Consider the following 56,145-nt stretch of genomic DNA (forward strand, 5'->3'; position numbering starts at 1 on the left):
TGCGTGCCGATAAGTCGCTGAGTCCTTTTGAAATTCGTTTGTATCGTCATTATCGCGTAGTGCACGGTATTCGCATTGCGCTGGCGTTTCTTCTTACTTTTCTGTTGGTTCGCCTGCTGGATATTCCTGAAGGTACGTGGCCTCTGATCACGCTGGTGGTGATTATGGGGCCTATTTCATTCTGGGGTAATGTCGTCCCAAGAGCGCTTGAACGCATCGGCGGGACGATTCTGGGCTCAGTACTTGGGCTGGTTGCTCTGCGTCTCGAACTCCTGTCACTTCCGCTTATGCTGATATGGTGCGCAGTAGCGATGTTTCTCTGCGGCTGGCTGGCCTTAGGTAAAAAACCCTATCAGGCGTTGCTGATTGGTATAACGCTTGCCGTCGTCGTCGGGGCTCCCGCGGGTGACATGAATACAGCGTTGTGGCGCGGTGGCGACGTGATTCTGGGATCGTTACTGGCGATGCTGTTTACCGGCATCTGGCCGCAGCGGGCATTTATTCACTGGCGTATTCAACTGGCGCATTGTGTCACGGGTTATAACCGGGTGTATCAGGCTGCGTTGTCACCTAACTTGCTCGAACAGCCCCGACTGGAGAAGCATTTACAACAACTACTGAGTGACGTTGTCAAAATGCGTGGACTCATCGTTCCTGCCAGTAAAGAGACCCACATCCAAAAATCAATCTTTGAAGCTATTCAGACGGTTAACCGCAACCTGGTGTGCATGCTTGAGCTGCAAATCAACGCGCTGTGGGCGACGCGTACCAGTCACTTTGTGATGCTGAACGCGCATACCTTGCGTGAAACTCAGCTCAGAACGCAACAAGCGCTACTGACGATCACTCATGCGCTATACGAAGGTAATCCGCAGCCGGTGCTTGCCAATACCGAAAAACTCAATGATACCGTGGCAGAGTTGCGCCAACTCATCGCTGAGCATAAAGGCGATAATGTTGCTGAAACACCTATTCATGGCTATGTCTGGTTGAATATGGAGATGGCACGGCAACTGGAATTGCTCTCACATTTAATTTGTCGCGCGCTGCGCAAATAAAGAGCAGATGAGGGGATTGGTTTTACTGCTGCTTCGATTCAGCAAAGATTAAGGGTATGATACTGAAAAAGGCTAAAACCATTGGTAACTACAATGGCTTTACCCTCGATAATTCAGGTTTCAGCCATGCATTATCAATGCAGATGCAACTTGAAGTATGGCGGGCATGAAAGTAATGTTGACCCACTTTAGCCGTTGTTTTAACGAATCCGAATCTCACATTATCAGGGGTGTAAAAATGGAAACTACCAAGCCTTCTTTCCAGGACGTGCTGGAATTTGTTCGTCTGTTCCGTCGTAAAAACAAACTGCAACGTGAAATCCAGGACGTTGAGAAAAAGATCCGTGACAACCAGAAACGCGTCCTGCTGCTGGACAACCTGAGCGACTACATCAAGCCGGGGATGAGCGTTGATGCTATCCAGGGTATCATCGCCAGCATGAAAAGCGACTATGAAGATCGTGTAGATGATTACATCATCAAGAATGCAGAGATCTCTAAAGAGCGTCGTGATATCTCTAAAAAGCTGAAAGCCATGGGTGAAGTGAAAAACGGCGAAGCGAAAGCAGAGTAACGTTTTATGGCAGTAGGGGGCGCTGCTAAGCGGCGGCCCCTACTGTAGTTTTACCCCGCCTGTTACCATCCGCAGTAAATGCTGCTCAGGCCAGTGAGTTGTCAGTTTTTTCTGTGCCAGCATCCATTTGATGTAATCAACATCATGACGTTTTCTGTCCAGCATCAGACCCACCACGCTGCCGCTGTGCGCAACGTTCACCCCGTATAAATCACATTCTTCTACCAGCGCCAATAGCGAATCGAAATCTGGTTTTGGCAACAACATTTGGCTGGCGATTGCGCTAAGCGTGGCAGCCTCTCCCATCCGATAGGGATTTTGGCTAATACAGGCTTCCTGTACTTTTTCCCATGCACGTTTCAGCGCGGGGGCACCGGCCTGTAACCCGGGCTGGCGCGGAATGCGGTGATAATCTGCGGTACGTAATGTTTCCGGACTTTCCAGAACCAACAGGTCAAGCTGGGGCTGCGCTTCACAAGGAATTTGCGTAGAAGCGTCGTTATGATCGAAAAGGGTTAACTGACGGAAAAGGGTGCTGTCGGTAGGTTCAAGAGATACGCAAAGCTGCGCCAGTGTAGGTTCATCAAGCTGATGACCCAGAAAATGAGCGGTGGCAAGCGCGGTGGCGGCAATATCTGCGGTGCTGCTGGCCATTCCTTTCGCAATGGGAATCGTTGACTGGATATCTATTCGAATATCCTGACTGATATGCGCCGGGTAGTGCCAGTGCTGCAATAACCGGTCAACCATCGCTCGCGAGAGTGGGCGTTCATCCACTTGTGGTGATCCTGAACTGACCTCGACGGTGCTATACCATTCAACCGGGCAGGAGACCAGCTTCTCACTGCCCAGAATCCAGCCCTGGATAAGTTCCCCGCACGATGCAGGACATTGCGCAACAGCCACGTCTTCACCTTTGTGATCAGCAATCCTCGGCGCATAGTGTCATGGCGATCGCGCTATTACCATGATTTGCCGCAATTTGCGGTGCAGCAGGATTAAGCAGGAATGTCCAATGTCACAGTTTCTGATATCGCTATACGCATAACATCCTGCGCGATCATCAACTCTTCATTGGTATTTATAACGGCCACTTTGACCAGCGCAGTTTCAGTTTGAATGAAGGTTGCGTTGCGCTGATTTTTTTCATCATCAACGGCCAGGCCTAAGAAATTCAGATTGTGGCAAATCGCAGCGCGTGCTCGGGCTGAGTTTTCACCAATTCCACCCGTAAATACCAAAGCATCCAGACCGCCCATCTGCATAATATAACTGCCTATTGTGGCACGAATTCGCTCTGCAAACAGCGTAAGTGCGAGTGCAGCCTGTGAGTCGCCTTCGTCTGCGGCGCGTTCAACGTCACGATAGTCTGATGAGATACCGGAAACCCCAAGTAATCCCGATTCATTGTTGAGGAGTTGGTTAAGTTGCTGCGGTGTTTTGCCTTCGCGCAGGGCAATCCACGGCAAAATTGACGGGTCAATATCTCCGCTGCGCGTACCCATCATCACGCCAGACTGAGGTGTAAAGCCCATCGAGGTATTCACCGATTTTCCGCCCTTGATGGCACAGATGCTGCTGCCATTACCAAGATGACAACATACGACGCGCAGTGCGCTGAGCGGGATGCCCAGCTTTTCAGCCAAAGCGGTACTGACGTATTTGTGGCTGGTACCATGAAAACCATAACGCCGAATTCCCAGCTCTGAGTAATAGCGCCAGGGCAGCGGATAAATAAAAGAAGGCTCAGCCAGCGTCTGATGAAAAGCAGTGTCAAAAACTGCGACGGCAGGAGCTTCGGGTAATAGCTGACGAAAAACAGCGATCCCCAGCGCATTAACCGGGTTATGCAGTGGTGCCAGTTCTGCAAGGCGCTCTATTTCGGCCAGTGTTTCATCGTTGACGAGGGCTGAGTCTTTAAAGGACTCACCACCATGTGCGACGCGATGACCGACGCCATCGATCTCTTCCAGATTTTTGATGATGTTCAGGCTAAGCAGTTTTTCCAGTAACAGAGTTACTGCTTCACGGTGATCGGCAACGGGTAACGTCTCCTGCCATTTCTGCACGGGTGTTTTAAGCGTGACCTGCGCGTCAGACATCCCGATACGTTCAATCAGCCCCTGGCAGATCATTTCACCCTGCGGCATCGCCAGCAACTGAAACTTAAGAGAAGAGCTACCTGCGTTTATGGCCATTATTTTGTGAGACATGACGGTTCCTTTGCATTCAGAAAAATGAACATCTCATCGACCCCGGTATTCTCCAGCGCGCTGGTGATAAACACGTTCTGCGCTCCTGCCTGCACCAACCAGCTTTCTACGAGTGAAATTCTCTGAGGGTTAGCTAAATCGGCTTTGGTGACGAGGCCGATAACAGGTCTGTTCATTGGGCCCGTAAAACCTGGAGAAAAAGGTGACCATGGGGCGTCAGCATTCAGTACCAGAGCGATAATGTCGGCTTCACAGGCGCTGGCCAGCAACGCACTGTACAGGCAGCGGTTCTCAAGATATTCACCTGGCGTGTCTATTGTCGTTGGCGACCAGACAATCGCCTGAGTTTTCTGGTAATGAAGTGCTTCTCCACGCAAACATTGTGTGAGTGATGTTTTACCGCACTGGCTGGGGCCAATTAGCATGATGCGTTTCATGTGGTTACGTCCGGGTAATAGGGCATGCAGTAAAACGCATCATTTCGCCAAGCGTTCTGGTTACCTGTTTCAGCGCGTACTCAACGGCTGAAACATCGCCCGTCAGTACGACTGCACCAGTAAAACGATCGAGAAAACCAATCTCTACCGCCCCGGATTTCGTGGCGATATCACAGGCGATAATCGAGGCTTCACTGGGCGTAATGGTTAAAATACCAATGGCCGAGATTGAATCCTGCAACCCCAGCTTTTTGAATAAATCCTTACCTGGATTAGCAATAAGGTGCGCCAGCGTGACCTGCTTGCCGGGTACGTATTCCTGGATCATGCGATCTGTCGGCGGTTGTCTGTCCATTATCCCTCCACTATTTGCCGCCACATGCTTTCATGCGGGCGTGGTATGACGGAGCGATAAACCAGCAGACCTTTTTCCCCGGCGCTTTCGCTGGCGACGGTCACGGCGTTATTGACATCGGAAACATCTCCCGCGACAACCATGTAGCATTTACCACCAATACCGAATGCCATATGCACCCGTACCAGCGTGACATTGGACGCTTTGACTGCACGATCGGCGGCACAGATACAAGCCGCTACGCTCCAGGTTTCAACAATCCCGACGGCCTGATGCTTATCCACACTGTTAAGACCGCTAATTGCCGGGAGAACGCTGGCATGAATGTTTGGGAGCACCAGACTGTCGACGAGCATATCGCCTGCAAGAGACGTCCCTGTTGCAATGGCCTGCTGTACTGCTCCTACGTCACCCCCGAGCATCAGTAAAAACTTTCCAGGGCAGATGGTTTTGCTGACCAGCAAATTCACATTCGCGTTTTTTAACATGGCATCACCAGCTTCCATTCCTTTGGCAATGCTGGTGAGTTCTAAAATCCCTATCGCCTGAGACATGATTAACCTCTTATTACCGTGATGGATTGTTCAGTAATTTCGCTGACAATACCGTCAATACTGGCGTGTACAGGTGCGCCTAATGCACCGGACGGCACATCGGCGACGCATTGACCGCGAACAACGCGTTCGCCTTGCTGTACACATGGAATGGCGCTGGCACCAATATGCTGGCGTAGCAACAGCGTCGTTTTATCTGTGGGATAATCAGTCTCAGCCAGTGGCGCGTCGTGGTACCAGTCGCTGAGGCCAAGTTTGGTGATGAGCCGTTTAACCGGAATCAAACGGTACCTGGCCATTTCATCCTCAGGATTTAGCGGCCCTTCATAACGATGGTTGAGCGCCCGTAGCTCGCGTTTAAGCATGCGGTTGATTCGCATCGGCGAAATGCCTACCGGACAAGCCACACTTTCACAGACATTGCATTCTGAACAGGTCAGGGCAGTGAGCAGCAGCTGCGGTGTGGCTGCCTGTTGGTAGTTCACTGCGCGAACCAGCAGATGTGGTGATAGTTCATGGCCGATTAAATGTCTTGGACATAAATCAGTGCACAGACGACATTGCTCGCAAACGGTTTTTGCAACCGAAAGCACGGTGCGTTCGTCCTGCATTCGTCGTTGAATCAGCGCATGGGATTTGGGCAATACCAGTAGCCCCCCGGTGGTCTTGCTCACAGGGGTATCCAGCGAAGTTATCAGGCCACCCATCATCGGACCGCCGTTGATAAAACCCGGATCGTCAACGGTGGCGCCACCCGCCAGTGCCAGGACTTCGCGTAAAGACATACCGATAGGAACACTCAGTGTTAACGGTCTGGCGACCGCACCGTTGACGGTCAGAGTGCGACGGGTAACGGAGTACTGCTGTTCAACCGCTCTGGCGATATTGAGCACGGTCTGGACGTTATTGACCACCACTCCTACGCTAACGGGCAGCGCGGCCGGAGGAACCCGCCGTCCCGTTGCCATCCAGATGGTCAGTACCTCGTCACCAGCCGGATACACATCGGGTAAAATATGTAACCTGATGTTGGCGGGTAAAAGCGGTGTTAACGCATTGATGGCCTTCTGATACTTTTCTTTGAGGGCAATAATGCCTGCATTGGCTCCTGTTGCTGTCATGGCATACTGAACGCCACGTACTAGCCTTGCCGCCTGCACCGCCATTAATTGTTGATCGACTTTCAGCATTGGCTCGCATTCTGCGGCGTTCACCAGAAACGTATCAACCTGCGCCTGGAGTTTAACGTGTGCAGGAAATCCCGCACCACCGGCCCCAACCACGCCTGCTGCACGCACGCGATCGCGTATCGTTTGTGCGTCATAAAGAACATGTTCTGCCGTCATGGCTGTATTCATAATAATTCCTCAAGCAGTTCCTGAATGGCACTGGCATCGGCTACGCGGGGATTGGTTTGCAACGTGACATCAGCCAGCGCGGCCTGAACCATCGACGGTATACGTTGCGACCAGGTATGCTTCTCGTCTTTCAGTGCATCAATGAATGTCGGTAATGCGCACTGTTTTTTTAGTTGTTCAATATGATGAATGAGCGCATTGAGTGCCGCCGTATCATTCGCGCTATCTGGGCATAAATGGCAGGCTTTCGCGAAACGGGCATAGCGCTTTGCTGCCCGCGGGTCGCGTGCATTAAACTGAATGACACGAGTGAGCAACAGTGCGTTAGCCAGTCCATGGGGTAAGTGAAACTGACCACCGAGCTGGTGGGCAATAGCGTGATTGATACCCAGCCCCGCCTGGCTAAATGCCATCCCTGCCAACGTGGAGGCATTGTGCATTTTCCCCCGAGTTGCCAGGCAATCGCCTTTGCTAACCGCAACAGGTAGGTACTGGAAGACAATTTGCGCGGCTTTTTCCGCCAGAGCATCCGTGAAGTCACTGGCTTTTGTCGATACATAGGCTTCCAGCGCATGCGTCAGGACATCCAGACCGGTATTTGCAGTAATGGCCGGAGGGACGCTGACAACCAGCATAGGATCAAGAATGGCCATGTCAGGGTAAAGGGCGTTATTAAATAGTGGATATTTAATACCTTTCTCCGGATCGCTGATCACGCAGGCGCTGGTCACCTCCGATCCCGTGCCGCTGGTGGTAGGGATTGCGACACAGGTTTCAATTTCAATACCAAACTGACGGCTGAACCAGACGATAGCTTTGGCGGCGTCAAGTGCGGAACCACCACCAAAGCCAATCACGACATCCGGTTGCAGGGACTGCATTTGTGCAATCCCCTGAACTACCGTACCAATGGTTGGGTCGGGTGTGATATCACTGAAAATGCTGATGCGATTATCCGCGGGCAGCGTATTTCGCAGCTTTTCAATCAACGGAGAACGTGCGATAAAACCATCGCAGATAATCCAGATATGCTTATTGGAGAAACGCTTAAGCACATCCAGACTTCCCTGGCCGCTGAACAATCGTGTTTGCAGTGAAAAGCTATTCATAACGGCCTCATTAGCGAATAGAAAAACCGTTGGTGAGCACGCAACGACGAGAGCGTGCGAAAGTTCGCGCTGACGTTGTGCCTTCACCGGTTGGAGTAGCAATAGTAAAGGTGGTAAAGCCTTCACCGCCGACACCAATACCGGCGTAAGAGGGGCCATTTTTCACAAAGATAGAGGTCTGAAGGGTGCGGGCAGCAAGATTCAGACGTGACACGTTTTGTGAATGCATGATGGCAGTGTGATGCAGTCCCTCTTCAACTTTCAGTGCCAACGCCAGTGCACTGTCAAAATCCTTTACGCTCACGATGGGCAGCATTGGCATCAACTGTTCGCTGGTGACCCATGGATCGTCATCATTGACGATGCCAATCAACAGGCGAGGTGTTTTTGCCGGAACCGGTATATCCGCAGCTTCAAGCAGGGCTGCTGGACTCTTTCCAACCAGTTTTTTATTGGCTATGCCTTCAGGCAGACAGGCGGCGCGCAGTTTGTTGATGTCTTCGTTGTGCAGAAGTAACGCGCCAAATGACTGCATTTGTTGAACCAGGCGTTCGGCAACGGCATCAACAACAATCAGGCTCTTCTCGGCAATGCAGGGGAGGTTGTAATCAAAGGATGCGCCGTTGATGATATCTTCCGCCGCTTTAACAAGGTCGGCTGTTTCATCAACAATGCAGGGCGGATTGCCTGCGCCTGCGCCAATGACTTTTTTCCCGCTTTTCATGCCCATAGCAACAATGCCTGGGCCACCGGTAATCGCCAGAACTGCGATTTTAGGGTGTGCCATCATCTGCTGGGTAGCCTCAAAAGTGGGTTCTGTGACCGTGACGACAAGATTGCGAATCCCACAGCAGCGAAAAGCAATATCTTCAATCATGGCAATTAGCTTCAGTGAGACCGCTTTAGCACCCGGATGAGGGCTAAAATAAACGCTGTTTCCCGCAGCAAGCATACTGATGCTGTTGTTAATAATGGTTTCCGTGGGGTTTGTACTTGGCGCAACGGAGCCAATCACCCCAAATGGAGAGTACTCAAACAACACCATGCCGCCGTCGCCGGTTAGTGCCGTGGTGGTGAGATCTTCGATTCCCGGGGTGTTGTCCAGCGCGGCTTTATTTTTGAGGAATTTATCCTCTTTGTTGCCCATTCCCGTTTCGGCAGCGCTCTCGGCGGCCAGTGAAGCGAGGTGAGGCGTCAGTTCTTCTCGCAGGGCATTGATGATGGCGCTGCGGGTTTTCAATGGACATTGCTGATAACGCAGAAAAGCCTGATGCGCGGCATCAATTGCTTCGTCAACGGAAGGAAAAATTCCATTACCCTTAACTTCTGCTTTTGCCGGGGCGAGTTGTTCACTCAAAATGTTACGAATAAGCGTTTCAAGTTCTGAAGTATTCATTGATGTGTTCTCACGTTAATCGCCGCAATGGCCGTTTCTGCAATATCCATATCCTGCTCAACGCTTCCCCCGCTGATGCCAAGACCCCCAAGGATTAAACCCTCTCGCCATAATGCGTACCCGCCACCGAAGGTGACGATTTTTCCCTGCATATGGCTTTCCAGACCGTAAAGCGCGGCCCCTGGTTGCACCGCTGATGTCAGCTCGTGCGTGGCGGTTTTCATCGCCACGGCGGTCCAGGCTTTTTTCGGTGCCAGTTCGCTACTGACCAGCAATGCATCAGGCATGCGCCAGGTCACCATTTGAGTTCCGTTCGCATCAACAATGCAAATGACGACCGGAACCTGAAGTTCTTCTGCTCTCGTCACTGCAGTGCGAGTCAGTTGGTGGAGCTCCTGAAAAGACAGTGACATAGTCGGCTCCTGGGGGGGGGATGTACGGATGGCTGCGAGATAGCGCTCCGTCACTTTCTGAATAATATCGCTTTGATGGGCGTCATGATCTTCTGCTCGAGCAAGCGCATATAAGCAGTCGGACAGGCGATTGATGTAACGCATCAATACATGTCTGACGGAGATCTCAGTGGAGAGTTCGACCAGTCGCCGCTCTGCGCGGCGAGCCAGTGTGCGGGCAAAGTGCAGACGGCTGGCGGCCTCACTGCGGCCAGGTAAAATAAAGCTGCGTAGGGGCGGTACTCTCCCCATCGCGGTATCGATGGCGGCTTCCAGCGCCGCAATTTCTTCTGAGCTGATATAGCGTTGTTCTGGCGTTGGCTGTTCGCTTTCGCTGGCCAGTTCGGCGCTGAACCAGAAAAGCTGCAGTTGAATATTTTCAAGCAACTGGCGGTGCTGCGGGTTTTTCGCTGCGCAAACGCACAGGCTGAGCGCGGCGTTAAGTTCGTCCAGCGTACCGTAAGCCTCGACGCGCGGATGCGTTTTGCTCACGCGTTGTCCGGTAAAGAGGGCCGTTGTACCGGCATCGCCAGTGCGGGTATAAATCGCCATAGTTCCTCCTAACGAGAAAGTGTGTCGACAATGCCGACGATAGCCAGGTCGATAGCCTCATTAGGGCCGGAAAAAACGTGTCTGGCGCTGGAGCCGCTGCTGAGTAACACCAGTTCCCCAGTTCCAGCGCCGACAGAATCAACGGCGACTTCATCTCCACTCACAGGGGACGCGGGAAGCTCTCCGTCAGCACTCACCCGACGTACCAGCAACAATTTTTTTCCCACCAGTGATGGGGATTTTTGCGTGGAAACCACAACGCCTGTAACTCGGGCCAAATGCATAGCTCACTCCTGCTTAATTAATTGGACATTTCGCGTAGCGACAGCTTCCTGAGCCAGAGCCGTCACGACACATCGACGGCGTAGCACCAGTACGCCACCCTTCAATTGGGCGACGTCGGCGTAGCTGAGAAGCGTTTCAGGATGCAGCACGATGATTCGCCCCAGTTCGTCACAGAACTCCAGCGGCAGACGTGCGAGTGTTTTCACGGGGATCGCGGGTAACAACCGGTGTTGCAACGAAATTTTCACGCGGACTCCGCATGCCAGCGCTTCGTGGATCGTTACCACCGACATGTTGGCTGGGCAGCCCTCGGCAATTTGCTCCAGGAAGGGCAGGTCGGCCAGCAGGAGATGGAGCGACGAGTATTGGCAGCATAATGTCCGTGGATCGATTTCCCGTAACTGCGCGACGCTAAGGGAGATCGTGCTTTCCGCGCGTTTTTTTAATCGGGAAACAACCTCCTCGATAATGCGTTGCAGCAGTTCGTTGTTCATCGTGAGGTCACCAGTGTGGCAAATGCCTGCGGATTATCAGCGCCTGCGGCATTGGCTTCGTCTGTATCGATATGCATCTCAAGGCGCATATCCGGCGAAACGCGTACGGCGACATTATCGAAAATCAGTCGGCGTTCATCGCCATTGATTGCCACGGAGACTTTATCTCCATGAGAGACACGCAGTATCAGCGCATCCAGCGGTGACATATGGATATGTCGTTGGGCAACAATAACCCCGGAGAGTAACTCCAGTTCAGCAAAGGGGCTGATAAGACGAATGCCAGGCGTTCCCTGAATATTGCCGGACATGCGCAGCGGCGCAGCGATGCCTAATGTGCGGGCGTCGGTACGAGAAATTTCGACCTGGCTTTTGCTGCGCAGCGGTCCGAGTATGCGCACATTATTTAACTGACCTTTTGGTCCGACTAACGTGACAGTCTGCTCTGCCGCATATTGGCCGGGCTGCAACAGGCTCTTTTTCTCGCTAATCGGCTGATTAGGGAACAGGCGAGTGTAGTCCTCGGCGCAAAGGTGGATGTGGCGATTCGAAATCCCGAGAGGAATAGGGCGTTCACGCATTTCATCAAGGACTTTAGTGACCGTTGTCTCCAGTTGCTGTTTATCCATTACGCTTCACCTCGTTTACCTGAATGCAGACAAAGAGTGCGCGGCTCGCCCTTTTGACGAGGGCAGGCAGGGTCAAGACATAGATTGCAGCTAATCAACTCTGTCTGTTGCGCGGCTTCAGGTAATGCAATTTCTGTAGCCATCTCTTCTTGCTCTTGCGATACATCAGGTATCGGTTCTGGCGCTGGCTCAGGCTGCACGGGCACACTGTGGGAAAGAATGCCTTCTCCGGGCCTGGATATGACCCTGTGCGCAACCAGTCCATTTCGCAATTCTGCTAAATTAGCACCGGTGGATATAGCCGCCTGAACGGAGGCCACATCCCCGATGATTTTGATCACCGTCCAGCCTGAGCCGTTGGTTTTTTCGAGGCCCACCAGCGTGATGGAAGCGGCTTTCGCCATAACGTCCGCGCAACTGATGGCTAATGCCAGACCACTAACTTCAAGTAATCCCAGTGATTGCTTCACGCTGTGCTCCTTGTTTGCGGCGGTTTATGCGGATTTAGGTAAAATGGCTTCAACGTCGCTGTGTGGACGTGGAATAACGTGACAGGATTTCACCTCTCCAACAGCGCTCGCTGCTGCGCTTCCTGCATCTACTGCTGCTTTTACGGCGCCGACATCCCCGCGGACCATCACGGTGATCAGGCCTGAGCCAATTTTTTCGTACCCAACCAACTGCACGTTTGCGGATTTCACCATGGCGTCAGCGGCTTCAATAGCGCCGACAAGCCCTTTTGTTTCAACCAGTCCCAGTGCGTTATTCATACTGCTTTTCTCCTGTGGATTATGAGTGGCAGTCCCGGAAAGGGATGCCTTTAACCAGCCGCGCAGCGTTATTACCAATGCTGCGGCGATCGTGGCTATTTTGGTGATACGTCAGCCTAAAAAGTGGCGCTGATGTCGGTAAGTTTTTGTAGTGCACGACCAGTTTTTCGCGACTGCAGCCAATGCCAACCAGCAATGGCGATTGGCAGGCAGCCAGCCATGCGTTGTGGATAACGTCAGTTGAATGGCTCTCCTGAATCAAAAAGGGGATCCCTTCTTCCTCAATACCCAGCAGCACGTCATTCCAGACGCCTGCGCAGTCATTAGTGGTGAAGATAACAATGGCTGGCGTGGTGAGATTACTTTCCATGAGCGAATGCCTTGTACCAGGAGAGAATCAACCCTGTCGCAACCGCGTTGCGCGGGCCTTCCGTACCCCGAATATTGCCGCGGCCCGCAACCAGGCGATAATGAGCCAGTGCATCAGTAACCAGCTGTGGAACTTCGAAGTCCAGCGAGGAACCTCCAACCAGCACGACAAAAGGAATATCGCGAATATTCCCGGTCGGGCTAACCTGTCGCAACGCTCTCAGCGCGTTGGTAACAAAAACACGCTCTTTAGCGCTGCGACGAATAGCACGAACTTTTTCCAGCGCCAGATCGCCGGGCAGTGGCACCAGTTCATCAGGTTTTACCACGCATACGCGAGCGAAGACGGTCGGCGGGAGAGGCGTTGGGAAGAACTGGACGCTGCCATCTTCGTGGCGCAGGTGGAACAAACTCTCCACTTTCGCCAGCGGGTACTTCTTGATCTCTTCCGCCAGATAACGGTCATCCAGACCCAGTTCGCGGGCAATAATCATCGTGACCATATCGCCTGCGCCCGCCAGGTGTGTGGCAATAATGTCGCCTTTAGGATTAATGATAGAGGCGTCAGTCGATCCGGCCCCAAGATCCAGAATAGCCAGTGGACGTGTAGTACCCGGCGTGGTTAAGGCGCCCAGAATAGCGGCTTCGGCTTCAGCACCACCAACCTGCACATCAACGTTGAGCTTTTGCGTGATTTCCTGGGCAATCATCGCCATTTGCAGACGATCTGATTTCACCATAGAAGCAATACCAACGGCCTGTTCCAACGAAAACTCGCCGGCAAGTCCCCCGGTCACGCTGACTGGGACTGAAGTATCAACTGCCAACAGATCCTGAATAAAGATTTCATGACTGGGTTTGTTGGTTAATTCAGCCATTGTCTGGCGTACGTTCTCCAGCATGCCGCCAATATTGGTTCCCGCCTCTCCGGTGACGTTATCCAGTTTCGGGCATTCACCAACCGCTTTCATAATCGCGTCGGCACCTGCCGCGACGTCGACGCGCACGGTACGTCCCTGCGACTGCAGTTCCAGATTACCAGCGGGAATGGCGCGTGCTTTCACATCACCTGACGGCGTTTTTACGACCACGGCAGAACGGTTGCCGATCAGCGCCCGCGCCATCGGGACAATGTTTTTAGTCTCGTCGGCATTGAGGCCAAAGACAGTTGCAATCCCGTAGGGATTAGAAAGGGTTTCAATGACTTTTCCTGGAACCGCGACTTCAATGGCGGCCAGCATACCCAACGGGATGCGGTCGATGTGAAGCACTTCATCGACGATGGGCAGGGGATGAGTCAGACGATTGCTGACCAACACGCCGTCGTCCTGCTGCAAAATAACGCCAGTTAACTGGTATCCGGCGCGGACGGAGGCATTTATCATCGTGGCGACATCGGCGAAATCAAATGCTGATGACACTACCAGAATATAGGGCGTATCCGCCGGACGACTGAGCAGATCTTCCGGCGTAATAGTGATTCCCACACCTAACCCGACGCCGCCCGGCGTTTTAGGGTTATGGCCGATCATGGTGGATTCAGTGATGATGGTTTCGGTGATCGTTTCCATCGCCACGTCGCCAATGACCGGGGTGGCTTCGTTAATGCGGATAAGCGAAATATCGCTGACATTGATTCCAGCGTTTTTAGCCGCCAGCGCAAGTGCCTCCTGAATGCCAAACACATTACGCAATGTGCCCTTAATCCCGGTGGTTTCCGCCAGCGCGCTGCCGGTGATGCTTAGCGCGCCAGTCTCATCCAGGGTTGCCAGTGCGACTTCCGTGGATGAGTTGCCTATGTCAATGCCAGCTATATATCGCATGATCCAGCCCCTGAGTTAGTCGTCGCCTTTAAGTTTTTTACGCTCAACGTACAGCGCTGCCGCTTCACGAACGAAAGCTGCGCAGATCTTTGCCTGATAACGATTGTCGAGATCGTCGGCGATGGCCATCAGCTCGTCTTTCGTTGAGCGGTACGGGCGCAGCGCGTTGTAGATCTCAAGAATGCGGTCGTCAGGTACGGCGGTTAGCTCAGCGGCGCGCTCGAAGTTCATCGCCAGCCTGTCACGTCCGGCGTCTTTGGCGATTTCCGCCTGGAGGCGCAGCGTTTCAGGGGTGATGCGCATGTCTTGCGCCGTCACTTTGTTGCTCAGAACGTTTTCGAGCGTGAAGTCATCCAGGGTTTTGTTGGTTGCGGTTTTTACCCACTCAGGATGTTTATTCGCGAGAGGGTAGTCCGTGACTTTCGCGGTATGTGCTGATGAACTCGCCGTGGTCGGAGTTGCGGACTCTCCCTGCAGGCTGTTCATCCGGCTCAACACATCCCGAACCATCGATTCAATTGCGTCGGTATTCATGGAGTTATCCTTTATCAAAGCGCCACGCGCAGTTCCTGCGGGTTTTTGCCCGTCACGACGTATTTGGTCTCTTTAATGTGCAGAATGGCTGATTTCGCCTGGTACTTAGGACGAGCCATCTGGTCATTCAGCGTCGGGACCGGTTGCGGAGATTCACGTTTGGCATAACGCGCGGCGTTCTTACCAATCTGACGGTAGGTTTCCAGCGTCAGCAGCGGTGCCTGAGGGAACAGCTCCAGGTTAGAAAGCGGCGGTAATCCCTGCTGGTGAATAACCGTGGTGCCTTTTGACTGGATGCCGATAGAGATCCCGGAACCACTCAGACGATTACCTTCCACGGCAACAAACGCCACATCAGAGGATTTAAAGCAGCGGATAACGCGCGCTTTAATGCCTTCTTCTTCAATACCGGCAATCACTTCGCGCAAAATATTCTTGTGCGGAATACCGACGATATTGACGGTTTGTGAGAGCCCAAACGCCGGCCCTACGGCAATAATCACTTCGTCCTGCTGCTGACCTTGTTTGGCTTCGCCAATTTCGGTCAGAAAACTGTCGCCTTGTACCGCTGCAGCCTGTGGTGCGCTAGCCGCTGTCGTTGAGCGGAATGAGACAGGTTTGTCGCTGGTTTGCATTTCAGACAGTACGTCTTCAATTATCTGGCGCAGCAGCTTTTCATTGATTTCCATTTTTCACCCCTTAGCCAAGCTCGTTGGGATCAAGTGCGCCAGGGATGTTTTTAATTTCTTCCCAGCGTTCGCCTTGCAGGCGATAACCTGTTGCCGGACCGGCATAATCGTTGACGTCATTCACTGCGGACAGCACTTGTCCGTCGCCGACGATAATGGCGGAGGTATGCAGATAGTCTCCGGTTAACTTGGCTTTTTGGATGTTGAGCATGTCCTGAGCGACATCGGTAAACCCACCCTGAGCAAGGGCTTTCACCACTTCCAGGCCGTTACGGTTTTTATTGATGATCTCTTGCGCAAATTTGATGTCTTCAACGATGTTACGCTCTGGCATATCTTTTGAACCGTGGGCGTAGGTCGCGGCCTCGACTTCTTCGTCGGTGATTGGCGGTAATCCCATTCCGGCGAATACGGCCTGTAGCGCGCGAGCTGCTTTATTGCGAATGGCGATAACGTCTTCTTCACGCACCGGACGCAGACCACCATCGACTTTCAAATCGCGCTGGATGACGTTGTAATCGTCAAAATCTTCGGCATCCTCGTTGGAACCGGCGAACATGTTGTCGTAGTTCGGAACAGCGGAATAGCCAGATGAAATGAAATCTGTACCCGGCAAGAATTGCATCAGCAGACGCGCAGTACGACGCATATCGGAGTGGGTAAAGGTCTGGTCATTACTGGAGGCGCACTCCAGATCCAGAGAAGAACAGATCAGGTTTTCTGCCAGCACTGCACGAATGCCCGACGGTACAGCGGAAGGCACGCCGATGCAGCTTACGGAACCGTTTTGCAAACCCTGAACGCCAGCCGCCTTGGTGATGTAAATGCAGCGTGCTTCCAGATAAAGCATCGATTTGCCTTCGGCGTAGCCCATCTGAACTTCTGAACCGGAGCCAGAAGTGAAGCGCATTTTCAGGCCGCGTGAGGCATAAGAAGAGGCCAGAAAACCTTTTGACCATGGCGTGTCGTCACCGTCTGTAAAGACAGGTTCAGTACCGTAGACGGAGATGGTTTCTGCATAACAGGTGTGGCCCAGCATGCCGAGTTTCAGCTCGGTGGCCTCTTCCAGAGAACACTGAGTTAACACACCAGGGCGTCCAACCTGCGAACCTACCAGCAGAGCAATCGCGTTAAACGGCGCGTAACGCGCAACAGCAACCGTCGTTTCCTGCTCATCAAAGCCACGCCAGGCACCCTCTGCAGCATCGGCGGCAATCTGTACCGGGTTGTCTTTGACGTTAGTCACGTGCGCTTGTTGAGATGGGGTACGGCGGGCACGCATTTTCTGCATTGCCATCATCATCTCAACAACGTTCATGTGCGAAACCACTTCCACAATTTTCGCTGGCGTCATTGCCGTGGTCAGAGGAACAATGTCCATACGCTTGACGTTGGGGTCGCAAAGCATATTGGCGAGTTTAACCGAGTCCATCGCCATCACCTCTTCAGCGCGAGCCAGGTTAATGCCGTAGCGCGCAATGAAGTGGTCAATTAGATCAAATTCACTGGCGGATTTGCCGTCCAGTTCAGTGACCATTCCGTTGACGATTTTAATCGACGGCTTAGGGTCGTTCGGGCTTTCCATCGCAATGAAGCCTTCTTCGATCCACTCCTTAACGAAGCCGTCCTGATTCACAGGGCGTTTCGCCAGTGCTTCAAATCTTTTCGATCTCATGAATCAGCCTCACTGATATCAGATATAGGACGGACGGTCGTTTTTGGGTTCTGAGCCGAGGGTCGCCAGCACGGTTTTACCGATTTCACGGGCTGAGATGACGGCCTGACGCACAGCCCCAGAGTCACCGGAAATGACCAAAATGGCTTCGTTGCTGAAACTGGTGCCATGGGCAGGGGAGCTGTAGGCCACCACTTCAACATTGGCGGATTTCAGCGCCGTATCGGCCATCAGGACACCAACGGAGGCTGGGGCACCGACGATAACGCCACAGGCACGACCAATTGGCGCACCAAAGGCTTTTTCCAGCGCGTAGCTGGCGCGCGCCGTGTATTGCATTTCGATGTGTCCGGCTTCATTGGCGTATACATCGCCAAAGGTGCGATCCAGCTCTTTCAGCGCAACTTCAATCCCGCGCTTCACGTCAGAAACATCGTTACCGCCTAAGATAATCAGCGAGCCGTGACCTGCGCCGCCTTTGGTATCACGTGGCAACTCGATGCTGACGACTTCAGTATTTGTGGCTTTCACCGCTTCATCTGCGGCCATGATATGTGGACCCGCACCAGTACGTGCGCCAAGGATGCCAATGGAGCGATAACGCTTTTCAAGTTTCATCGCGTCCAGTAAGGCACTGTCTACGTTGGCGATTACCAGACCGACGGTGTCGCCAATCGCAGTACCGACAAACTCCGTTAAACTGCAGCTTTTCTCTGCCATAGCCGTTTCTCGTGTTGGGGGATTATTTTCAGGGATAGCTTGCTGTTCCGGCGTCGCCACGCGAGCAATCACCTGCGCCATGATCTGTTCAACCAGCTCATTGCTGCTCATTAGCTAATTCCCTTCGGTAAGATTTTTTCGACATCGGTGTGAGGGCGTGGGATCACATGTACGGCTTTCACTTCTCCCACGTTGCGTGCGGCGGCGGCACCAGCATCTGTTGCTGCTTTGACTGCGCCGACATCGCCGCGGACAATGACTGTTACCAGCCCCGAACCAATTTTTTCGTAGCCGACCAGCATTACATTGGCTGACTTCACCATTGCATCTGCGGCCTCTATGGCTGCAGTTAAGCCTTTGGTTTCTACCATTCCTAACGCTTCTTGTTGCATAAAGACCTCGCCTGGGTTGTCCCGATTTTCATGACTATAAAAAGAAGCGAGGAAAAAGAATGGCTGACTTGAAAGTATGAGTGAAAAAATAGTGAGGCTCTGGTGATATAAAATTGCTGTTGTTTATTTTATGGTATTGTTTTTATTGATTGTTTTTTGATTTGTTGATGTGATTATTTGGTTATGTTAATTCCAGATTTACACTTTTAGACGTGACAGGTGAAATATCATTTGCTATGTGGTGAAAATGAATTTGTGACGGTTATCTGAAAACATGATTATGCTATTGGCAATATTTTATTATTTCTAAAATCTACAAATAATAGAGGTATCCCCCGTCATCTGGCTTTGTTTAATAAAAGTGATGGCAAGAATTTGCTATCGCAACACGATTTTAAAAGTCATACCGCCCGCAGATTGCCAACAATTTGCCGACATGGCTTTTTATAGTAAGCCTCGAAGTATTCTACTTGCCAGCAAGGAGTCCGCTGGTAAAGACACGAACTCTGCTTAGAAGGTGTCACAATGAACGATTCACTAAAAGCGCAATGCATTGCTGAGTTTTTGGGTACCGGGCTGTTTTTGTTTTTTGGCATTGGATGCCTGAGCGCCCTGAAAGTAGCCGGTGCCAGTTTAGGGTTATGGGAGATCTGCATTATATGGGGACTGGGGATCTCTCTGGCAGTTTATCTGACAGCAGGGATCTCAGGTGCACATCTCAATCCCGCTATCACCATCGCACTGTGGCTGTTTGCCTGTTTTCCTGGCCGTAAAGTGTTGCCGTACTGCATTGCTCAGGTGGCTGGTGCCTTTGGTGGCGCTCTGCTCGCCTATTTGTTGTATGGCAGTTTGTTTATCGAGTACGAAACCGCCCACCAGATGGTACGCGGAAGTCTTGAAAGCCTGCAGCTTGCCAGCATATTTAGTACTTATCCTGCTGCCGCGCTCAGTGTCTGGCAGGCTGCGCTGGTTGAAGTGGTGATTACCTCGATTCTGATGGGGATGATCATGGCGCTGACTGACGACGGTAACGGTGTTCCTAAAGGTCCGTTGGCGCCATTGCTGATTGGTATTCTGGTTGCGGTTATCGGCGCATCCACCGGCCCGCTCACCGGATTTGCAATGAATCCGGCGCGTGATTTTGGTCCTAAATTGTTTGCATGGATGGCCGGATGGGGAGATGTCGCGATGACCGGGGGGCGTGATATCCCTTACTTCATTGTTCCGATTGTGGCTCCCATCATCGGTGCCTGTGCGGGCGCAGCAATTTATCGTTATTTTATTGGCAAAAATTTACCGTGTAATACGTGTAAGCTGGAGGAAAATGAGAGCTAGGTTCACGGAAGAAGTTTATTTTTGAAAGGCAAAAACTGTTTTCGTGATCCGGTTTCCTGAACCGCTGAAAAAGTCTCCCAAGAATGGGAGACTTTTGTTATGTTCGCTAATGACTTTCATCAATGCTCAGGATGGCAGGATGAAAATGAATGTAAATAATATGTTTTATTTATAACAATAAATTAACTGAGAGGTTTTATCATGATTTCTGCGAGTGCCCTGAACTCAGAACTCATTAATAAAATCGCACAGGATTTTGCGCAGGCCACCAGTCTGGCTGTTGTGGTTGTCAATATTCACGGTGATGAAATTTCTGAGCTTTTTAATTTCACCCCTTTTTGCCAGTTGATGCGCCAGCATCCTCAACACAGCACCCGTTGTCGTATGAGCGACCGCTGCGGAGGGCTGGAAGCGTCTAAATCCGATCAACCCTGCATCTATCGTTGTCATGCCGGACTTACCGATTTTTCCATTCCGCTGGTCATTGCGGGACATCTGGTTGGGTTTGTCTTATGTGGTCAGGTGCGCCTAAGCAATGACGTGGGGCTGGTGGATATTCTGAACGTGGACGATCGTTGGCAAGCCGATCCCGAACTGGTGAGTGAATTTCGTAATGTACCGGAAATGGACTATTCGCGGGTTATTGCTTCCGCGGATTTGCTAAAGCTCATTGTAGAAAATTGTCTTAAAAAACAACTGAATTTCGTCGTGATCAAAGACAATCCGCAACAGTCAGAGCCGGTGCGGGCTAATCGTAGTCCGAACCCTCATGACAGTAAAATGAAGAAAGCCTTACGTTATATTGATGCGCATTTATCAGACGAACTGCGTCTGGAAGATGTTGCCTCTCACGTTTATCTCAGTCCTTACTATTTCAGCAAATTGTTCAAAAAATATCAGGGGATAGGATTTAACGCATGGGTAAATCAACAGCGAATGGCGAGTGCCAAAGAGTTGCTTTGTCATAGCGACTGGAGCATTGCCAGTATTGCGCGAAATTTAGGCTTCTCACAAACCAGTTATTTTTGCAAAGTTTTCCGTCAAACGTACCAGGTTACGCCGCAGGCTTTCCGTCAGCAAATAAATGTCATCTCATCTGAAGAGACAGCTTAAATAGCAATAATTTGCTATTGCCGATTTTTGATATCGTACGCTATGTCAGTCATTATAAAATGAAAAATAACTACAGCAGTCAATAAATTGTCGTAGCGCAACAAAATAATAGTATTTGAGGGATAAACTGCACCAGTTTTTATTTTTGTGATGAGATACAGTGTCTGTATGAAAGACTTTCTTTATTCTTTAATGACGCTTTCATTCAAAAAATGAACATATGAATAAACGGGTTGAGGCCATAACATTGGTTGAATGTACCCAGCAAGATATTAAATTGAATTATTGTCATGAGGTCGTGAATTTGCCTCAAGACACAGAGCCAAATTAAATCGGCTCCTGAACTGACAGGTTTGCCACATTTGTGGTAGGGAAGGGGGTGAGAATCCCCCGCAGCCCCCGCTGCTGTGATGCTGACGACCCCGTATAGACCACTGATCGCAAGATTGGGAAGGACGGGCGAGGACGACGCTAAGCCAGAAGACCTGCCTGTCGGTGACTACCAACAACTTCGGTGGGAAGTGGGTTGCGCAGATGCATACAGTCGAGAGACTGGGTATCTATACACCCCTACCACCCTGAACAGGATCAGGGTATGGCGGCCAGTTTTCACGCATTTGTTCTTGCAGGTACCGGTAGCGGCTGTGGCAAAACCACGGTGACGCTGGGCTTGTTGAACCTGATGAAAAAGCGCGGTTTACGCGTCCAGCCATGCAAAGTCGGTCCTGATTATCTTGATACTGGCTGGCATACCGCGGTGTGCGGCACGGCTTCCCGTAATCTTGATAGCTTCATGCTACCCACCTCTACACTGAATGCTTTATTTTGCGAGCAGATGCAGCACGCGGATATTGCCGTTATCGAAGGTGTTATGGGGTTGTATGACGGCTATGGCACAGACCCTGATTACTGCAGTACTGCGGCGATGGCGAAACAGTTGGGTTGCCCGGTCATCTTGCTGGTTGATGGTAAGGCGGTTTCCACTTCGATAGCTGCCACGGTGATGGGGTTTCAGCATTTTGATCCCAGTCTGAACATTGCAGGCGTGATTGTTAATCGGGTCAACAGCGAAACACATTACCAGCTACTCAAAGTTGCGATTGAGCGTTATTGCTCCGTGCCTGTGTTGGGCTATGTTCCCCGCATGGAGGGCGTCGCGCTCCCTGAGCGTCATCTGGGTTTAGTTACCGCTCGAGAGTCAGTTATCAACCAGCAGCCGTGGCAGGATTTTGCCGCGATGCTGGAACAGACGCTGGATATCGATGCGCTGCTGGCCTTAAGCACGTTAGACAACCTTCCTGTCGGTGAATGGCCCGCACTGCCTGCTGCAGATGCTGGTGCAGGGTTAACGCTGGCCATTGCTGATGACGAGGCGTTCAACTTTTACTATCCGGACAATATTACGCTGCTGGAGCGCACGGGGCTCAATATTGTCCGTTTTAGCCCATTGCACGACACCTGCTTACCCGACTGTCAGATGATTTGGTTAGGAGGCGGATATCCTGAGTTACATGCAGCAGCGCTGGCCGGAAATATCCCGATGCTTGAACAGTTGCGGACGGCGCATCAGCGTGGCGTCGCTATTTATGCAGAGTGCGGCGGGTTGATGTATCTCGGTAGCTCGCTGGAGGACAGCAACGGCGATTGCTGGCTAATGGCGGATATCATTCCTGGGCACAGCAAGATGGGCAAACGGCTGACCCGATTTGGCTACTGCGAGGCACAAGCCACACAGCAAACATTGCTGGCAACGACTGGTGAAGTCCTGCGCGGGCATGAATTCCACTATTCCGATTTTACCCCAGACATCCCGGCTGTGATGAGTTGCCGCAAGGTGCGTGATGGCAGAACGCTGCAGGTCTGGTCTGGCGGCTGGCAGGCAGGAAATACCTTCGCCAGTTATCTGCACGTTCATTTTGCCCAGCGCCCCGAAATGCTCAATCACTGGCTGGCCGCTGCGAGGAACGCGCTATGACGATACTCGCATGGTGCATTGCCTGGCTGCTGGATTTTATCATCGGCGATCCGCAGAACTGGCCGCATCCGGTGCGCTGGATCGGCAACCTTATCTCCGTAGTCCAGCGAGTCATTCGGCGTTATTGCCATAGCGACCGCGCGCTTCGCATCGGTGGCGCGGTGATGTGGATTGTAGTGGTTGGACTGACCTGGGCTGTGTCCTGGGGGGGACTGGCGCTGGCGCAATCAATTCATCCCTGGTTTGGTTGGGTTGTTGAGGTCTGGATGATTTTCACCGTGCTGGCCGGGCGCTGCCTGGCAAACGCCGCGCAGGATGTAGAACGTCCGCTACGTGCCGGTAACCTGGCCGCCAGTAGGGAAAAGCTGTCATGGATTGTGGGACGTGATACCTCGCAACTACAGCCACAGCAGATCAATCGCGGCGTAGTGGAAACCGTAGCAGAGAACACCGTTGACGGCATTATTGCGCCGCTGTTCTTCCTCTTACTGGGCGGTGCGCCGCTGGCGATGGCCTACAAAGCGGTGAATACCCTTGATTCAATGGTGGGGTACAAACATGAAAAGTACCGTGCTATCGGCATGGTCAGCGCCCGTCTGGACGATGTCGCTAACTTTATTCCGGCAAGACTGAGCTGGTTGTTGCTGAGTGTTGCGGCATTTTTATGCCGCCAGGACGGCGCACGCGCTTTGCAGATTGGCTGGCGTGATCGCTACAACCATAGCAGTCCAAACTGCGCATGGTCGGAAGCTGCTGTGGCCGGCGCATTAGGTATTCGCCTGGGGGGGCCCAATGACTACTTCGGCGAGCGTGTTGAGAAACCGTGGATTGGCGATCAACAACGAGACATTTCTGTAGACGACATTTCCCAAACGATTCGATTGATGTGGGTAGCATCGACCCTGGCACTGGCGCTTTTTATTGCGCTGCGCTGGCTGTGGCTCGGTGTCGCCTGAGGACAACAAAATGCACTATATCCAGCAACCTCAAGCAATTGAGGCCAAAAGTTTCGACATCATTGGCGAGATTATCAGTGAAACCCGCCCGGATTATCAGTTTGCCAGTCCGTTGCATGAAGCCATCATCAAGCGGGTGATCCACACCACCGCGGATTTCGACTGGCTGGACATTCTGTGGTTTTCCAGTGATGTGCTGGAACAGTTTTGCGCTGCATTGAGTCGCCCGAGCGTGATTTATACCGATACCACGATGGCGCTTTCCGGGATCAACAAAACCCTGTTGGCAAAATTCGGTGGCGAATGCCGCTGTTACATCAGCGACCCACGTGTGGTGCGGGCAGCAAAAGAACAGGGGATCACTCGTTCAATGGCTGCAGTCGACATTGCCGTGAAGGAAGAGGGCGAAAAACTGTTTGTCTTTGGCAACGCGCCAACCGCGTTGTTCCGACTGCTGGAACATGATGCACCTGTCAGCGGTGTGGTTGGCGTACCGGTAGGATTTGTTGGCGCGGCGGAGTCGAAGGACGCCCTGACACAAAGTCATCTACCCGCCATTGCCGCATTAGGTCGCAAAGGTGGCAGTAACGTCGCTGCCGCTATCGTCAACGCCATGCTTTATCACATGCAGGGGGAGCGATGAGCGACCAGTCCTTCGATACGCCAGTGTGGCACAACGGTAAAGCGCTGCGTAAAGGGTACACCACGGGATCGTGTGCGACGGCGGCAGCAAAAGTTGCTGCGTTGATGGTGCTGCGTCAGCATCTGATCCATCAGGTTTCCATTGTGACGCCTTCCGGGGTGACGTTATGCCTGAACGTGGAGTCACCGCATATCGAAGGGCAGCAGGCGATTGCCGCCATCCGTAAGGATGGTGGTGATGATGTGGACGCCACGCATGGGATGCTGATCTTTGCCCGCGTGACGTTAGACGATAGCAAAGAGATCGTCTTACAGGGCGGTGAAGGTGTCGGTACGGTGACCCGTAAAGGGATTGGTTTGCCGGTGGGCAGTTCAGCGATTAACCGGACACCTCGTCAGACCATTGAGTCCGCAGTACGTGAAGCGATTGGACCAAATCGCGGGGCAAAAATTGAGATTTTTGCGCCTGAAGGTGAAGAACGGGCGCAAAAAACCTACAACTCGCGCCTGGGGATTCTGGGCGGTATTTCGATCATTGGTACCACGGGTATTGTTACGCCGATGTCGGAAGAGAGCTGGAAACGTTCGCTATCGCTGGAGCTGGAGATCAAACGCGCGGCAGGGCTGGATCGCGTAGTACTGGTACCGGGTAATCACGGCGAACGTTTTGTGCGTGAACAGATGGGGATCGACACCCAGGTTGTGGTCACTATGAGCAACTTTGTCGGTTACATGATTGAAGAAGCGGTGCGCCTGGGATTTCGCCAGATCGTGCTGGTCGGCCACCCCGGCAAACTTATCAAAATCGCGGCAGGGATCTTCCATACCCACAGTCATATCGCCGATGCCCGCATGGAAACGCTGGTGGCTCACCTCGCATTACTTGGCGCGCCGTTGGAACTGCTGACGTTGGTCAGCGACTGCGACACGACCGAAGCGGCGATGGAACATATCGAAGCATACGGTTTTCAGCACATTTACAACCATTTGGCGAAGCGTATTTGCATGCGCGTCCTGCAAACCCTGCGTTTTACGAAAAACCCCCCGACCTGCGATGCCATCATGTTCTCTTTTGATAATCAGGTCCTCGGCAGCAATCGTCCGGTCGCAGAGATCGCAGAGGAGATGGAATGTTAACCGTTGTAGGGATGGGACCCGCTGGGTTGCATTTGATGACGCCGGTGGCGCGCGACGCGGTTGCAATGGCCGATGTGTTGGTCGGTGGCAAGCGACATCTGCAACAGTTCCCGGATTTTACCGGAGAACGGTTTGCTCTTGGCGCCAATATTCCGGAGCTATTGAGCTGGATAGGCGAACATCAGGCGCGAAATGTGGTGGTACTGGCATCCGGCGACCCGCTGTTCTACGGCATTGGCACGCGGATGGTGGCGCATTTTGGTATTGAAAATGTGCGTATTATTCCTGGTATTAGCGCCGTTCAGTATCTGTGTGCGCAAGCTGGCATTGATATGAATGACATGTGGCTGACCAGTAGCCATGGTCGCAGCGTCTGTTTTGATGAACTGGCGCGACATAACAAGGTTGCGATGGTGACCGATGCGCTGTGTGGCCCACGTGAAATTGCACAGCAGTTGGTTGCCAGAGGCAAAGGACATCGCTGGATGGTGATTGGCGAAAACCTGGCGATGGACAATGAGCGTATCCACTGCCTGCCTGTGAGCAAAATTACAGCCGACTATGACATGAATGCAGTGGTGATCCTCGATGAAAGATGAGCTTTTTCTACGCGGAGAGAAAGTGCCGATGACCAAAGAAGCGGTACGTGCACTCGCCCTCTCAAAACTTGAATTACACCGTGCCAGCCATCTGATTGATATCGGCGCGGGAACCGGCAGCGTGTCGATTGAGGCGGCGTTGCAATATCCAGGGCTGCGTATCACGGCGATCGAGCGTAATCCAGATGCGCTCAGGCTGCTGGACGAAAATCGTCAGCATTTTGCCTGTGCAAACATCGATATTTTTCCAGGGATCGCGCCGATGACGATTGCGGAAAAAGCCGATGCCATTTTCATGGGCGGTAGCGGCGGCCATCTGACCGATCTGATCGACTGGTCAATGCGTCAGTTACATCCCACAGGGCGACTGGTGATGACATTTATCCTTCAGGAAAACCTCAACACCGCGCTGGCACATCTGGACCATCTTGGCGTACAGGGTGTGGATTGCCTGCAACTGCAGGTTTCCTCACTTGCCACGCTGGGTAGTGGTCACTATTTCAAACCGAATAACCCCGTATTTGTTATCGCCTGTCAGAAGGAAGGAACCCATGTCTGAGATTTTTGATCCCCGTAGTGTGTGGTTTGTTGGCGCAGGTCCTGGCGATCGCGAGCTGATTACCCTCAAAGGTTACCGGTTGCTCCAGCAGGCACAGGTGGTTATCTATGCCGGATCGCTGATTAACACTGAATTACTGGAATATTGCCCGGCCGGAGCGGAATGTCATGACAGCGCCGAACTGCATCTGGAGCAGATCCTTGATCTGATGGAAGCGGGTGTGAAAGCTGGTAAAACCGTCGTGCGTCTGCAAACCGGTGATGTTTCCTTATACGGCTCTGTGCGTGAGCAAGGCGAAGAGCTGACCAAACGCGGGATCGACTGGCAGGTGGTGCCTGGCGTTAGCGCATTCCTGGGCGCGGCTGCGGAGTTGGGCGTCGAGTATACCGTACCGGAAGTGTCGCAGAGTTTGATCATTACCCGCCTGGAAGGTCGCACGCCGGTACCGGAACGTGAACAGCTGGAGTCGTTTGCCAGTCACCAGACATCGATGGCGATTTATCTTTCCGTCCAACGCATCCACCGGGTTGCTGAGCGTCTGATTGAAGGCGGTTACCCGGCGGCCACGCCAGTGGCGGTGATCTACAAGGCAACCTGGCCGGAAAGTCAGACCGTGCGCGGTACCCTGGCAGATATTGGCGACAAAGTTCGCGACGCCGGGATCCGTAAAACGGCGCTCATTCTGGTCGGTAACTTCCTGGGCTCGGAGTATCACTACTCCAAACTCTATGCGGCGGATTTTAGCCATGAATACCGTAAAGCCTGAATCACTTGCGCTATTTTGCCTGACCCCCGGCGGTGTTGTGCTTGCTAAACGTCTGGCGGCAATGCTGCCAGTAACCTGTTTCACCAGTGAAAAGCTGCTGGAGGAGGGGTTTATTCCCTTCGAAAACGGCTTTGCGAATACCGCGCGCGAGGCGTTTGCGAATTACTCAGCGCTGATTTTTATCGGTGCAACCGGCATTGCCGTGCGTGTGCTGGCTCCGCTGGTCAACGACAAATTTTGCGATCCGGCAGTGGTGGTCATTGATGAACGTGCCCAGCATGTTATCAGCCTGCTCTCCGGTCACGCTGGGGGCGCGAATGCACTGGCGCGTTATCTGGCGGGTATGTTGGGCGCTGACCCGGTTATCACCACGGCAACGGATGTCAATGATATGGCGGCGCTGGACACGCTGGCGTTTCAGTTAAATGCCCGTATGAATGATTTCCGCTCGGTGGTGAAGATCGTCAATCAGATGCTGGTCAGCAACAAACGGGTTGGTCTGTGGTGGGACGATGAACTGGCGCAGGACGTCAGCCATTGCGACCGCCGTGGATTTATCACGGTGACCGATCTCAATCAGCTTCCTGAACTGGATGCGCTGATTTGTATTACCTTGCGCAACAACCTGCCTGAGCTGCCTGTTGTGCACTGGAAGCTGGTACCGCAGCGAGTGGTTGCCGGAATTGGCTGTCGTCGGGATACGCCGTTCCCACTGTTAGCAGCACTACTGGCACGCCAACTCGAAGCCCAGCGCTTCGACCCGCTGGCGTTAAAAGCAATTGGCAGCATCACGCTGAAAAAAGACGAACAAGGGCTTATCCAGCTGGCCTCCTGTTGCCGCGTGCCTTTCGAAACCTTTACCGCTGACGCGCTGCGTGAGCATGAACACCGTTTTCCAGCCTCATCGTTTGTTCGCAAAACGGTGGGTACAGGAAGCGTTTCCGGTCCTGCAGCCTGGCTGCTGAGCCACGGACAACTGTTAGGCGATACCCTGCGCGAACAGGGCGTCACGATCACTTTGGGAGTTTCACACTGATGTTAAGCGTAATTGGAATTGGCCCTGGCTCGCAGGCAATGATGACCATGGAAGCCGTTGAAGCTCTCCAGGCGGCGGAAATCATTGTTGGTTATAAAACCTACACCCATCTGGTAAAAGCGTTCACCGGCGATAAGCAGGTGATCAAAACCGGGATGTGCAAAGAGATTGAACGCTGTCAGGCGGCGATCGAACTGGCGCAGGCGGGTCACAACGTGGCGCTGATTAGCAGCGGCGACGCCGGGATTTACGGTATGGCCGGGCTGGTACTTGAGCTGGTGAGCAAGCAAAAGCTGGACGTTGAGGTCAGGTTGATACCAGGCATGACCGCCAGTATTGCCGCCGCCTCATTGCTTGGCGCGCCGTTGATGCACGACTTCTGCCACATCAGCTTAAGCGATCTGTTAACGCCGTGGCCGGTTATCGAAAAACGTATCGTTGCCGCCGGTGAAGCCGATTTTGTTATCTGTTTCTACAACCCACGCAGTCGCGGCCGTGAAGGACATCTGGCGCGCGCATTTGAACTGCTTTCCACCAGCAAGAGCGCACAAACACCAGTCGGTATCGTGAAGTCGGCCGGTCGTAAAAAACAGGAAAAATGGCTGACTACGCTCGGTGATATGGATTTTGAACCGGTGGATATGACCAGTCTGGTGATTGTCGGCAACAAAACCACCTATATACAGGATGGCCTGATGATCACACCACGAGGTTATGTGCTGTGAATTATGGCGATGTACTGGTCATGGGCGGCACCAGCGATGCGCGCATGCTGTGCCAGCAACTGGATGCGGCAAATGTCGCTTACACCCTGTCGGTGGCGACGCCGACAGGTAAGCAACTGGCAGGTGACATCAAAGGTCAGGTTCGTTGCGGGCGTCTGGAGCGCGAACAAATGATTGCCTGGCTGCAGGAAAACCGGACGCGCTGGGTGATTGATGCCTCGCATCCCTACGCCGAGGTGGTGAGTCGCAACATCATGAACGCCTGTGAAGCGGCCGGCGTGCTGTTGAGCCGCTATCAGCGACCTGAACAGTTGAGTGATTTAACTCACCCGCATCTGCACACCGTACAGAGCATCCAGCAAGCCAGCGGGGTTGCGCGGCGCTTCGGTGACCGCGTACTGCTGACGACCGGCAGTAAAGATCTGGCTACCTGGCGCGAAGAGTTACCTGAAAAAACACTGCTGGCGCGCGTCCTGCCTGTACCAGAAGTCATTCAGCAATGCGCGGATCTGGGGTTTGGCGTGGGTGAAATCTTTGCACTGTGCGGACCGTTTAGCGCCGAGTTCAACGCCGCGTTTTATCGCCAGTGTCAGGCTGATGTGGTGATCACTAAGGCATCAGGCGCGGAAGGGGGGTATCAGGAAAAAGTGCAACCCTGTCTGGATGCCGGTATCCCCTGCATCGTGATTACACGTCCGGCACCGTTGGTGACGGGAGAAGAGTTACTGGAAAGTCAGGCTGCCTTTGCGGCGCGTTTAACGCGCTGGCTGGCTGCTGCTTAAGGAGTTAGAGATGAAAAAGGCGCTTCTGGTGGTCAGCTTTGGCACCAGCTATCACGACACCTGTGAGAAGAATATTGTGGCCTGCGAGCGCGATCTTGCAGCCAGTTGCCCTGACCGCGACCTGTTCCGGGCGTTTACCTCAGGGATGATTATCCGCAAGCTCAAGCAGCGTGACGGCATTGAAATCGACACGCCGCTGCAGGCGCTGCAAAAGCTGGCGGAGCAGGGGTATCAGGATGTCGCGATTCAGTCGCTGCATATCATCAACGGCGACGAATACGAAAAAATTGTCCGCGAAGTACAAAGTATGCGCCCGCTGTTTTCTCGCCTGACGCTGGGTGTACCGCTGCTGAGCAGCGTTGAAGATTACGCACAGCTGATGCTGGCGCTGCAACAGCAAATGCCGGCGCTTGGCGAAAATGAAAAAGTGGTCTTTATGGGACACGGCGCCAGCCATCATGCCTTTGCCGCCTATGCCTGCCTCGATCACATGATGACGGCGCAGCGTTACCCGGCGCGGGTTGGCGCGGTGGAAAGCTATCCGGAAGTCGATGTGCTGATTGAAAGTTTGTCCCAGGAAGGAGTGACGGCGGTACATCTGATGCCGCTGATGTTAGTTGCTGGCGATCATGCCATCAATGATATGGCCTCCGACGAAGATGATTCTTGGAAAACGTTGTTTAACGCAGCAGGCATTCCGGCTACGCCATGGCTCAGCGGTCTGGGTGAGAATCCGGCGGTTCGTGCCATGTTCGTCGCCCATTTACAGCAAGCGCTGAACGTAGCACTGGAGGAAGCAGCATGAGTGGCAAATTGTATGCACTGAGCACCGGGCCTGGTGCTGCCGATCTGATAACCGTGCGCGCAGCACGCACGCTTGGGGCGCTGGATATTCTTTATGCGCCAGCCGGGCGTAAAGGCGGCGATAGTCTGGCGTTGTCGATTGTGCGGGAGTATATCGGCGAGCAGACCGAGGTTCGCTGCTGCCATTTCCCGATGAGTGCCGATAGTGCTGAAAAAGAGGCTGTCTGGGATGAGGTCGCTGCTGCGTTGGTACAGGAAGTGGAAGCGGGTAAACAGGTAGGTTTTATTACCCTCGGCGATGCCATGCTGTTCAGCACCTGGGTCTTTTTACTGCAGCGCATTGGTTCGCCTGACTGGTTGGAAATCGTCCCGGGCGTGACCTCTTTCGCTGCGATTGCCGCGCGTTCGAAAACCCCGCTCGCCATGGAGCAACAGTCGCTGGCAGTGGTCTCCTGTACCGCGCCGGAAGCTGAAATTCAACAGGCGTTAAAGCAGCATGACAGCCTGGTGCTGATGAAAGTGTACGGTCGCTTTGCGCGCATCAAAGCGTTGCTGCAGCAAGAGGGGTTGTTGGACTGCACGCTGATGATGTCTGAAGCCACGCTGCCGGGTGAGCAGTGCTGGCGCCATCTCGACGAGGTGAGCGACGATCAGCCGCTGCCTTATTTCTCGACCATACTGGTCAACAAACAGTGGGAGTATGCACAATGAAGCTTGAACAACAGCTAAAACAGCTGTCTTTCAGCGGGTTGGCAGCGGCGCTATTACTGATGATTGTTCCTGAGCAAGCGTTCGCGATGCACATTATGGAAGGTTTTCTGCCGCCAATGTGGGCGCTGGCATGGTGGCTGCTGTTTTTACCCTGCCTGTGGTACGGGCTGGTGCGCCTGCGCCAAATCGTGCAGGAAGATAACCACCAGAAAGTTTTGCTGGCACTGTGCGGCGCCTTTATTTTTGTGCTGTCGGCGCTGAAAATCCCCTCCGTTACCGGAAGTTGTTCACACCCTACCGGCGTAGGCCTGGCGGTTATCCTGTTCGGACCAGGCGTAGTGGCCATCCTCGGGGCGATCGTTCTGCTGTTCCAGGCACTGCTGCTGGCGCACGGTGGTTTGACGACGCTCGGCGCTAACGGCATGTCGATGGCGGTGATTGGCCCGGTAGTGGGTTACATGGTGTGGAAAATGGCCTGCCGTGCGGGGCTGCGTCGTGATGTCTGCGTTTTCCTGTGCGCGATGCTGGCGGATCTTGTCACCTATTTCGTCACCTCAGTGCAACTGGGCGTGGCGTTCCCGGATCCGTCTGCTGGCGCTACCGGTTCAATCATTAAATTTATGGGGATTTTCTGTCTGACGCAGATCCCCATCGCGATTGCGGAAGGGTTACTCACCGTGCTGATTTACGATCAGCTAACCAAACGCCAGTTAATAACCGCACAAGGACATTAACGATGAAAAAGACGCTGATTATATTGGGCATGGTCGTTGCGCTGGTGATCCTGCCGTTCTTTATCAACCACGGTGGAGAATACGGCGGTTCGGACGGTGAGGCGGAGAGTCAGATTCAGGCTATTGCCCCGCATTATGAGCCATGGTTCCAGCCGTTGTATGAACCGGCAAGCGGCGAAATTGAAAGTCTGCTGTTTACGCTCCAGGGATCGCTTGGTGCTGCCGTTATTTTCTATATCCTGGGTTATACCAAGGGCAGGCAACGCCGTGATGACCGGGCTTGACAGACTGAGCTACCAGAGCCGCTGGTTTCATGTCTCACCGCAGCGAAAATTCTTACTCTGGCTGGTGATGATGATTCTGGCCTTTACTCTGCCCCCGCTGGAGCAGGGTATCGAGATGTTGCTGATAGCGGCGCTCAGTTGCTGGCTGCTACGGGTTTCTTTCTGGCGCTGGTGTCGTTGGATGGCGCTACCATTTGGCTTTCTGCTGGTGGGCGTCGTGACGATTTTGTTTAGCGTCAGTCGCGACCCCCATACCTTACTGGCCAGCGTACCCGTGGGCAGTTTCTGGCTGGGGATCACCGCATCGGGCATACACACGGCCAATGAGACGTTCTGGCGAAGCCTGGCTGCGCTGGCTGCAACGTTCTGGCTGGTGCTGAATTTACCGTTTCCGCAGTTAATTATCCTGCTCAAACGTGCACATGTCCCACGACTGATGACCGAGCTGATTCTGCTGACCTGGAGATTTATTTTTATCCTGTTGGACGAGGCACTCGCCATTCATCGCGCACAAACGCTGCGTTTTGGTTATCGTAGCTTGCCGTTAGGTTATCGCTCGCTGGCGATGCTGGTGGGATTATTGTTTACCCGCGTGTTGATCCGTTATCAGCAAATGACCACCACACTGGATATCAAACTGTATCAGGGTGATTTTCACCTGTAAGGAAAAGTATGCTTGCCACCTCAGCGCTTTGGTTTCGCTACCAGGATGACCCGATTCTCAAAGGGCTAACGCTGGACTTTTCTCAACATGCCGTCACCGGACTGGTGGGGGCCAATGGCTGCGGGAAATCCACGCTGTTTATGAACCTGAGCGGTTTACTGCGCCCACAACAGGGGGCGGTGATGTGGCAAGGAAAACCGCTGGATTACAGCAAGCGCGGCCTGCTGGCGCTGCGCCAGCAGGTGGCAACCGTATTTCAGGACCCCGATCAGCAAATCTTTTATACCGACATCGACAGTGACATCGCGTTTAGCCTGCGTAATCTGGGCGTGGACGAGGCTGAAATTGCCCGTCGGGTGGACTATGCCTTGACGCTGGTCGATGCTCAACATTTTCGCCATCAGCCCATTCAGTGTCTCAGCCACGGACAAAAAAAACGCGTGGCGATTGCGGGGGCGCTGGTGCTGCAAGCGCAGTATCTGTTACTGGATGAACCCACCGCCGGTCTCGACCCATCAGGGCGTACACAGATGATCGAGATTATCAAACGCATTGTGGCGCAAGGAAATCATGTGGTTATTTCCAGCCATGATATTGATCTCATCTATGAAGTCAGCGATGCGGTGTACGTTTTACGTCGCGGAGAAGTGCTGACGCACGGTACGCCGGGTGACGTGTTCGCCCGTACCGATCTTATTGAACAAGCCGGGTTAACTCAGCCATGGCTGGTGAAATTGCACACCGAGCTGGGTTTCCCGCTGTGTAAAACAGAGGCTGAATTTTTTAGCTGTATGCGAAAGAACGCACTGAAGGAGGCGTCATGACGCAGGCAATAATGTTGCAGGGAACGGCATCTGATGTTGGCAAAAGCGTACTCGTCGCCGGGCTGTGTCGTATTTTTTATCAGGATGGGCTGCGTACCGCGCCGTTCAAATCGCAGAACATGGCGCTGAACTCTGGTATTACGCCAGAGGGCAAAGAGATGGGCCGCGCACAAATTTTTCAGGCCGAAGCAGCAGGGATTACGCCAGATGTGCGTATGAATCCGGTGCTGCTTAAACCTACCAGCGACCGTAAAGCGCAGGTTGTGCTGATGGGCAAAGTCGCGACCGACATGGATGCGGTGAGCTACCACGAGTACAAACCGCGTCTGCGGGATCAAATCCTGTCAGTTTATAACAGTCTGGCGCAAGAGTTCGATGTGCTGGTGCTGGAGGGGGCGGGAAGCCCGGCAGAGATTAACCTGCGCGATCGCGATATTGTCAATATGGGCATGGCGGAAATGGCGTGCTGCCCGGTTGTTCTGGTGGCGGATATCGACCGTGGCGGGGTGTTTGCCTCCATTTACGGCACCCTGGCGCTGCTGCACGACCATGAACGCGCCAGAGTCAAAGGGGTCATCATCAATAAGTTTCGCGGCGATGTGGCGCTGCTGTATTCCGGTATTGAGCAAATTGAAGCGCTGACCGGGGTGCCGGTACTGGGCGTCATGCCATGGCTGGATGTGGATCTGGAAGATGAAGATGGCGTTGCGCTGCAAAAGGGCAAATATTTGCGTACTGATAAACGCGACATCGACATCGCCGTTGTGCAAATCCCGCACATTTCTAATTTTACTGATTTCAATGCGCTTGCCGCACAGCCGGATGTGCGCGTGCGCTATGTGCGCCAGCCTGAAGAACTGGCGGGGGCCGATCTGGTGATTCTGCCCGGCAGCAAAAATACGCTGGGCGATCTGGTGTGGCTGCGTGAGAGCGGGATGGCGCATGGCGTCGTGCAATTGCATCGTAATAACGTGCCGGTGGTGGGGATTTGCGGCGGCTATCAAATGCTCGGCGATACGATCATCGATGAAGTGGAGTCAGGGCTTGGCACGCAGCCGGGTCTGGGCTTGCTCAATACCGTCACCCATTTTGCCCAGCACAAAACCACCACTCTGGTTGAGGGGGAAATGTCCTCCTCGCTGCCTGACTGGCTGGCGGGCGCGGCGGGGTTATCCGTTCGTGGTTACGAAATCCATATGGGCGAAACGACGTTAACCGAAGAATGCCGGCCGGTGATGACGCTGCGCAAAGACGGCGGCAACGTAGCTGACGGCGCGGTTACGCCGGATGGACTGGCGTTTGGTACTTATCTTCACGGTCTGTTCGACAGCGATGAATTTACCCGGGCGCTGGTCAACGGCCTGCGCGTACGTAAAGGGTTAGCACCGCTGGATTCCACCTTCCATTACGCGCAATATAAATCGCAGCAGTTTGATCTGCTGGCGGATGCGATGCGGCAACACATCGATATTGAGAAAATTTATACCATCATGCAGCAACACCGGGAGCCCGTATGATGATTCTGGTTACCGGCGGTGCGCGAAGCGGCAAGAGTCGACATGCGGAAGCGCTGATCGCTAATTCTCCAAACGTTTTGTATATCGCGACTTCGCAGATCTTTGATGAGGAGATGGCGGCGCGAATTCAGCATCACCGCGATGGACGCCCTGCGCACTGGCGTACTGCTGAGCGTTGGCAACATCTTGATGAGCTGATCACGGCAGCGAACGATCCGCAGGAAGCCATTCTGCTGGAGTGCATTACCACGATGGTGACCAACCTGCTGTTTGCACTGGGCGGTGACAGTGACCCGGATAGCTGGGATTACGCGGCGATGGAGCAGTCGATCGAGGATGAGATCCGTTCGCTGATTGCTGCCTGTCAGAGCTGCCCGGCAAAGGTGGTGCTGGTCACTAACGAAGTGGGAATGGGGATCGTTCCGGAGAACCGTCTGGCGCGGCATTTTCGCGATATTGCCGGCCGTGTTAACCAACGCCTGGCGGCGGCAGCTGACGAGGTCTGGCTGGTGGTATCAGGAATTGGAGTCAAAATTAAATGAGTAAGTTGTTCTGGGCAATGCTCTCTTTTATCAGTCGCTTGCCCGTTCCTGCTCGCTGGTCGCAAGGACTGGATTTCGAGCACTATTCACGTGGCATTGTGATGTTCCCGCTGATTGGCGTGGTGCTGGGCGGGCTTACGGGGCTGGTCTTTATGGCGCTGCAGGCCTGGTGTGGTGTTCCCCTGGCCGCCCTGTTTGCCGTGCTGGCGCTGGCACTGCTGACCGGCGGTTTTCACCTTGATGGACTAGCTGATACCTGTGACGGCATTTTTTCTGCCCGTCGACGCGAACGGATGCTGGAAATCATGCGCGACAGTCGACTCGGGACTCATGGCGGACTGGCGCTGATCTTCGTGCTGCTGGCCAAAGTGCTGGTGGTGAGCGAACTGGCTTTGCGCGGAACGCCGATGCTGGCAGCACTGGCTGCAGCCTGTGTCGCCGGGCGGGGCTGTGCTGTTTTGCTGATGTATCGACATCGTTACGCGCGCGAAGAAGGGCTGGGCAATGTCTTTATTGGCAAAGTTAGTGGACGACAAACCTGTGTCACGTTGGGGGGCTCGGCGATCCTTGCGGCCGTCCTGCTTCCGGGCATGCGCGGTGTGGCAGCGCTGGTCGTTACGTTGGTGGCGATCTTCATTCTTGGGCAGTTATTAAAACGCACGTTAGGTGGGCAAACCGGCGATACGCTGGGGGCGGCCATTGAACTTGGCGAGTTGGTTTTCCTGCTGGCTCTGCTTTGAGTCAGTCAACATACTGGAACCCTTATGCAGACTTTATCCTCTTTACTTCACGCGATCCCTTCACCCGATAGCGCTGCAATGTTGCGCGCGCAGCAACATATTGATGGCCTGCTTAAGCCGCCGGGAAGTCTTGGGCGACTCGAATCTCTCGCTGTGCAACTGGCCGGTATGCCAGGCCTGAAGGGTGTGCCGCATGTCGGGGGAAAAGCGATGCTGGTGATGTGCGCCGACCACGGCGTGTGGGATGAAGGTGTTGCTGTTTCGCCTAAGATTGTTACGGCGATTCAGGCTGCCAATATGACGCGCGGAACGACCGGCGTCTGCGTGCTGGCCGCTCAGGCCGGCGCAAAAGTGCATGTGATTGATGTGGGAATTGACGCCGAACTCATTCCTGGCGTAGTGAACATGCGCGTAGCGCGCGGTTGCGGCAATATTGCACAAGGGCCGGCAATGCGTCGGTCACAGGCAGAAGAGCTGCTGCTGGAAGTGATCCGGTATACCCGAGAACTGGCGGATGACGGTGTAACGTTGTTTGGCGTCGGTGAGCTTGGCATGGCAAACACCACGCCTGCGGCTGCGATTGTCAGTGTGTTAACCGGTAGCGATGCAGAGGATGTGGTGGGTATTGGGGCTAACCTTCCGCTCTCAAGGGTAGGAAATAAGGTCGATGTTGTTCGCCGGGCCATTGCTGTCAATCAGCCGGACAGTCGTGATGGTATTGATGTGCTGGCAAAAGTGGGTGGTTTTGATCTTGTCGGTATGGCGGGGGTGATGTTAGGTGCGGCGTCTTGCGGTCTGCCGGTCATCCTGGATGGTTTCCTGTCTTATTCGGCGGCACTGGCTGCCTGTCAGATAGCGCCGGAGATTAAACCTTATCTGATCCCGTCGCATTTCTCAGCCGAGAAGGGCGCTCGTACTGCACTGGCGCACCTGGAACTGGAGCCGTATCTCAACATGGGAATGCGTTTAGGTGAAGGCAGTGGTGCCGCGCTGGCGATGCCCATTGTTGAAGCAGCCTGCGCGATGTATAGCAATATGGGGCAGTTAGCTGCCAGTAATATTGTATTACCGGATGGCAAAGAAGCGTAGCCGCCCGTGACCCCGCTTTATGGTGGGGTTTTTTATGTGCATTCTCGTCGTAACCCCCTAAAACAGATAAAAAAGCTATACTTAACGGATATCTGCTGCGACGAAGGAAAGGAAAAAGATGCGTCGTGTAAAACTGCTATGTGCTGTTGTTATGCTGCTCGCGAGTCAGGGATCGCAGGCGGTGAGCTACCCATTGCCTCCTGAGGGCAGCCGCCTGGTGGGAAGCCCTTTGACGATAACGATTCCCGCTGGTAACACTCAGCCTCTGGAGGCTTTTGCCGCACAGTATGGACAGGGATTGAGCAATATGCTCGAAGCCAATCCTGGTGTGGATGTGTTTCTGCCAAAGTCGGGTTCCACACTGGTGGTGCCACAACAATTGATATTGCCTGATACCGTACGCGAAGGCATCGTCATCAATGTCGCAGAAATGCGGCTGTACTATTACCCTGAGGGTGCCAATACGGTAGAGGTGTTACCTATTGGTATTGGGCAGGCCGGGAGGGAAACTCCGCGCAACTGGGTCACGGCGGTCGAACGTAAACAGGAAGCACCAGGCTGGACGCCCACGGCAAATACCCGGCGGGAGTATGCTGCTCGTGGGGAAAGCTTACCGGCGTTTGTGCCTGCCGGGCCAGATAACCCGATGGGGTTGTATGCGATTTATATCGGCAGGCTTTATGCCATTCATGGCACAAATGCGAATTTCGGTATTGGTCTGCGGGTAAGCCAGGGTTGCATCCGTTTGCGTAACGACGACATTAAATATCTGTTTGATACCGTACCGGTAGGGACGCGAGTGCAACTGATAGACCGACCGGTGAAATACAGCATAGAGCCGGACGGAAGTCGCTGGGTGGAAGTGCACGAACCCTTGTCACGAAACCGTTCGGAATACGAGTCTGACAGAAAGGTTCCCTTGCCGGTCACTCCCGCGCTGCGCATGTTCATCAGCGGGAATGACGTGGATGTGAGTCGCGGAAATCAGGCACTGGAGAGACGCTCCGGCATGCCGGTGAACATCAGTCTGGTTCAAATGCACGACTAATTTTCAGGGGAACCCTGAACCCTTCAGTCGGGATGGGGCGTTTTTTTAATTTGATACTGCCCCATTTTTACCACGCCAATATGGTCTGCCATCAGCTGTGCTTCGTGTTCGCTGTGGGTAACCAGCAGTGCCGTTTGCCCGGCAGCGCGCAAAATATCCCGCACCTCGTTGCCAAGACGCTCACGCGTGCGCTTATCAAGGCTGGAGAAAGGTTCATCGAGCAACAGAATTTCTGGATGCGGAGCCAGCGCCCGTGCCAGCGCGATACGCTGTTGCTGCCCGCCAGAAAGCTCATGAGGGTAATGGTTAGCATGACTGTGCAATTCCACCATTTTCAACAGCTCCGTCACTCTGGCCTGTTGCGCTTCACGCGGCATACGTCGTAAACCGAAGGCAACGTTTTGTTGTGCTGTCAGATGGGGAAATAAGGCGTATTCCTGAAAAACCATGCCGACATGACGTTTTTCCGGTGGCAGATGAACGCCGGGGCCAGCGATACGCCGCTCTGAGACATAGATCTCTCCACACTGCAGTCGTTCAAAACCGGCAACTGCACGCAGCACCGTTGTTTTCCCACAGCCTGAAGCGCCAAGCAGACAGGCAATTTCCCCTTTGCGTACCGACATTGAGAATCCGCTCAGGACCGGTTGCTGGCTGTTGCCGTAGGCAACGTGCACGTCCTGGAGTCGTAATGCGATTTCTGACATTGTTGCTCTCTTAACCACGGCGAGTCATCTGGTGACGCACCAACAATATAACGGGCAATGTACCTGCTAAAACAATCAGGAGCGCGGCGATCGCACCTTCTTCATAGGTTCCACGGGCAGCTTCTGCATACAGCAGAGTGGCAAGCGTTTCGAAATTTACCGGGCGCAACAGCAGCGTGGTTGGCAGTTCTTTCATCGCATCGGCAAAAACCAGCAATGCGCTGCTCACTAATGCCGGACGCAGTAACGGAAAGTGAACGCGGGCAAACGTTCCGGCACCGTTTTCGCCGAGCAAGCGTGAAGCCTGTTCGAGTGACGGCGGGATGCGGCCCAGACCGGAGTCCAGCGCGCCGATGGCAATTGCCTGGAAACGCATCGCGCAGCAAATGACCAATAAAATACCGGCAGACATCAGCGGTAACCCGCGAATATCCAGTAAGTCGGCCAGCCAACGATCGACAGCCATCGCCGGGGGCAAAAAACCAATCGCCAGAATCGTTCCGGGCACCGCATAACCGAGGGAGGCCAGACGCATCACACCGCGGCGAAAGCCTGGCATCGCGTTGTCTGCAGCGCTATGGCGTGCGCTCCAGGCTACCAGCAAGCTGACGCAAATCACCACCAGCGTGGTGCCTGCTGCCAGCAAGAGCGTATTTTGTAATGCTGAAAGCAACGAGGCGGACAGTGGGCTCGTGTCCCCTAAGCGTTTGGCGCTTTCCCACATCAAAAAGAGAACCGGGGCCACAAAGCCCAATATAACGGGTAGCGAAATGACAGCGCCAAGTAGCCAGCCGCGCCAGCCGTGCACGCGAGTGGGTTGGATTTCCCGCAGGCTGCGGCTGCTGAATCCTTGCTTTCTGCGTCCGTAAAATTCCAGCGTCAGAATGAAGAAGATAAACATCAGCATCATGCAGGCGATTTGTGCGGCGGCGGATAAATCAGAGCGAGAGATCCACGTGGTGTAGACGGTAACGGTTAACGTTTGTACGCCGAGGAACTCCGATGCACCAATATCGTTGAGCGTTTCCAGCAGTGCCAGGCTGATGCCGACAGCCAGTGCCGGGCGCGCCATTGGCAGGGCGACCCGGAAGAACGTCCCGGCAGCGCTGCATCCCAGCGTGCGGGCAGCCTCCAGTAAATGAGCCGGTTGACTGATAAAGGTGGCACGGGTTGTTAGATAGACGTAAGGATAGAGCACTAAACCGAGCAAAATAATCGCGCCGGAAAGCGAACGCAAATCCGGTAGCCGGAACTGTCGTGGACTGTCAAAGCCCAGCAGGAAGCGGATAAAGGTTTGCAGAGGGCCGATCGGATGCAGCAGATCGAGCCAGGCAAAGGCGACGATGTAAGTTGGCATCGCCAGCGGCAGCAGCAACGCCCAACTGAGGATCTTACGTCCAGGAAAGTCCCATGCTGTGACGGCCCAGGCGCTGCCTACGCCAATCACGCCAACCAACATGGCAACACCGGCTAACAGCAGCACGGTATTTTTTAATGCTGCAGGTAGCACAAACGTAATAAGATTGTCCCAGTGCGATAAATCCGACTGGGTAGCTTGCCAGATAAGCGCAATGATGGGAGTCAGAACGCCAAGCGCAATGCAAAGCGCCCCAAGGTGTAACGGCGTTAATAATGACTGCGGCCCGGAAACCAGGCCGCGTAAAGTCGGAAACTGCAGAAGTTTATTGATCGAATCCAACTTTATCTACCAACAGACTTGCTTGTTTACGGTATTTCACGATTTCGGTTAACGGAATTTTATCGACATCAATCTCACCAATTGTGGCGTTGATCACTGGATCGAGTGTGACACCTTTCAGTACCGGGTATTCGAAGTTCGCTTTCGCGTACTGCTGCTGGGCAGGTGCGGAAACCAGATATTCCATTAGCTTAACGGCATCGGCTTTATTGGGGGCATAGCGTGCTACTGCAGCGCCGCTGATATTGACGTGCGTACCGCCATTTTCAAAGGTTGGCTTGACGACTTTAATTGCATCGCCCCACTGACGTGCATCGCTGCCTTCTTTGGCGTTTTTCATATGGCCGACGTAATAGGAGTTCGCCAGGCCAATATCGCAAATACCCCCGAGGATATCGCGGGCAACGTCACGGTCGCCGCCAGTCGCCTTACGTGCCAGATTCGCTTTCACGCCACGTAGCCATTCTTCCGTTTTGGCTTCGCCGTGATGTGCGATCATGGCGGCAATCAATGCAGTGTTATACGGGTGTTGTCCGGCACGGATACAGACTTTACCTTTGTACTCAGGGTTGGCGAGTTGCTCGTAATGCCAGTTATCGATTGGCATTGACTTCTCGGCGTACAACACACGCGCACGCATTGACAGCGCAAACCACTGGTTATCTGCGCCGCGGAGATTGGCCGGAATAGCCGCTTTCAGTGCTTCTGATTCTACGGGTTGTGTCACACCCGCTTCGACTAAATCGATAAGGTTCCCGGCGTCAACGGTCATCAGCAGGTCGGCAGGGGAGTTTTTACCTTCCGCTTTAACACGCTCAAGCATGCCGTCCTTGATATAGACCGTGCTGACTTTTATACCGCTGGTTTTCGTCCAGCTATCAAGCAGGGGCTGAATCAGGCCCGGTTCACGGGTGGTATACAGCGTTAACGCATCCTGGGCGAAAGCCGGCAGGCTGACAGAGAGAACCAGAGCAGAAGCAAGCGTGATACGGCGCAGTCCAGTGCGAGGCAGAGCATTCATCGTTTATATCCCAGCGTAATTGGAACGTACAGTGACCCGAGCAGGGGCTCATTTTTTTGCCTGCGTACAATAAATGATAATCACTAGCAATTACAATCATTGCGAAGTGTAAATAATTTACATTTACATAACTTTAATCAATGGTGTGAAGTGGCCTGTCCCTGTAATGGATAAGAAATTTAGCATCCATGAATACACTGGGTTGCCGGTTGCCTGGCGTTACCAGACGCAATCACTTAAGCCCGCGTAATAAACGAGACAAAGTGATTAAGCACCCGGCTGACCTCGCGGCTTTTTAGCCATATCATCATGGTGTTCACTTTACCTATCTGTGGCGTAATCGTATGACTGCGGATAGGGAAGTTATTCTCATACTGTCTGACAACGTTCTCCGGCAACAGCGCAATCCCCATCCCGGCACTCACACAGCCAAGGATCGCCTGAAAAGAGCCAAATTCCAGAGGATCGGCGCAATCGACCCCCTGTAGGCACAGCCATTCTCCCAGGCGGGAGCGATAGTTGCACCCTTTAACAAAGACCAGCGGCCTTGTCACCTGGAGGTCAGCGCCAGTAATGACATTCTGGTGCTCTGCCGCCGTTACCAGTACCAGCGTTTCCTGACATAACACGTGTGATTGCAGGGGCGAATTTTCCATATGCAGTCCCGGATGATCGGCAACGAATGCGATTTCCAGTTCATTGTTCAGAATGTGTTGCACCAGCGTCTCAGTAGGGGCGGTTTTCAGGTTTAACTCAATGGAAGGCATTTCGCGGTGGAAATTCGCCAGTATCGAAGGGAGACGTACCGCTGCGGTCGTTTCCATTGCACCAATACGCAATGGCCCCGCCACTTTTGTGCCCAGCATCGACAATTCCGCTTCCTCTAACAACGCCAGAATTTTGTTGGCGTAGCGCAGAAGCAGCTCGCCCTCAGGGGTAATGTAGAGTCGATTTTTCTCGCGCACAAACAGAGAGACATCAAGGCTGGCTTCCAGCTGTTTAAGGCGGGTTGTGACATTCGAAGAAACGCAGTGCAGACTACGTGCAGCAGCGGATATGGAGCCCGTTTCCGCCACCGTTTTAAACAAGTTTAGAGAGGTACTGTTCATAGAAGCATTACTCAAAGTGAATGTTTTCGTCATTTTTATTAACTTTTTATCATCATTTTCTTGTGTAAGATAACAATCAAACCTAATTCGTCTTCTGAGGCCAAAATATGGATCTCGATCACAGTGCTGTTGGCCTCCGTCCGTTGCGTACTGCTGTATTTGGTATGATCGTCTTGACCTTAGGAATGGGCATTGGGCGCTTTTTATATACACCTATGCTCCCGCTTATGCTTCATGAAGGACTGTTTACCTTTTCACAATTATCGATAATTGCCAGTGCCAACTACGCAGGTTACCTTGTTGGCAGCCTCCTTTTCTCTTTTGGTATTTTTAGCGCGGTCAATAAGTTAAGAGTGTCGCTGCTGGCCTCAGCACTACTTACCGTCATGCTGATTTTTTTGATGGCAAAAGTGACTCAGCCAGAAATTATTTTGTTAATCAGGTTCCTTGCAGGTGTGGCAAGCGCGGGAATGATGATATTTGGTTCAATGCTGGTCCTTCAGCATACCCATAACCCTTTTGTTATCGCCTCTTTGTTTTCGGGCGTAGGAATGGGTATTTTTATCGGCAATGAATATGTCATTGCTGGTGTATCCTGCGCCTTAAATTCACATGTGTTGTGGATTGGCGCAGCCATCATTTCAGCGATACTTTTCGTCATACTGACGATGCTATTGCCGAAAGATAAACATATGATCTCCCCAGTAAAAGCTGTCGCAGGCGCGGAGTCGGATATCCAGTGGTGGAATTTAGCCTTACTGTATGGCCTGGCGGGGTTCGGTTATATCATTGTCGCCACGTATTTGCCGTTAATGGCCACAGGGGTTGGCAATACTTTTTTAGCCGACCATATCTGGTCTATTGTCGGTCTTGCCGTTATTCCTGGATGCTATGGCTGGCTCTGGGCTGCCCGCAAATGGAATATATTATCCTGCCTGAGCGTTAACTTAATTGTGCAAGCAAGCTGCGTAGTCATGGCCATATTTATTAACTCGCCACTGCTGCTAACCATTAGCTGTATTGGATTTGGTGGCACATTTATGGGTACCAGCTCGTTAGTCATGCCGCTGGCCAGAAAAATAAGTGCGCCCCAAAAGATTAATCTCCTTGGTCTCGTTACGCTGACATATGGGGTGGGGCAGATCCTTGGCCCATTAGTCGTCAGTGTCTTCCAGAGTAATAAAAATGGAATGACCTATTCCATATTGTTGGGTGCAGTCTCGTTATTTATCGCAGCAGCGATTAGTTATTTGCAATACAACAAAGTTAAATATTCTGGTTATTCTGGAAAACAATGATAATAGTCTGTTTCAGCTAATAACATTAATAGTTCTTGCGGCAGAACCCGTTTTCAAAAGCACTATGACTCTGTTCTGCTGCTTAACGGGTTTGCGCTCTTCTGGCTGTGCGCATTTCCCATAATTATCTGGTTTACAGGAGTTTCTATGCCCTATGTAAATCCCCCTGAGACCGATCCCGCCTATTCTGCTACTATTATTATGTCTTAGTAATGTGATCCACTCGTCTGATTGCCTGCTCAATTACACCCATGTTTATCTCGAGTTCAGGTTAATTAATATGGAAAATATATTGAATGCGGTTAGAAAGTGTATTGGTATCCGATGGTGCATTCGTGTTATAAACGATTAATGTGTTTGATATTTATTTAATCCATAAAACGTATGCTCTGTTGGAACAATAGAGCACACCATAAAATACCATCATTTTCTATTGATAAGTTCAGGCTGCTTAGCCATATATTTGGCAAAAAACCGGAGTGCATACGAATATATGAGAATTCTGAGTGCTGTTCAGAGTCAACCTGCTGAATAAGAGAATCCAATCTTCTTGATATAATGTTTTGAATTTATAAATGGAAATTATATGAATATAAAACTACAGTTAAAGGTAATGTCGTTCCTGCAATTCTTTTTGTGGGGAAGCTGGTTGAATACTTTTGGTTCTTATTTATTTATTACACTGGGGTTTAAAAGTGAAGATATTGGTGCGGTTTATAGTACACTTGGTATTGCCGCACTGATAACATCCCCTCTGTTGGGGATCGTTGCGGATAAATGGATCAGTGCTAAATGGATTTATGCAGCTTGTCATTTTTTTGGCGCGGTGACGTTATTTATTGCCGCATCTGTTGATACCCCTTCTTCCATGTTTATTGTCATTTTGTTGAACTCGCTGGTTTACATGCCGACGCTGGGGCTGAGTAACACGATTTCCTACTATCGCATTCAGAATGCGGGTATGGATATTGTGGCGGATTTCCCCCCGATCCGTATCTGGGGAACCATTGGCTTTATTGTTGCCATGTGGGCTGTAAGCCTGGCGGGTTTTGAACTGAGCCACATTCAGTTATATATCGGTGCTGTGGCTTCACTGGCCTTGAGCCTGTTCACGCTTACACTGCCGCTGGTTCCTGTCGCTAAGTCTAACAAGGCGTACGGATTGGTTGATATGTTGGGGCTGCGCGCATTTGCTCTTTTCAAAAATAAGAGAATGGCCATTTTCTTTATTTTTTCCATGTTGCTTGGTGCGGAATTACAGATTACCGGCATGTTTGGTAATACATACCTGCACAGTTTTGAGAAAATCCCAGAATTTGCCAGCAGCTTTGTGGTAACTCATGCGTCTATTCTGTTGTCCATTTCACAAATTTCGGAAGTGTGCTTCATCCTGGCCATTCCTTTTTTCCTGAAACGCTTTGGGATTAAACATGTCATGTTAATGAGCATGATTGCGTGGATGCTGCGCTTCGGTTTATTTGCTTATGGCGATCCCTCCGTGGGCGGAACAATTCTATTAATTCTTTCTATGGTTGTTTACGGATGTGCATTCGATTTTTTCAATATTTCTGGCTCTGTGTTTGTTGAAAAAGAGGTCGATGCTTCCATTCGCAATAGTGCTCAAGGGGTATTCTTGATGATGGCTAATGGATTCGGTTGTATTATTGGCGGATTTGTAAGTGGTAAAGTGGTCGATCATCTGACCGTCGCGGGTAGTCCTGAATGGTCAACTATCTGGCTGGTATTTGCAGGATATTCACTGGTTCTCGCGGTCGTGTTTATGATGATATTCAAGTATAAACACAATAATTCCAGTACGGCGACAGATAGCTATGCATGATGATATCTTTATCGGCTTCAAGTTGCAGGGTAATTAACTACACCGCTGTTCGGCTCCTTCAGAGTCAGAATAAGCGTGATTTAAAAATTCCTGCGGTGTTTTATCCCGCAACTTGAAATATGCCGGGAATATAACGCAAAATTAATTATTCATATAAAAAGAGGGTATTATGGCGAATCAATTATATAATCAGTGCAGAGTATATTGCGCGCCCTGGCGACTGGACGCATTAAATTTAAATGACACTATTGATCGATGGATTGACGATGGTCTGCTCCCACCACTGGCGCATACGCTTCTGCCATACAGAGATGATGCCGGTTCATCAAGTGAAGAAGAAATCTTTGTCCGTGATGTAGCCAATATGGACAACTGCGTTGGTATGATAGGGTATTTTGATGGTGGTACCTATGATTCAGGTTGTGCCTGGGAGGTGGGTTATGCATGGGCCCTGGGATTGCCCGTTCACCTGATTACGACTGACTTTCTTCTGTGGGCAGCGGGTGATTCCGAAGAGTTTTATCCCATAAGCAAACTGATGAATTATGTCGCTAAAGTTGTTTCAGTATTCGACACAGACACAAGTATCACAAATTACCGTGAGCAAACAACTGATATCCTTAATCGTGCGTTACATACTTTCCAGCATAATTTAATTGCGGATTTTGGGGGCGAAATTCCTCCAGCACTACCATTAACACCGTTGCCGATTGAGTATGATTATTATCTTGACCCCAATTTTATGTATACAGAACCTTCGCGAGGGTTGCTGGAGAATATTAAAAATGCAATTGCCACCGCAGGGAAAACATATATTATCGGCGATAATATAAATGATATTGCTGCAGATATTGATAATTTAAGAAAAAGCAGGCAGGCTGTTTTTTATTCTGATGTCTTTGAGCCAGACGTAGATTCAGGCATTATGAATGGCATTGCTTACGCACTAAAAAAACAATCTATCATTTACTGTAGTAAACAGCAGCGCTACCATTCAGGGCTGGGCACTGACTATCTGAATCTGATGGTTACCTATTCAGCAACAATGACGCATTCATTTGCAGAACTTGAATCGTTGATTAAAAGTGGTGCAATAGTTTAATTATTATATTTAACATGAAATTTGGTTGAACCGTCATCAATATCATCATTTTTGAACAGGTCATGTTGATTGACGGTTTATTCTCTCCGAGCAGTACGACTGCCCACAAGTTAAAAACACGACCTGACATTGCAGAATGATGATGCCCGGATGGGCAAACGATAGCAATGCTCTTAGCGCTAAACTGGATGGCGCTGCTGAGGATGCCGGACTGAGTAATAATTATCCCATCATACAGTATCTGCTCCGAATTATGATTTATTCAACAGTACTGGTTATCTAACCAGGAAACACATGAATGAATCTACCAAATTGATAAAGTCAAAATGAGAAAATGAATGAATAATCAATCTCGCGCAAAATCTTATCAACTCAGTCGTGATGAATTACAGAACATATTAGCCGTTGCCCGCGGAGATGCGCCAGCAGATTATATGATTGATCACGTTACGGTTCTCGACCTGATTAACGGCGGAATGCTCCCCGGCCCGATCGTCATCAGCGGCAAGAGCATTGCAGGCATCGGCCCTGCCTATCAGGACGCCCCTGCTCGTCAGCGTATCGATGCCGGGCATGCCGTGGCGGTTCCCGGTTTCATTGATGCCCATCTGCACATTGAATCCAGCATGATGACGCCCGTGACCTTTGAAACCGCCACGCTGCCGCGCGGCCTGACCACCCTGATTTGCGATCCGCATGAAATAGTCAACGTGATGGGTGAGGAGGGGCTGCGTTGGTTTATCCGCTGTGCAGAACAGGCGCGGCAAAACCAGTTTATTCAGGTTAGTTCCTGCGTGCCGGCGCTGGCGGGCAGCGATATCAACGGCGCGGAATTTCCGCTGGCGCAAATGCTACCCTGGCGTGACCACCCGCTGGTAACGGGGCTGGCGGAGATGATGGATTTTCCCGGCGTGGTGCGTGGCGACGACGCAATTCTCGATAAGCTGGATGCCTTCCGCCATTTGACGCTGGACGGCCACTGCCCATCGCTTTCCGGCAAGGCGCTGAACGCCTATATCGCCGCCGGTGTCGAAAACTGCCACGAGACGCACACCTTCGCTGAAGGGCGGGAAAAACTGAGCGCGGGAATGGCGCTGATGATCCGTGAAGGTTCCGCCGCCCGTAACCTCGACGCGCTGGCTCCGCTAATCAACGAACTGAACAGCCCGCAGTGTATGCTCTGCACGGATGATCGCAATCCGTGGGAGATCGCCCATGAAGGCCACATTGACGCGCTGATCCGCCGCCTGATCAATCAGCATCATCTGCCGGTGCATCTGGCCTATCGCGTCGCCACCTGGTCACCTGCGTGCCACTTTGGCTTAAAACATCTGGGGCTGATCGCCCCCGGCAAGCAGGCGGATATTGTGCTGTTAAGCGACCTAAACCAGGTGGAAGTCCGCCAGGTGCTGGTGAAAGGCCTGCCGGTCAACGCTGCCGAACTGGCCGCCGGAGAGGCCGAACGCCAGCGCCGTAGCCTGCCGCCAGAGGGTAACACTATTCGCCGCCAGCCAGTCAGCGCCGCCGATTTGACGATACCGCTGGAGACCGATGCCCGCTACCGGACTATCGAAATCATCCCTAATGAGTTGATTACCCACAAGCGGGAGAGCGTCTGGCTCGGTGATCGCTTCGATAGCGACGATATCTGCTTTATCGCCGTACTGGAGCGTTACGGGCAGCAGACGTCGCCAGCGCTGGGGCTGCTCGCTGGTTTTGGCCTGCGTAAAGGCGCGCTGGCGGCCACCGTCAGCCATGACAGCCACAACATTGTGGTCATCGGCCACGATGCACGGGAGATGGCTCGTGCAGTCAATCAGGTGATCGCCAACGGTGGCGGCCTGTGCGTGGCGCTGGACGGTCAGGTCGTCGCACATCTGCCGTTGCCCATCTGCGGGCTGATGAGCCAGACGCCCGCTGCCGAACTGGCACAGCAAATAGACGTGTTAAAAGCCGCCTGCCGACGCTGCGGCGTGATGCTGGACGAACCCTTTATTCAGATGGCGTTTCTTTCGCTGCCGGTCATCCCGGCACTGAAACTCACCAGCAAAGGCTTGTTTGACGGTGATGCGTTTACCTTCACCGATATACAGGTAAAAGTGCCTTCCTGAAGCAAAACCGGAGGGTGCAATGCCGCCCGGTTTTGCTACCGAAGTGCACTCACTGGTATTCGTTCATTTTGTCAGATCGTAACCGGATATTTTTTGCCAACTGATATCCGCGTTCCTTCTATGGTAGAACAGACCTGGGCGCTGCGAGGTTCGCCACTTACCCTGAGACCAGCCCCGTCCGTTCCGCTATTATTGTGTTAGTAGTAAGAACCAACCAGCCTGATAGCCAGCTCAACGTTAGCAGGCATGGAGGCATCGTAACCGTACATATGACCATATTGCGGGCGCAGTGCTTCGGTGACGCGATTGATGATTGCATCACGCTGTGCGCGAGCAAATTCAGCGTGGTTGTTAGCAGTTTTATTCATGAATTTTCCGAATGCTTCTTCTTTTCGTGCTTTAAGGGTTGCTGCGCGTAAATCACTCAGAAAGCGATGCTGAAACTGGAAATCGTCGCGCGAGCCTACATTGCCATGTCCTCCGACAAAATAGTTCCAGTCGAGCGCTTCCACCTGCCGTAAGTTGGCATCGTGATAAACCGCGGTATCCGATACAGCAAAGCCCATCATTGGTAATTGATCGGGGTTAAGCAGATCTGGGCTGTGAACGACTTTTTCTTCTTTTAGCAACCATGCTGAATGATCGTCAGTGTGCGCAGCCTTTAAGAAACGGTGTAGTTCAACCGTCAGGTTTTCAAATATGAATCGATCATCCGCGTTTTTCAGTACCCGATTTGCCACTGGTAATCGACTGTCCATAAAACGCATTTTTTCAGTGGTGGCCTCGCTGGCAACGATCTGTAATTTCACTCCTGTCTTTTGCGCTTCCTCAACCCAGAATGGACTGTCACCGATATGATCAACGTGGTAATGCGAGTAAATCAGCGTCGTCACTGGCAGCGTTGTAACATCGCGGATAGCCTGAAGCAGGAACTTCCCCCGTCCCTCCGGGGCATCGAACAGCAATACCCCCTTATCGCCAACATAAAAGGTGGTGGAATAGAAATAGCGCTGAACGTAATACGTCCGCTCGCCTATTTTCTGCAATATATAAGGCTGTTCCATATTTCTCTGATGGAGGTTATCAATCTTATTTCCGACGGGCAGCGTAATGTTAGCGGAGGGAGTCATGTAATGTGCATTAACGGTAGAGACCGCGGGGGTAGGGGCCTGTGCCAGTACACTGGCAGATGTTAGCGCTGTCACGATGAAAAATACCGGGCGAATTGTATTCATATTAAATCCTTTTTAATTTTCATGTTTTCATTTTTTGTAGTGATGTTTGCTGTAACTGGTAAATAATAGATGAGAGGCGAGTGGATATTAATGAAAATAAATTGAATAATTGCTTCAAAAATGCTGATTTTTATTGGGTGGATTTATATCTTCAGATACCCCATACTCTTTTATGGAGTTTTCAATAATGTCATTTATTCACATTAATTATATATAAAAGGAATGTTTTATATGGAAAATGTATTTGTGGTTTATTATTCAGGTTATGGTCACACCCAGTTAGTCGCGGAAAAAGTGGCTGAGGGTGCAAAGGCTGGGTTGATTGCCGTTGATTCTGAGGGGAATATTACCGAGCAGGATTGGGAAAAGCTTGATGCTGCAGATGCGATCATTTTAGGCTCACCAACTTACATGGGCGGCGCACCGTGGCAGTTCAAAAAGTTCGCTGATGCCAGTTCAAAAGCCTGGTTCACCCGTAAATGGCAGGATAAAGTTTTTGGTGGATTCACTAACAGCGCCAGCCTGAATGGTGACAAGCAGGTCACTCTGATTTATTTACAAACGCTTGCTTCACAGCACGGTGGCATCTGGGTGAGCCTGGGCCAGGCTCCGGCAAATGCGTTGGCTTCCACCCGTGATGATATCAATAATCTTGGTGGATCTGTTGGCCTGCTGGTGCAGTCACCTTCCGACGCTGGTGCAGATAAAATCCCGGCAGGCGATTTGCAAACGGCTTATCATTACGGTGAACGTGTGGCTGCGATTGCCGCGCGCATGAAGTAAAGTTTTTATCTTAGCCGGTGGTAGCTTATTAAAAATTACTCAGGCTAAATATTTAAGACATGGTATTTGTTTTAATAGTCAGTGCTAAAGGGTTCAAATTTTTTTGAACCCTTTTCATATTAGAATGCTGGACTTCGTTCTCCGCCTCCCACAAAACTCATAATATGTAATCAAGTACTGACCAGGGTTAAAAAGGGGTATCACTGCCGATATAGCAGGCCATTTTTTCGGGTAAAGAACTGTTCGAGCTCTGACAGCAGTGCATCCATCAAAGGTTGCCAGTTTTGTGCCGGGTAGGTTTTGCCCAGTGGTTGCCACTTTGAGACCCGCAGCCGATGAAAGATTACATTTTCTCGTATTCAGTTCGGGCAATGACTTCATCCTGAATTGGCTTGCCAATTTCACATCAGTACTGCGCGTCGCGCAGCGTTCTGGAATCCACAATGTTGTACTGAATATAACCCGCAGTAATGCGGTGAAATGCTGTGTTTTCAGCGTGGTGACGGGCAGATGACCGATGGCCGGAAAGATATGATTTTCCATGCTGGCGAGAATACGCGCGGCATAATCAGCCGACTACTTTTTGTTGATTTTATGCCAGCCCCGCGCGACAGCTTTAAAACACTTTTCCGTTGACGCGGCGGCTTTTCAGTCAAGCGCTGTTGTGCAGGATTGATATTCTGCGCCAGTAATTTGCGGATATCGTCACGTTTCTGTTTTGCCTCAGCAAGCGAGATGAGCGGATAAGCGCCGAGACTGACGCGGGATTCTTTGCCACTGAAACGATATTTGAGATACCAGATACGCGAGCTGCCCGGATTGACCAGCAGATACAGACCGTGTGAATCGGAGAGCTTTACAGGACGAGACGAGGGTTTTAAGTTGCGGATTTTAGAATCGTTTAAAGACGTTTGGAGGTCACTCCAGAGTCGAACCAATCTGACTCCAAATCTGACCACCAAATTAACCGTATGCGGAGGGAAAACTAAAAACGCATCGGGAAAGATTTTCACGCTAACTTATTGAAACCTAATCATACAGGTATTTATAAGCACGCCTGAAAACAGGAATTTGGCTCCTCTGACTGGACTCGAACCAGTGACATACGGATTAACAGTCCGCCGTTCTACCGACTGAACTACAGAGGAATCGTGTGAACGGGGCGAATATTAGCGATGCCTGTCTGTATTGTCAAAGCCTGAATGGATATTTGCGATCGTTTGCTGAAATATTCTTCATTTCGTCGCTTATTCAGACGCAGACGATTGTTTTATATACTTTTCACGTTCAGGACGTGGATATTTCCACAGCCAACGACCTGTGACCATTCGCCAGTAAAATAACGCGGCCCGTACTGCCCAGTCGAAGAACATCCCCATCCAGACGCCAACGACACCCCATCCTAATACGATCCCGAGGGTGTAGCCGGCAACAACACGACAGCCCCACATCCCCAACATGGAGACCCACATAGCGAAACGGGCGTCACGTGCACCTTTAAATCCAGCAGGAAGAACCCATGATGCTGCCCATATCGGCATAAATGCCGCGTTCAGCCAAATCAGGATGACAATGACCTCTTTTACATCCTGATCGTGGGTATAAAACGAAGCCATCACGCCTGCAAACGGGGCGGTTAGCCAGGCGATGGCGGTTAATCCGATTGTGGAGAGCCAGAATACATGCCGCAACTGGATTTCCGCCTGAGCAATCTGTCCATTTCCCAGACGTCTGCCGGTAATGATGGTAGACGCGGAACCTAAAGCGTTTCCCGGCAGGTTGATCAGTGCCGCTATCGAAAAGGCAATGAAGTTACCGGCAATTACGCTGGTACCCATACCTGAAACAAACATCTGCGTAAGTAACTTGCCACCGTTAAACAGGACTGACTCTATACTGGCAGGAATACCAATCCCCATGACTTCCCAGATGATGGCAAGATTCAGCGGTTTAAAATAGCTCTTCAGGGGAATGCGCAGCGCTGGGTTAAATCCAATCATCAGCACCCATATAATGGCGATGGCACCAATGTAACGTGAAATCGTCAACCCCAGACCTGCGCCGACGAATCCCAGCCCTTGCCAGGAAAAAATGCCGTAGATCAGGATGCTACTGATGATAATGTTCAGGATGTTCATACCACCGTTAATCAATAACGGTATTTTGGTATTTCCGGCACCGCGCAGTGCGCCGCTGCCAATTAACGCAATTGCTGCAGCGGGGTAGCTGAGCACTGTTAATTCCAGATAGGTTAGCGCCAGCGCTTTTACATCAGGGGTGGCTTCTCCTGCAACGACATCAATAATCTGCTCACCGAAATAGTGAATCACCGCCGCCAGTACGACAGCAAATATTGTCATGATCACCAGTGATTGTCTGGCTGCGGCTCTGGCGCGTCGGCGATCGCGCTTTCCGAGACTAAAAGCAACCACCACCGTCGTGCCAAGGTCGATGGCGGCGAAAAATGCCATGATGACCATGTTGAAGCTGTCGGCAAGCCCGACGCCTGCCATAGCTTCTTTACCCAACCAGCTCACCAGGAAGGTGCTCAGTACTCCCATCAAGAGTACACAGGTGTTTTCCAGAAAAATGGGGACAGCAAGCGGGGTAATTTCGCGCCAAAAGAGAACTTTATAACGCTTGCGTTTGGCATACCAGGGCGTGCGGGATGCGACCTGGCGTAAGGCTGCGGAGACGTTCAAAGTGGACCTTAATGAAGAAAGTTGAAACCTCATTTCAAATGATGAGGGAGAATCAAAAAAGCTGCAAAGTTTTTTCCATTTAAAATGTCTGTAAATGCAACAAACTGTCGAGAGAAGCACCAATTGATCCCCAATGTAGGAATTGGGGTTTGACAAATGTTTTTTCGCCGCTAAGATAAGCCTCCACAACGATTCCTCTGTAGTTCAGTCGGTAGAACGGCGGACTGTTAATCCGTATGTCACTGGTTCGAGTCCAGTCAGAGGAGCCAAATTTAGAGAAGCCCGCTTAAGGAAACTTAAGCGGGCTTTTTGCTTTTTAGCTTTTCGGTAAATCCACCTGACATGCAGGTGGATGCTTTACAGACTGGGTATTATCAGAACTGGTAGCTGGCGGTGAGGCTGACGTTACGCGGCTCACCATAGACGATAGAACCGTCGATATTGGTGTCGTAGGTTTTATCGAACAGGTTATTGAGGTTACCCTGCACAGAGAAGTTTTTCGTCACCTGATAGCGGGTGAACAGATCTACAAGGGCGTAGCTTCCCTGTTCCGCGCGGAATGTGCCATAAGGCGTGACCGTATCACTATACACTCGATTCTGCCAGTTAACCCCGCCGCCTACAGTCAGTTCCGGTATGGCTGGCAGGCGATAGCGGGTGAACAATTTTACCGTAGTACGCGGCAGGTTCGGATTGACGGCATTGCCTTCGTTGTCATCCGCAACGTACCGCGTTGCGCCGAAAGTCATCTGCCAGTTATCCGTGATCGCACCGTTCACTTCGAATTCAACGCCTTTGCTGACCGTTCCATCCATCGCTTTAAAGGCCGTATCCCCATTGCTACCGGCGATTGGTACGCCGGTTGATTGCGCCACGTTATCCTGCTCAATGCGGAATACGGCGAGGGTGGTGGTTAAACGGCTGTTCATCCAGTCTGATTTCAGACCAACTTCGTAGTTGTTGCCGGTAATAGGGGAGAGATATTTACCGGAACTGTCGCGTTTGTTCTGCGGCTGGAAGATAGAGGTATAGCTGGCGTAAGTGGACCAGTTATCATCGATGTCATACACCAGACCCGCATAGGGCGTGGTGTGGTTTTGTTCCATGCTGTAGGCCAGGGTGTCGATACGCCAGTTGGTATAGCGCGCGCCGACGATCAAATGCAATGGGTCGGCGAGCGAAATACGCGTTGCGGCGTAGAGTGATTTCATGTGCGTGGTGTCGTCCTGGGCCAATGACTGTGGGCTCCAGTTGGTTTCCGGGAAGTTACCGTCGTAGGTATAGAAGCTACCTATTTCGTTGGGGAAGACGTTTGCCCACGAGCTCTCATAACGGTTATTTTGCTTGCTGTAACTGCCGCCCAGCATCAGGTTATGCTGACGACCAAACAGGTCGTAGCCACCATCGGCAAAAAGATCGACGGCATCGATTTTACGCTTGCCGCTGTTCCAGCCTGTTCCACCAACGTAATCATAGCCCGGTCCATAGTTGCCATAGGGACCAATCAGTGTGCCGTCA

At 52.1% G+C, this 56,145-nt stretch carries 61 protein-coding genes, 2 tRNA genes and 1 riboswitch (2 of these 64 running past the window's edge); of the genes, 31 read left to right on the plus strand and 32 right to left on the minus strand.

Features of this window, described 5'->3' with window-relative positions:
* Both OGX91_RS02210 and OGX91_RS02215 read left to right on the plus strand, forming a co-directional pair.
* On the plus strand, positions 1–1,058 hold the 3' portion of the coding sequence (locus OGX91_RS02210) for an FUSC family protein (protein ID WP_040231920.1). It extends 1 nt beyond the left edge of the window; only the last 1,058 of its 1,059 coding nucleotides appear in the window; its start codon straddles the left edge of the window (only 2 of its three bases are visible, at positions 1–2); the stop codon is at positions 1,056–1,058.
* Between the two features lie 238 nt (positions 1,059–1,296).
* Positions 1,297–1,632 carry a DUF496 family protein gene (locus OGX91_RS02215; protein ID WP_005128046.1) on the plus strand — a complete coding sequence of 112 codons (336 nt, stop codon included), beginning with the start codon at positions 1,297–1,299 and terminating at the stop codon, positions 1,630–1,632.
* Positions 1,633–1,671: 39 nt separating this feature from the next.
* Here the strand turns inward: OGX91_RS02215 and OGX91_RS02220 are convergent, their stop codons facing one another.
* The 21 genes from OGX91_RS02220 to pduA form a co-directional block, all read right to left on the minus strand.
* Entirely contained in the window at positions 1,672–2,538 is an 867-nt protein-coding gene (locus tag OGX91_RS02220; protein WP_005128044.1) for a GHMP family kinase ATP-binding protein, read from the minus strand.
* A gap of 92 nt (positions 2,539–2,630) precedes the next feature.
* A complete protein-coding gene (locus OGX91_RS02225) occupies positions 2,631–3,845 on the minus strand; it encodes an acetate/propionate family kinase (RefSeq protein WP_188232500.1) in 1,215 nt (404 codons plus the stop codon).
* On the minus strand, positions 3,830–4,282 hold the full coding sequence (pduV, locus tag OGX91_RS02230) for a propanediol utilization protein PduV (RefSeq protein ID WP_005128040.1): 453 nt from the start codon (positions 4,280–4,282) through the stop codon (positions 3,830–3,832). The genes OGX91_RS02225 and pduV overlap by 16 nt, the downstream gene beginning before the upstream one ends.
* Positions 4,283–4,286: 4 nt before the next feature.
* Positions 4,287–4,637 carry a propanediol utilization microcompartment protein PduU gene (gene pduU, locus OGX91_RS02235; protein ID WP_005128038.1) on the minus strand — a complete coding sequence of 117 codons (351 nt, stop codon included), beginning with the start codon at positions 4,635–4,637 and terminating at the stop codon, positions 4,287–4,289.
* Entirely contained in the window at positions 4,637–5,191 is a 555-nt protein-coding gene (pduT, locus tag OGX91_RS02240) for a propanediol utilization microcompartment protein PduT (protein ID WP_005128036.1), read from the minus strand. The genes pduU and pduT overlap by 1 nt, the downstream gene beginning before the upstream one ends.
* 2 nt (positions 5,192–5,193) lie before the next feature.
* On the minus strand, positions 5,194–6,549 hold the full coding sequence (pduS, locus tag OGX91_RS02245; protein WP_005128035.1) for a cobalamin reductase PduS: 1,356 nt from the start codon (positions 6,547–6,549) through the stop codon (positions 5,194–5,196).
* A complete protein-coding gene (locus OGX91_RS02250; protein ID WP_199947523.1) occupies positions 6,546–7,658 on the minus strand; it encodes a 1-propanol dehydrogenase PduQ in 1,113 nt (370 codons plus the stop codon). Before OGX91_RS02250 ends, pduS begins: the two co-directional genes overlap by 4 nt.
* A gap of 10 nt (positions 7,659–7,668) precedes the next feature.
* Positions 7,669–9,054 carry a CoA-acylating propionaldehyde dehydrogenase PduP gene (gene pduP, locus OGX91_RS02255; RefSeq protein ID WP_005128033.1) on the minus strand — a complete coding sequence of 462 codons (1,386 nt, stop codon included), beginning with the start codon at positions 9,052–9,054 and terminating at the stop codon, positions 7,669–7,671.
* Positions 9,051–10,058, minus strand: a complete 1,008-nt coding sequence (pduO, locus tag OGX91_RS02260) for a two-domain cob(I)yrinic acid a,c-diamide adenosyltransferase PduO (RefSeq protein WP_005128032.1) — start codon at positions 10,056–10,058, stop codon at positions 9,051–9,053. Before pduO ends, pduP begins: the two co-directional genes overlap by 4 nt.
* A gap of 8 nt (positions 10,059–10,066) precedes the next feature.
* A complete protein-coding gene (locus tag OGX91_RS02265; RefSeq protein WP_003030211.1) occupies positions 10,067–10,342 on the minus strand; it encodes a EutN/CcmL family microcompartment protein in 276 nt (91 codons plus the stop codon).
* Positions 10,343–10,345: 3 nt separating this feature from the next.
* Complete coding sequence (gene pduM, locus OGX91_RS02270) at positions 10,346–10,837, minus strand: microcompartment protein PduM (protein ID WP_005128030.1); 492 nt, start codon at positions 10,835–10,837, stop codon at positions 10,346–10,348.
* Complete coding sequence (locus OGX91_RS02275; RefSeq protein ID WP_005128028.1) at positions 10,834–11,466, minus strand: phosphate propanoyltransferase; 633 nt, start codon at positions 11,464–11,466, stop codon at positions 10,834–10,836. Before OGX91_RS02275 ends, pduM begins: the two co-directional genes overlap by 4 nt.
* Positions 11,466–11,936 (minus strand): BMC domain-containing protein, encoded by a 471-nt coding sequence (locus tag OGX91_RS02280; protein WP_155020907.1) that lies wholly within the window; start codon positions 11,934–11,936, stop codon positions 11,466–11,468. Before OGX91_RS02280 ends, OGX91_RS02275 begins: the two co-directional genes overlap by 1 nt.
* A gap of 24 nt (positions 11,937–11,960) precedes the next feature.
* Positions 11,961–12,236, minus strand: coding sequence for a propanediol utilization microcompartment protein PduJ (gene pduJ / locus OGX91_RS02285; protein ID WP_001057752.1), 276 nt, complete (start codon positions 12,234–12,236; stop codon positions 11,961–11,963).
* 19 nt (positions 12,237–12,255) lie between these two features.
* Positions 12,256–12,606, minus strand: a complete 351-nt coding sequence (locus tag OGX91_RS02290; RefSeq protein ID WP_199947521.1) for a glycerol dehydratase reactivase beta/small subunit family protein — start codon at positions 12,604–12,606, stop codon at positions 12,256–12,258.
* Positions 12,596–14,428, minus strand: coding sequence for a diol dehydratase reactivase subunit alpha (locus OGX91_RS02295; RefSeq protein WP_005128023.1), 1,833 nt, complete (start codon positions 14,426–14,428; stop codon positions 12,596–12,598). The genes OGX91_RS02290 and OGX91_RS02295 overlap by 11 nt, the downstream gene beginning before the upstream one ends.
* 15 nt (positions 14,429–14,443) lie before the next feature.
* Complete coding sequence (pduE, locus tag OGX91_RS02300) at positions 14,444–14,962, minus strand: propanediol dehydratase small subunit PduE (protein ID WP_005128022.1); 519 nt, start codon at positions 14,960–14,962, stop codon at positions 14,444–14,446.
* A gap of 14 nt (positions 14,963–14,976) precedes the next feature.
* Entirely contained in the window at positions 14,977–15,651 is a 675-nt protein-coding gene (pduD, locus tag OGX91_RS02305; protein ID WP_005128021.1) for a propanediol dehydratase medium subunit PduD, read from the minus strand.
* Positions 15,652–15,661: 10 nt separating this feature from the next.
* Positions 15,662–17,326: a propanediol dehydratase large subunit PduC gene (gene pduC, locus OGX91_RS02310; protein ID WP_005128020.1), complete on the minus strand. Its 1,665-nt coding sequence runs from the start codon at positions 17,324–17,326 to the stop codon at positions 15,662–15,664.
* An 18-nt stretch (positions 17,327–17,344) separates the two neighbouring features.
* Entirely contained in the window at positions 17,345–18,157 is an 813-nt protein-coding gene (pduB, locus tag OGX91_RS02315; protein ID WP_005128019.1) for a propanediol utilization microcompartment protein PduB, read from the minus strand.
* On the minus strand, positions 18,157–18,438 hold the full coding sequence (gene pduA, locus OGX91_RS02320; protein WP_003030255.1) for a propanediol utilization microcompartment protein PduA: 282 nt from the start codon (positions 18,436–18,438) through the stop codon (positions 18,157–18,159). Before pduA ends, pduB begins: the two co-directional genes overlap by 1 nt.
* Before the next feature lie 525 nt (positions 18,439–18,963).
* On the opposite strand from pduA, the gene pduF reads away from it, so the two are divergent.
* The 23 genes from pduF to ldtA all read left to right on the plus strand — a co-directional run bounded on the left by pduF (position 18,964) and on the right by ldtA (position 39,020).
* A complete protein-coding gene (gene pduF / locus OGX91_RS02325; RefSeq protein ID WP_040231929.1) occupies positions 18,964–19,773 on the plus strand; it encodes a propanediol diffusion facilitator PduF in 810 nt (269 codons plus the stop codon).
* Positions 19,774–19,974: 201 nt separating this feature from the next.
* Positions 19,975–20,886, plus strand: coding sequence for a transcriptional regulator PocR (pocR, locus tag OGX91_RS02330; protein ID WP_005123057.1), 912 nt, complete (start codon positions 19,975–19,977; stop codon positions 20,884–20,886).
* Positions 20,887–21,218: 332 nt separating this feature from the next.
* A riboswitch (cobalamin riboswitch) is annotated at positions 21,219–21,393 on the plus strand.
* 88 nt (positions 21,394–21,481) lie between these two features.
* Positions 21,482–22,861: a cobyrinic acid a,c-diamide synthase CobB gene (locus OGX91_RS02335; RefSeq protein ID WP_286625344.1), complete on the plus strand. Its 1,380-nt coding sequence runs from the start codon at positions 21,482–21,484 to the stop codon at positions 22,859–22,861.
* Positions 22,858–23,817 (plus strand): adenosylcobinamide-phosphate synthase CbiB, encoded by a 960-nt coding sequence (gene cbiB, locus OGX91_RS02340; RefSeq protein ID WP_286625345.1) that lies wholly within the window; start codon positions 22,858–22,860, stop codon positions 23,815–23,817. The genes OGX91_RS02335 and cbiB overlap by 4 nt, the downstream gene beginning before the upstream one ends.
* A gap of 10 nt (positions 23,818–23,827) precedes the next feature.
* Positions 23,828–24,460 (plus strand): cobalt-precorrin-8 methylmutase, encoded by a 633-nt coding sequence (locus tag OGX91_RS02345; protein ID WP_188232493.1) that lies wholly within the window; start codon positions 23,828–23,830, stop codon positions 24,458–24,460.
* A complete protein-coding gene (cbiD, locus tag OGX91_RS02350) occupies positions 24,457–25,596 on the plus strand; it encodes a cobalt-precorrin-5B (C(1))-methyltransferase CbiD (RefSeq protein WP_286625346.1) in 1,140 nt (379 codons plus the stop codon). Before OGX91_RS02345 ends, cbiD begins: the two co-directional genes overlap by 4 nt.
* On the plus strand, positions 25,590–26,195 hold the full coding sequence (locus OGX91_RS02355) for a cobalt-precorrin-7 (C(5))-methyltransferase (protein WP_040231938.1): 606 nt from the start codon (positions 25,590–25,592) through the stop codon (positions 26,193–26,195). Before cbiD ends, OGX91_RS02355 begins: the two co-directional genes overlap by 7 nt.
* Positions 26,185–26,754 carry a decarboxylating cobalt-precorrin-6B (C(15))-methyltransferase gene (locus tag OGX91_RS02360; protein WP_005123047.1) on the plus strand — a complete coding sequence of 190 codons (570 nt, stop codon included), beginning with the start codon at positions 26,185–26,187 and terminating at the stop codon, positions 26,752–26,754. The genes OGX91_RS02355 and OGX91_RS02360 overlap by 11 nt, the downstream gene beginning before the upstream one ends.
* On the plus strand, positions 26,747–27,520 hold the full coding sequence (locus OGX91_RS02365; protein ID WP_005123046.1) for a cobalt-precorrin-4 methyltransferase: 774 nt from the start codon (positions 26,747–26,749) through the stop codon (positions 27,518–27,520). Before OGX91_RS02360 ends, OGX91_RS02365 begins: the two co-directional genes overlap by 8 nt.
* The gene (gene cbiG / locus OGX91_RS02370; RefSeq protein WP_005123044.1) at positions 27,501–28,556 is read left to right on the plus strand and encodes a cobalt-precorrin 5A hydrolase; all 1,056 of its coding nucleotides are present in this window, start codon (positions 27,501–27,503) and stop codon (positions 28,554–28,556) included. The genes OGX91_RS02365 and cbiG overlap by 20 nt, the downstream gene beginning before the upstream one ends.
* Positions 28,556–29,281: a precorrin-3B C(17)-methyltransferase gene (locus OGX91_RS02375; RefSeq protein WP_286625349.1), complete on the plus strand. Its 726-nt coding sequence runs from the start codon at positions 28,556–28,558 to the stop codon at positions 29,279–29,281. Before cbiG ends, OGX91_RS02375 begins: the two co-directional genes overlap by 1 nt.
* Positions 29,278–30,063: a cobalt-precorrin-6A reductase gene (locus OGX91_RS02380; RefSeq protein WP_040231939.1), complete on the plus strand. Its 786-nt coding sequence runs from the start codon at positions 29,278–29,280 to the stop codon at positions 30,061–30,063. The genes OGX91_RS02375 and OGX91_RS02380 overlap by 4 nt, the downstream gene beginning before the upstream one ends.
* A 10-nt stretch (positions 30,064–30,073) precedes the next feature.
* The gene (cbiK, locus tag OGX91_RS02385) at positions 30,074–30,868 is read left to right on the plus strand and encodes a sirohydrochlorin cobaltochelatase (protein WP_005123036.1); all 795 of its coding nucleotides are present in this window, start codon (positions 30,074–30,076) and stop codon (positions 30,866–30,868) included.
* Positions 30,865–31,578, plus strand: a complete 714-nt coding sequence (locus OGX91_RS02390; protein WP_199947515.1) for a cobalt-factor II C(20)-methyltransferase — start codon at positions 30,865–30,867, stop codon at positions 31,576–31,578. Before cbiK ends, OGX91_RS02390 begins: the two co-directional genes overlap by 4 nt.
* Complete coding sequence (gene cbiM, locus OGX91_RS02395) at positions 31,575–32,312, plus strand: cobalt ECF transporter S component CbiM (RefSeq protein WP_003834098.1); 738 nt, start codon at positions 31,575–31,577, stop codon at positions 32,310–32,312. The genes OGX91_RS02390 and cbiM overlap by 4 nt, the downstream gene beginning before the upstream one ends.
* Before the next feature lie 2 nt (positions 32,313–32,314).
* On the plus strand, positions 32,315–32,596 hold the full coding sequence (locus tag OGX91_RS02400; protein ID WP_003030289.1) for an energy-coupling factor ABC transporter substrate-binding protein: 282 nt from the start codon (positions 32,315–32,317) through the stop codon (positions 32,594–32,596).
* Positions 32,583–33,260, plus strand: coding sequence for an energy-coupling factor ABC transporter transmembrane protein (locus tag OGX91_RS02405; protein WP_199947566.1), 678 nt, complete (start codon positions 32,583–32,585; stop codon positions 33,258–33,260). Before OGX91_RS02400 ends, OGX91_RS02405 begins: the two co-directional genes overlap by 14 nt.
* An 8-nt stretch (positions 33,261–33,268) precedes the next feature.
* Positions 33,269–34,084 carry an energy-coupling factor ABC transporter ATP-binding protein gene (locus OGX91_RS02410; RefSeq protein ID WP_286625353.1) on the plus strand — a complete coding sequence of 272 codons (816 nt, stop codon included), beginning with the start codon at positions 33,269–33,271 and terminating at the stop codon, positions 34,082–34,084.
* The gene (locus OGX91_RS02415) at positions 34,081–35,601 is read left to right on the plus strand and encodes a cobyric acid synthase (protein ID WP_040231943.1); all 1,521 of its coding nucleotides are present in this window, start codon (positions 34,081–34,083) and stop codon (positions 35,599–35,601) included. Before OGX91_RS02410 ends, OGX91_RS02415 begins: the two co-directional genes overlap by 4 nt.
* Positions 35,598–36,143, plus strand: a complete 546-nt coding sequence (gene cobU / locus OGX91_RS02420) for a bifunctional adenosylcobinamide kinase/adenosylcobinamide-phosphate guanylyltransferase (protein WP_005123030.1) — start codon at positions 35,598–35,600, stop codon at positions 36,141–36,143. The genes OGX91_RS02415 and cobU overlap by 4 nt, the downstream gene beginning before the upstream one ends.
* Positions 36,140–36,883, plus strand: a complete 744-nt coding sequence (cobS, locus tag OGX91_RS02425) for an adenosylcobinamide-GDP ribazoletransferase (RefSeq protein ID WP_040231944.1) — start codon at positions 36,140–36,142, stop codon at positions 36,881–36,883. The genes cobU and cobS overlap by 4 nt, the downstream gene beginning before the upstream one ends.
* A gap of 24 nt (positions 36,884–36,907) precedes the next feature.
* Complete coding sequence (gene cobT, locus OGX91_RS02430; RefSeq protein ID WP_040231946.1) at positions 36,908–37,972, plus strand: nicotinate-nucleotide--dimethylbenzimidazole phosphoribosyltransferase; 1,065 nt, start codon at positions 36,908–36,910, stop codon at positions 37,970–37,972.
* A 118-nt stretch (positions 37,973–38,090) separates the two neighbouring features.
* Positions 38,091–39,020, plus strand: coding sequence for a L,D-transpeptidase (gene ldtA / locus OGX91_RS02435; protein ID WP_005123027.1), 930 nt, complete (start codon positions 38,091–38,093; stop codon positions 39,018–39,020).
* Positions 39,021–39,043: 23 nt separating this feature from the next.
* Here ldtA and OGX91_RS02440 read toward each other — a convergent pair whose 3' ends face one another.
* The 4 genes from OGX91_RS02440 to OGX91_RS02455 form a co-directional block, all read right to left on the minus strand.
* Positions 39,044–39,727 (minus strand): ABC transporter ATP-binding protein, encoded by a 684-nt coding sequence (locus OGX91_RS02440; RefSeq protein WP_005123026.1) that lies wholly within the window; start codon positions 39,725–39,727, stop codon positions 39,044–39,046.
* A 10-nt stretch (positions 39,728–39,737) separates the two neighbouring features.
* On the minus strand, positions 39,738–41,426 hold the full coding sequence (locus tag OGX91_RS02445; protein WP_005123025.1) for an ABC transporter permease: 1,689 nt from the start codon (positions 41,424–41,426) through the stop codon (positions 39,738–39,740).
* Entirely contained in the window at positions 41,410–42,447 is a 1,038-nt protein-coding gene (locus OGX91_RS02450) for an extracellular solute-binding protein (protein ID WP_005123024.1), read from the minus strand. Before OGX91_RS02450 ends, OGX91_RS02445 begins: the two co-directional genes overlap by 17 nt.
* 236 nt (positions 42,448–42,683) lie before the next feature.
* A complete protein-coding gene (locus tag OGX91_RS02455) occupies positions 42,684–43,556 on the minus strand; it encodes a LysR substrate-binding domain-containing protein (RefSeq protein ID WP_005123023.1) in 873 nt (290 codons plus the stop codon).
* Between the two features lie 107 nt (positions 43,557–43,663).
* Between OGX91_RS02455 and OGX91_RS02460 the strand changes: the two genes are divergently transcribed.
* From OGX91_RS02460 to adeD, 4 genes are all read left to right on the plus strand, one after another.
* Positions 43,664–44,854: an MFS transporter gene (locus tag OGX91_RS02460; RefSeq protein ID WP_286625359.1), complete on the plus strand. Its 1,191-nt coding sequence runs from the start codon at positions 43,664–43,666 to the stop codon at positions 44,852–44,854.
* Positions 44,855–45,440: 586 nt separating this feature from the next.
* On the plus strand, positions 45,441–46,694 hold the full coding sequence (locus OGX91_RS02465; protein WP_286625360.1) for a nucleoside permease: 1,254 nt from the start codon (positions 45,441–45,443) through the stop codon (positions 46,692–46,694).
* A gap of 169 nt (positions 46,695–46,863) precedes the next feature.
* A complete protein-coding gene (locus OGX91_RS02470; RefSeq protein ID WP_149691659.1) occupies positions 46,864–47,796 on the plus strand; it encodes a nucleoside 2-deoxyribosyltransferase in 933 nt (310 codons plus the stop codon).
* A gap of 338 nt (positions 47,797–48,134) precedes the next feature.
* Positions 48,135–49,907 (plus strand): adenine deaminase, encoded by a 1,773-nt coding sequence (gene adeD / locus OGX91_RS02475; protein ID WP_286625361.1) that lies wholly within the window; start codon positions 48,135–48,137, stop codon positions 49,905–49,907.
* Between the two features lie 197 nt (positions 49,908–50,104).
* Here adeD and OGX91_RS02480 read toward each other — a convergent pair whose 3' ends face one another.
* Entirely contained in the window at positions 50,105–51,142 is a 1,038-nt protein-coding gene (locus OGX91_RS02480; protein ID WP_286625363.1) for an MBL fold metallo-hydrolase, read from the minus strand.
* Between the two features lie 231 nt (positions 51,143–51,373).
* On the opposite strand from OGX91_RS02480, the gene OGX91_RS02485 reads away from it, so the two are divergent.
* A complete protein-coding gene (locus tag OGX91_RS02485; protein ID WP_005121110.1) occupies positions 51,374–51,925 on the plus strand; it encodes a flavodoxin family protein in 552 nt (183 codons plus the stop codon).
* Positions 51,926–52,039: 114 nt separating this feature from the next.
* Here OGX91_RS02485 and OGX91_RS24145 read toward each other — a convergent pair whose 3' ends face one another.
* From OGX91_RS24145 to OGX91_RS24070, 5 genes are all read right to left on the minus strand, one after another.
* On the minus strand, positions 52,040–52,468 hold the full coding sequence (locus OGX91_RS24145; protein ID WP_502873332.1) for a hypothetical protein: 429 nt from the start codon (positions 52,466–52,468) through the stop codon (positions 52,040–52,042).
* Positions 52,417–52,938 (minus strand): Arm DNA-binding domain-containing protein, encoded by a 522-nt coding sequence (locus tag OGX91_RS02490; RefSeq protein WP_502873335.1) that lies wholly within the window; start codon positions 52,936–52,938, stop codon positions 52,417–52,419. Before OGX91_RS02490 ends, OGX91_RS24145 begins: the two co-directional genes overlap by 52 nt.
* Positions 52,939–52,997: 59 nt before the next feature.
* A tRNA-Asn gene (locus tag OGX91_RS02495) sits at positions 52,998–53,073 on the minus strand.
* A gap of 99 nt (positions 53,074–53,172) precedes the next feature.
* Entirely contained in the window at positions 53,173–54,660 is a 1,488-nt protein-coding gene (locus OGX91_RS02500; RefSeq protein ID WP_286625365.1) for an EmmdR/YeeO family multidrug/toxin efflux MATE transporter, read from the minus strand.
* A gap of 46 nt (positions 54,661–54,706) precedes the next feature.
* On the minus strand, positions 54,707–54,814 hold the full coding sequence (locus OGX91_RS24070) for a DUF5951 family protein (RefSeq protein ID WP_353622658.1): 108 nt from the start codon (positions 54,812–54,814) through the stop codon (positions 54,707–54,709).
* Between the two features lie 6 nt (positions 54,815–54,820).
* Between OGX91_RS24070 and OGX91_RS02505 the strand changes: the two genes are divergently transcribed.
* A tRNA-Asn gene (locus OGX91_RS02505) sits at positions 54,821–54,896 on the plus strand.
* A 105-nt stretch (positions 54,897–55,001) separates the two neighbouring features.
* On the opposite strand, the gene fhuE is transcribed toward OGX91_RS02505, so the two are convergent.
* Positions 55,002–56,145, minus strand: the 3' portion of a protein-coding gene (gene fhuE, locus OGX91_RS02510; protein WP_286625367.1) for a ferric-rhodotorulic acid/ferric-coprogen receptor FhuE. Its footprint extends 1,043 nt past the window's final position; only the last 1,144 of its 2,187 coding nucleotides appear in the window; its start codon lies off the right edge, out of view; the stop codon is at positions 55,002–55,004.

Source organism: Citrobacter sp. Cpa228 (assembly GCF_030333085.1).
In the GTDB taxonomy this organism is placed as follows: domain Bacteria; phylum Pseudomonadota; class Gammaproteobacteria; order Enterobacterales; family Enterobacteriaceae; genus Citrobacter; species Citrobacter pasteurii.

What these genes read in the sequence shown, in the direction of transcription:
- pduJ (WP_001057752.1), bottom strand. Translation starts at nt 12,236, where the DNA reads ATGAATAACGCACTGGGACTGGTTGAAACAAAAGGGCTTGTCGGCGCT.
- pduB (WP_005128019.1), bottom strand. Translation starts at nt 18,157, where the DNA reads ATGAGCAGCAATGAGCTGGTTGAACAGATCATGGCGCAGGTGATTGCT.
- cbiK (WP_005123036.1), top strand. Translation starts at nt 30,074, where the DNA reads ATGAAAAAGGCGCTTCTGGTGGTCAGCTTTGGCACCAGCTATCACGAC.
- pduC (WP_005128020.1), bottom strand. Translation starts at nt 17,326, where the DNA reads ATGAGATCGAAAAGATTTGAAGCACTGGCGAAACGCCCTGTGAATCAG.
- OGX91_RS02500 (WP_286625365.1), bottom strand. Translation starts at nt 54,660, where the DNA reads ATGAGGTTTCAACTTTCTTCATTAAGGTCCACTTTGAACGTCTCCGCA.
- cbiB (WP_286625345.1), top strand. Translation starts at nt 22,858, where the DNA reads ATGACGATACTCGCATGGTGCATTGCCTGGCTGCTGGATTTTATCATC.
- OGX91_RS02225 (WP_188232500.1), bottom strand. Translation starts at nt 3,845, where the DNA reads ATGTCTCACAAAATAATGGCCATAAACGCAGGTAGCTCTTCTCTTAAG.
- OGX91_RS02410 (WP_286625353.1), top strand. Translation starts at nt 33,269, where the DNA reads ATGCTTGCCACCTCAGCGCTTTGGTTTCGCTACCAGGATGACCCGATT.
- pduS (WP_005128035.1), bottom strand. Translation starts at nt 6,549, where the DNA reads ATGAATACAGCCATGACGGCAGAACATGTTCTTTATGACGCACAAACG.
- ldtA (WP_005123027.1), top strand. Translation starts at nt 38,091, where the DNA reads ATGCGTCGTGTAAAACTGCTATGTGCTGTTGTTATGCTGCTCGCGAGT.
- OGX91_RS02215 (WP_005128046.1), top strand. Translation starts at nt 1,297, where the DNA reads ATGGAAACTACCAAGCCTTCTTTCCAGGACGTGCTGGAATTTGTTCGT.
- pduM (WP_005128030.1), bottom strand. Translation starts at nt 10,837, where the DNA reads ATGAACAACGAACTGCTGCAACGCATTATCGAGGAGGTTGTTTCCCGA.
- OGX91_RS02390 (WP_199947515.1), top strand. Translation starts at nt 30,865, where the DNA reads ATGAGTGGCAAATTGTATGCACTGAGCACCGGGCCTGGTGCTGCCGAT.
- OGX91_RS02415 (WP_040231943.1), top strand. Translation starts at nt 34,081, where the DNA reads ATGACGCAGGCAATAATGTTGCAGGGAACGGCATCTGATGTTGGCAAA.
- OGX91_RS02375 (WP_286625349.1), top strand. Translation starts at nt 28,556, where the DNA reads ATGTTAAGCGTAATTGGAATTGGCCCTGGCTCGCAGGCAATGATGACC.
- OGX91_RS02485 (WP_005121110.1), top strand. Translation starts at nt 51,374, where the DNA reads ATGGAAAATGTATTTGTGGTTTATTATTCAGGTTATGGTCACACCCAG.
- OGX91_RS02460 (WP_286625359.1), top strand. Translation starts at nt 43,664, where the DNA reads ATGGATCTCGATCACAGTGCTGTTGGCCTCCGTCCGTTGCGTACTGCT.
- OGX91_RS02345 (WP_188232493.1), top strand. Translation starts at nt 23,828, where the DNA reads ATGCACTATATCCAGCAACCTCAAGCAATTGAGGCCAAAAGTTTCGAC.
- pduP (WP_005128033.1), bottom strand. Translation starts at nt 9,054, where the DNA reads ATGAATACTTCAGAACTTGAAACGCTTATTCGTAACATTTTGAGTGAA.
- pduV (WP_005128040.1), bottom strand. Translation starts at nt 4,282, where the DNA reads ATGAAACGCATCATGCTAATTGGCCCCAGCCAGTGCGGTAAAACATCA.
- OGX91_RS02470 (WP_149691659.1), top strand. Translation starts at nt 46,864, where the DNA reads ATGGCGAATCAATTATATAATCAGTGCAGAGTATATTGCGCGCCCTGG.
- OGX91_RS02480 (WP_286625363.1), bottom strand. Translation starts at nt 51,142, where the DNA reads ATGAATACAATTCGCCCGGTATTTTTCATCGTGACAGCGCTAACATCT.
- cbiM (WP_003834098.1), top strand. Translation starts at nt 31,575, where the DNA reads ATGAAGCTTGAACAACAGCTAAAACAGCTGTCTTTCAGCGGGTTGGCA.
- pduO (WP_005128032.1), bottom strand. Translation starts at nt 10,058, where the DNA reads ATGGCGATTTATACCCGCACTGGCGATGCCGGTACAACGGCCCTCTTT.
- OGX91_RS02250 (WP_199947523.1), bottom strand. Translation starts at nt 7,658, where the DNA reads ATGAATAGCTTTTCACTGCAAACACGATTGTTCAGCGGCCAGGGAAGT.
- OGX91_RS24145 (WP_502873332.1), bottom strand. Translation starts at nt 52,468, where the DNA reads ATGGAAAATCATATCTTTCCGGCCATCGGTCATCTGCCCGTCACCACG.
- pduT (WP_005128036.1), bottom strand. Translation starts at nt 5,191, where the DNA reads ATGTCTCAGGCGATAGGGATTTTAGAACTCACCAGCATTGCCAAAGGA.
- pduF (WP_040231929.1), top strand. Translation starts at nt 18,964, where the DNA reads ATGAACGATTCACTAAAAGCGCAATGCATTGCTGAGTTTTTGGGTACC.
- OGX91_RS02295 (WP_005128023.1), bottom strand. Translation starts at nt 14,428, where the DNA reads ATGCGATATATAGCTGGCATTGACATAGGCAACTCATCCACGGAAGTC.
- pduE (WP_005128022.1), bottom strand. Translation starts at nt 14,962, where the DNA reads ATGAATACCGACGCAATTGAATCGATGGTTCGGGATGTGTTGAGCCGG.
- OGX91_RS02455 (WP_005123023.1), bottom strand. Translation starts at nt 43,556, where the DNA reads ATGAACAGTACCTCTCTAAACTTGTTTAAAACGGTGGCGGAAACGGGC.
- pocR (WP_005123057.1), top strand. Translation starts at nt 19,975, where the DNA reads ATGATTTCTGCGAGTGCCCTGAACTCAGAACTCATTAATAAAATCGCA.
- OGX91_RS02405 (WP_199947566.1), top strand. Translation starts at nt 32,583, where the DNA reads ATGACCGGGCTTGACAGACTGAGCTACCAGAGCCGCTGGTTTCATGTC.
- OGX91_RS02360 (WP_005123047.1), top strand. Translation starts at nt 26,185, where the DNA reads ATGAAAGATGAGCTTTTTCTACGCGGAGAGAAAGTGCCGATGACCAAA.
- OGX91_RS02355 (WP_040231938.1), top strand. Translation starts at nt 25,590, where the DNA reads ATGTTAACCGTTGTAGGGATGGGACCCGCTGGGTTGCATTTGATGACG.
- OGX91_RS02365 (WP_005123046.1), top strand. Translation starts at nt 26,747, where the DNA reads ATGTCTGAGATTTTTGATCCCCGTAGTGTGTGGTTTGTTGGCGCAGGT.
- OGX91_RS02465 (WP_286625360.1), top strand. Translation starts at nt 45,441, where the DNA reads ATGAATATAAAACTACAGTTAAAGGTAATGTCGTTCCTGCAATTCTTT.
- OGX91_RS02440 (WP_005123026.1), bottom strand. Translation starts at nt 39,727, where the DNA reads ATGTCAGAAATCGCATTACGACTCCAGGACGTGCACGTTGCCTACGGC.
- pduD (WP_005128021.1), bottom strand. Translation starts at nt 15,651, where the DNA reads ATGGAAATCAATGAAAAGCTGCTGCGCCAGATAATTGAAGACGTACTG.
- cbiD (WP_286625346.1), top strand. Translation starts at nt 24,457, where the DNA reads ATGAGCGACCAGTCCTTCGATACGCCAGTGTGGCACAACGGTAAAGCG.
- adeD (WP_286625361.1), top strand. Translation starts at nt 48,135, where the DNA reads ATGAATAATCAATCTCGCGCAAAATCTTATCAACTCAGTCGTGATGAA.
- OGX91_RS02335 (WP_286625344.1), top strand. Translation starts at nt 21,482, where the DNA reads ATGGCGGCCAGTTTTCACGCATTTGTTCTTGCAGGTACCGGTAGCGGC.
- cobU (WP_005123030.1), top strand. Translation starts at nt 35,598, where the DNA reads ATGATGATTCTGGTTACCGGCGGTGCGCGAAGCGGCAAGAGTCGACAT.
- cobT (WP_040231946.1), top strand. Translation starts at nt 36,908, where the DNA reads ATGCAGACTTTATCCTCTTTACTTCACGCGATCCCTTCACCCGATAGC.
- OGX91_RS02265 (WP_003030211.1), bottom strand. Translation starts at nt 10,342, where the DNA reads ATGCATTTGGCCCGAGTTACAGGCGTTGTGGTTTCCACGCAAAAATCC.
- pduU (WP_005128038.1), bottom strand. Translation starts at nt 4,637, where the DNA reads ATGGACAGACAACCGCCGACAGATCGCATGATCCAGGAATACGTACCC.
- OGX91_RS02400 (WP_003030289.1), top strand. Translation starts at nt 32,315, where the DNA reads ATGAAAAAGACGCTGATTATATTGGGCATGGTCGTTGCGCTGGTGATC.
- OGX91_RS02275 (WP_005128028.1), bottom strand. Translation starts at nt 11,466, where the DNA reads ATGGATAAACAGCAACTGGAGACAACGGTCACTAAAGTCCTTGATGAA.
- cbiG (WP_005123044.1), top strand. Translation starts at nt 27,501, where the DNA reads ATGAATACCGTAAAGCCTGAATCACTTGCGCTATTTTGCCTGACCCCC.
- OGX91_RS02290 (WP_199947521.1), bottom strand. Translation starts at nt 12,606, where the DNA reads ATGGAAAGTAATCTCACCACGCCAGCCATTGTTATCTTCACCACTAAT.
- OGX91_RS02450 (WP_005123024.1), bottom strand. Translation starts at nt 42,447, where the DNA reads ATGAATGCTCTGCCTCGCACTGGACTGCGCCGTATCACGCTTGCTTCT.
- cobS (WP_040231944.1), top strand. Translation starts at nt 36,140, where the DNA reads ATGAGTAAGTTGTTCTGGGCAATGCTCTCTTTTATCAGTCGCTTGCCC.
- pduA (WP_003030255.1), bottom strand. Translation starts at nt 18,438, where the DNA reads ATGCAACAAGAAGCGTTAGGAATGGTAGAAACCAAAGGCTTAACTGCA.